This is a genomic window from Arthrobacter sp. 10T419 (assembly GCF_056394105.1).
On sequence record NZ_JBFTHF010000004.1, the window covers coordinates 226,238 to 275,459 of the forward strand.

Annotated in this window: 36 protein-coding genes and 2 pseudogenes (1 of these 38 only partly in view); 11 read left to right on the forward strand and 27 right to left on the reverse strand. The window is 63.6% G+C overall.

What is annotated here, in order from left to right:
- Together AC1DBD_RS09910 and AC1DBD_RS09915 are read right to left on the reverse strand one after the other, a co-directional pair.
- Positions 1-1,004, reverse strand: the 5' portion of a protein-coding gene (locus tag AC1DBD_RS09910; protein ID WP_476981999.1) for a DUF3375 domain-containing protein. It extends 439 nt beyond the left edge of the window; only the first 1,004 of its 1,443 coding nucleotides appear in the window; it begins with the start codon at positions 1,002-1,004; the stop codon falls past the left edge of the window.
- 111 nt (positions 1,005-1,115) lie between these two features.
- Positions 1,116-1,700: a histidine phosphatase family protein gene (locus tag AC1DBD_RS09915; RefSeq protein ID WP_476982000.1), complete on the reverse strand. Its 585-nt coding sequence runs from the start codon at positions 1,698-1,700 to the stop codon at positions 1,116-1,118.
- Positions 1,701-2,028: 328 nt separating this feature from the next.
- Between AC1DBD_RS09915 and AC1DBD_RS09920 the strand changes: the two genes are divergently transcribed.
- Complete coding sequence (locus AC1DBD_RS09920; protein WP_476909165.1) at positions 2,029-2,448, forward strand: ester cyclase; 420 nt, start codon at positions 2,029-2,031, stop codon at positions 2,446-2,448.
- Between the two features lie 167 nt (positions 2,449-2,615).
- Here AC1DBD_RS09920 and AC1DBD_RS09925 read toward each other — a convergent pair whose 3' ends face one another.
- The 3 genes from AC1DBD_RS09925 to AC1DBD_RS09935 form a co-directional block, all read right to left on the reverse strand.
- Positions 2,616-3,698, reverse strand: coding sequence for a glycerophosphodiester phosphodiesterase family protein (locus AC1DBD_RS09925; protein WP_476982001.1), 1,083 nt, complete (start codon positions 3,696-3,698; stop codon positions 2,616-2,618).
- A gap of 147 nt (positions 3,699-3,845) precedes the next feature.
- Positions 3,846-4,319 (reverse strand): hypothetical protein, encoded by a 474-nt coding sequence (locus tag AC1DBD_RS09930; protein WP_476982002.1) that lies wholly within the window; start codon positions 4,317-4,319, stop codon positions 3,846-3,848.
- A gap of 59 nt (positions 4,320-4,378) precedes the next feature.
- The gene (locus AC1DBD_RS09935; RefSeq protein ID WP_476982003.1) at positions 4,379-5,137 is read right to left on the reverse strand and encodes a DinB family protein; all 759 of its coding nucleotides are present in this window, start codon (positions 5,135-5,137) and stop codon (positions 4,379-4,381) included.
- A gap of 314 nt (positions 5,138-5,451) precedes the next feature.
- Here AC1DBD_RS09935 and AC1DBD_RS09940 point away from each other — a divergent pair, with 314 nt between their 5' ends.
- The gene (locus AC1DBD_RS09940; protein WP_476982004.1) at positions 5,452-5,832 is read left to right on the forward strand and encodes a VOC family protein; all 381 of its coding nucleotides are present in this window, start codon (positions 5,452-5,454) and stop codon (positions 5,830-5,832) included.
- Between the two features lie 159 nt (positions 5,833-5,991).
- Here AC1DBD_RS09940 and AC1DBD_RS09945 read toward each other — a convergent pair whose 3' ends face one another.
- From AC1DBD_RS09945 to AC1DBD_RS09955, 3 genes are all read right to left on the reverse strand, one after another.
- Positions 5,992-6,885, reverse strand: coding sequence for a potassium channel family protein (locus AC1DBD_RS09945; RefSeq protein WP_476982005.1), 894 nt, complete (start codon positions 6,883-6,885; stop codon positions 5,992-5,994).
- Positions 6,886-6,901: 16 nt separating this feature from the next.
- Positions 6,902-7,582, reverse strand: a complete 681-nt coding sequence (locus AC1DBD_RS09950; RefSeq protein WP_476982006.1) for a dTMP kinase — start codon at positions 7,580-7,582, stop codon at positions 6,902-6,904.
- A 245-nt stretch (positions 7,583-7,827) separates the two neighbouring features.
- Entirely contained in the window at positions 7,828-9,453 is a 1,626-nt protein-coding gene (locus AC1DBD_RS09955; RefSeq protein WP_476982007.1) for an alpha-amylase family glycosyl hydrolase, read from the reverse strand.
- A 252-nt stretch (positions 9,454-9,705) separates the two neighbouring features.
- Between AC1DBD_RS09955 and AC1DBD_RS09960 the strand changes: the two genes are divergently transcribed.
- On the forward strand, positions 9,706-9,969 hold the full coding sequence (locus tag AC1DBD_RS09960) for a hypothetical protein (protein ID WP_476982008.1): 264 nt from the start codon (positions 9,706-9,708) through the stop codon (positions 9,967-9,969).
- A 3-nt stretch (positions 9,970-9,972) separates the two neighbouring features.
- Here the strand turns inward: AC1DBD_RS09960 and AC1DBD_RS09965 are convergent, their stop codons facing one another.
- The 10 genes from AC1DBD_RS09965 to AC1DBD_RS10010 all read right to left on the reverse strand — a co-directional run bounded on the left by AC1DBD_RS09965 (position 9,973) and on the right by AC1DBD_RS10010 (position 25,500).
- Positions 9,973-13,122, reverse strand: coding sequence for a UvrD-helicase domain-containing protein (locus AC1DBD_RS09965; RefSeq protein WP_476982009.1), 3,150 nt, complete (start codon positions 13,120-13,122; stop codon positions 9,973-9,975).
- Entirely contained in the window at positions 13,119-15,797 is a 2,679-nt protein-coding gene (locus AC1DBD_RS09970) for a PD-(D/E)XK nuclease family protein (protein WP_476982010.1), read from the reverse strand. Before AC1DBD_RS09970 ends, AC1DBD_RS09965 begins: the two co-directional genes overlap by 4 nt.
- A gap of 98 nt (positions 15,798-15,895) precedes the next feature.
- Entirely contained in the window at positions 15,896-16,498 is a 603-nt protein-coding gene (locus AC1DBD_RS09975; protein WP_476925823.1) for a hypothetical protein, read from the reverse strand.
- Positions 16,495-17,052 (reverse strand): hypothetical protein, encoded by a 558-nt coding sequence (locus AC1DBD_RS09980; RefSeq protein WP_476982011.1) that lies wholly within the window; start codon positions 17,050-17,052, stop codon positions 16,495-16,497. The genes AC1DBD_RS09975 and AC1DBD_RS09980 overlap by 4 nt, the downstream gene beginning before the upstream one ends.
- 90 nt (positions 17,053-17,142) lie before the next feature.
- Entirely contained in the window at positions 17,143-18,825 is a 1,683-nt protein-coding gene (locus AC1DBD_RS09985) for a nuclease-related domain-containing DEAD/DEAH box helicase (RefSeq protein ID WP_476982012.1), read from the reverse strand.
- A 21-nt stretch (positions 18,826-18,846) separates the two neighbouring features.
- On the reverse strand, positions 18,847-20,253 hold the full coding sequence (locus AC1DBD_RS09990; RefSeq protein WP_476982013.1) for a TY-Chap domain-containing protein: 1,407 nt from the start codon (positions 20,251-20,253) through the stop codon (positions 18,847-18,849).
- 183 nt (positions 20,254-20,436) lie between these two features.
- Positions 20,437-21,744 (reverse strand): TY-Chap domain-containing protein, encoded by a 1,308-nt coding sequence (locus AC1DBD_RS09995; RefSeq protein ID WP_476982014.1) that lies wholly within the window; start codon positions 21,742-21,744, stop codon positions 20,437-20,439.
- Between the two features lie 240 nt (positions 21,745-21,984).
- Positions 21,985-22,986 (reverse strand): sigma factor-like helix-turn-helix DNA-binding protein, encoded by a 1,002-nt coding sequence (locus AC1DBD_RS10000; protein ID WP_476982015.1) that lies wholly within the window; start codon positions 22,984-22,986, stop codon positions 21,985-21,987.
- Positions 22,987-22,999: 13 nt separating this feature from the next.
- Complete coding sequence (locus tag AC1DBD_RS10005) at positions 23,000-24,544, reverse strand: ADP-ribosylglycohydrolase family protein (protein ID WP_476982016.1); 1,545 nt, start codon at positions 24,542-24,544, stop codon at positions 23,000-23,002.
- Positions 24,541-25,500, reverse strand: coding sequence for an ARPP-1 family domain-containing protein (locus AC1DBD_RS10010; RefSeq protein WP_476982017.1), 960 nt, complete (start codon positions 25,498-25,500; stop codon positions 24,541-24,543). The genes AC1DBD_RS10005 and AC1DBD_RS10010 overlap by 4 nt, the downstream gene beginning before the upstream one ends.
- Before the next feature lie 93 nt (positions 25,501-25,593).
- On the opposite strand from AC1DBD_RS10010, the gene AC1DBD_RS10015 reads away from it, so the two are divergent.
- Positions 25,594-26,262 (forward strand): NUDIX hydrolase, encoded by a 669-nt coding sequence (locus AC1DBD_RS10015; RefSeq protein WP_476982018.1) that lies wholly within the window; start codon positions 25,594-25,596, stop codon positions 26,260-26,262.
- 132 nt (positions 26,263-26,394) lie between these two features.
- Here the strand turns inward: AC1DBD_RS10015 and AC1DBD_RS10020 are convergent, their stop codons facing one another.
- From AC1DBD_RS10020 to AC1DBD_RS10030, 3 genes are all read right to left on the reverse strand, one after another.
- A complete protein-coding gene (locus tag AC1DBD_RS10020) occupies positions 26,395-26,577 on the reverse strand; it encodes a hypothetical protein (RefSeq protein WP_476982019.1) in 183 nt (60 codons plus the stop codon).
- Positions 26,578-26,837: 260 nt separating this feature from the next.
- Entirely contained in the window at positions 26,838-28,388 is a 1,551-nt protein-coding gene (locus AC1DBD_RS10025) for an SIR2 family NAD-dependent protein deacylase (RefSeq protein ID WP_476982020.1), read from the reverse strand.
- A 34-nt stretch (positions 28,389-28,422) separates the two neighbouring features.
- Positions 28,423-29,418, reverse strand: a complete 996-nt coding sequence (locus tag AC1DBD_RS10030; RefSeq protein ID WP_476982021.1) for a hypothetical protein — start codon at positions 29,416-29,418, stop codon at positions 28,423-28,425.
- 74 nt (positions 29,419-29,492) lie between these two features.
- Here AC1DBD_RS10030 and AC1DBD_RS10035 point away from each other — a divergent pair, with 74 nt between their 5' ends.
- From AC1DBD_RS10035 to AC1DBD_RS10055, 5 genes are all read left to right on the forward strand, one after another.
- Positions 29,493-32,648, forward strand: a complete 3,156-nt coding sequence (locus AC1DBD_RS10035) for a DEAD/DEAH box helicase (protein ID WP_476982022.1) — start codon at positions 29,493-29,495, stop codon at positions 32,646-32,648.
- 191 nt (positions 32,649-32,839) lie between these two features.
- Positions 32,840-36,145, forward strand: coding sequence for an ATP-binding protein (locus tag AC1DBD_RS10040; RefSeq protein ID WP_476982023.1), 3,306 nt, complete (start codon positions 32,840-32,842; stop codon positions 36,143-36,145).
- The gene (locus AC1DBD_RS10045; protein WP_476982024.1) at positions 36,142-36,615 is read left to right on the forward strand and encodes a DUF7680 family protein; all 474 of its coding nucleotides are present in this window, start codon (positions 36,142-36,144) and stop codon (positions 36,613-36,615) included. Before AC1DBD_RS10040 ends, AC1DBD_RS10045 begins: the two co-directional genes overlap by 4 nt.
- A 13-nt stretch (positions 36,616-36,628) precedes the next feature.
- Positions 36,629-39,535, forward strand: coding sequence for a DUF1156 domain-containing protein (locus AC1DBD_RS10050; protein ID WP_476982025.1), 2,907 nt, complete (start codon positions 36,629-36,631; stop codon positions 39,533-39,535).
- Positions 39,536-39,537: 2 nt separating this feature from the next.
- The gene (locus AC1DBD_RS10055; protein WP_476982026.1) at positions 39,538-42,831 is read left to right on the forward strand and encodes an SNF2-related protein; all 3,294 of its coding nucleotides are present in this window, start codon (positions 39,538-39,540) and stop codon (positions 42,829-42,831) included.
- 68 nt (positions 42,832-42,899) lie between these two features.
- Here AC1DBD_RS10055 and AC1DBD_RS10060 read toward each other — a convergent pair whose 3' ends face one another.
- The 6 genes and pseudogenes from AC1DBD_RS10060 to AC1DBD_RS10085 all read right to left on the reverse strand — a co-directional run bounded on the left by AC1DBD_RS10060 (position 42,900) and on the right by AC1DBD_RS10085 (position 47,732).
- Positions 42,900-44,612, reverse strand: coding sequence for a GmrSD restriction endonuclease domain-containing protein (locus AC1DBD_RS10060; RefSeq protein WP_476982027.1), 1,713 nt, complete (start codon positions 44,610-44,612; stop codon positions 42,900-42,902).
- 41 nt (positions 44,613-44,653) lie between these two features.
- On the reverse strand, positions 44,654-44,974 hold the full coding sequence (locus tag AC1DBD_RS10065; RefSeq protein ID WP_476982028.1) for a hypothetical protein: 321 nt from the start codon (positions 44,972-44,974) through the stop codon (positions 44,654-44,656).
- Between the two features lie 215 nt (positions 44,975-45,189).
- Positions 45,190-46,317 carry a hypothetical protein gene (locus AC1DBD_RS10070; RefSeq protein ID WP_476982029.1) on the reverse strand — a complete coding sequence of 376 codons (1,128 nt, stop codon included), beginning with the start codon at positions 46,315-46,317 and terminating at the stop codon, positions 45,190-45,192.
- 400 nt (positions 46,318-46,717) lie between these two features.
- Entirely contained in the window at positions 46,718-46,924 is a 207-nt protein-coding gene (locus AC1DBD_RS10075; RefSeq protein WP_476982030.1) for a hypothetical protein, read from the reverse strand.
- Positions 46,902-47,165 (reverse strand): annotated as a pseudogene (locus AC1DBD_RS10080) (alkaline phosphatase D family protein); the annotation flags it as partial. The gene AC1DBD_RS10075 and the pseudogene AC1DBD_RS10080, both read right to left, overlap by 23 nt.
- Before the next feature lie 297 nt (positions 47,166-47,462).
- Positions 47,463-47,732, reverse strand: coding sequence for an HNH endonuclease (locus AC1DBD_RS10085; protein WP_476982035.1), 270 nt, complete (start codon positions 47,730-47,732; stop codon positions 47,463-47,465).
- On the opposite strand from AC1DBD_RS10085, the gene AC1DBD_RS10090 reads away from it, so the two are divergent.
- Both AC1DBD_RS10090 and AC1DBD_RS10095 read left to right on the forward strand, forming a co-directional pair.
- Positions 47,652-47,861: a hypothetical protein gene (locus tag AC1DBD_RS10090; RefSeq protein ID WP_476982036.1), complete on the forward strand. Its 210-nt coding sequence runs from the start codon at positions 47,652-47,654 to the stop codon at positions 47,859-47,861. The genes AC1DBD_RS10085 and AC1DBD_RS10090 overlap by 81 nt on opposite strands.
- 418 nt (positions 47,862-48,279) lie before the next feature.
- Positions 48,280-49,222: pseudogene (locus AC1DBD_RS10095) on the forward strand (2,3-butanediol dehydrogenase); the annotation flags it as partial.

Consider the following 49,222-nt stretch of genomic DNA (forward strand, 5'->3'; position numbering starts at 1 on the left):
GCACCGGCTTCGATGCCGCGGATGAGCTGCATGATGCGCTTGTTCTCGAGGAAGACCTTGTCATCGAGCAGCCGGCGCATTTGCTGGGAGAGCTGGCGGACGGTGGCCTGGGTCTGTTCGACGGCGGGCAGCCAGTCCTGGTGGAGGTTGGCAACCAGATGCAGGCCGTCGGCCCGGGCGAGGGTCTGGATCCGGGTGGCCCGCTGCAGCAGTTCCTGCAGCTCGGTGCGTAGCTGCGGGGACATCAGGTAGTCCCAGAAGCCTTGGAAGGTCCGGCCCTGGAGGGAGCTGGAAATGTCCTGCTGGTTCTCGAAAATGGACTCCAGCAGCTCACCCTGGGTCCCCTCCCAGGTGGCGATCTGCTCGCGGACCTGCCGATCCAGCTTGCGGAAGTTCTGCTCGACTTCGCGGAAGTCGGAGAGCAGGTCCTTGGCCAGGGCCGTGAGCTGCTGCAGGTAGTCCAATGCTTCGGGGCCGGTCATCACGCGGATGTTGCCGCCGCGGATCCGCTGCATCTCGGCGTCGATCCCTTCCTTTTGGCGCTGGAGCTCGGCGATCCGTACTTCCGGGTCGGTTTCCGATTGCTGCACCAGCTGCTTAAGCACCGCGAAGATGCTGGTGAGCCTTGACTGGGTCGCAACGAAGTCCCGGCCGCGCAGGCTCTCCACCCAGCGGACCACGTCCTCGGCGGCGGCGCTCAGGTCATAGTGCGGCTCGTCCTCGCCGGGCACGTAGTACTTCCGCAGCCAGGCGCGTTCCGGGGCCGCCCAGTCATCGAGGTAGTCTCCGGCCGCGCGCGGGAACTTGTCCTCCCCGTCGCTGTCCCTCAGGCCGAAGAGCACGTTATCCAGGACGTCAATGATCTCTTGGCGGCCCAGGTTGCGCTGGTTGGGACCAGTAAACGCCGCCATGAAGAACGCCAGGGCCAGCGGGGCGTTCTGGGCGCGGAGCAGGGACCAGCCTGCGTGGTGCTCCCGCAGCGCGTTGATTGCGTAGTAGTCCATCGGGTCCCCGTGTGGTGTGCCGGTGTTGTGTTGCCTGTCACTTCACTCTAAAGCGCGCCGCTGACCTTTTCTCTCCGGGACCCGTTGTGAACGGCGGTCACGCGGCGGCGGTCAGGCGAGGGCGTCTGCGGCCAGGCGCTCGCCGTTGAAGTATTCAAGCTGCCAGCCGTCGACGGCGTGGTGGTGGGCCAGGTTGAGTACGGCGTTGTCGACCCGCGGCAGCGGGCGGCCGGCTATGCGGCTCAAGCTGACCCTGAGCAGCGACCCGTGCGCCACCACCAGGACACGGCCGCCGCGGAACTCCTCCGCGAGGGCTTCCAGCGCGCCCAGTCCGCGGTCGGCGGCGTCGTCCTCGGTTTCGGCGCCGCGGAAACCGCCGGGGATGCGCAGGGCGTCCAGCTCCGGGCCGTCCTGCAGCCCCTCGGCCGGGCCGAAGGAGCGCTCGGTGAGCTCGGGAACGTGGCGGGCCACGCTGAGGCCGAGCCCGGCGGCGATCAGGTCTGCGGTCTCGGCCGCACGGCCCAGCGGCGAGGACACGATCGCGTCCCACTCGTCGCCGGACAAGGCTGCGGCAGCCTCCCGCGCCTGGCCGCGGCCGACGTCGTTCAGCGGAATGTCAGTGGAGCCCTGAAGCCGGCGCTCGGCATTCCAGTCGGTCTGGCCGTGACGGATGAGCGCAAAAGTTGTGAGGGGCATGGTTCCATTGTGCCGGTGGTGGGGGCCGGACCCGGAATCGCCCCTTCACAACGACGGCTGGTGGGCGGCCTTTTCCCCTGCCGTAGCTGGGTGTCGGACCCAGCCAAAAAGCTGTGGCCGGAGCATCTTGACACCTTCGAAGCCCGGGCATACGTTCAGCCTTAACAAGGCGATTCGCCCCTTCTCCACTACTTTAGGCACAGGTTTTCCCGGTGCCGCGTGCCCGGGCGCTCCCGGAACGGAGCCCCGGCTGCGTCGGCTGCGCGGGCCGCGCCGGGCCACATGCCTGGGGGATCCAATTCGGTCTCTCGCCTACAAGGAGCAGGAAATGTCGGAGGGTATTGGACTGATAGAGCGGTTTTACAAGGACGTCGTGGAGAGCGGAAATCTTGCCCTCATTGATGAGCTGGCGACGGACAGTTATGTCGATCACGAGGAAGGCCTTCCCGGGCAGCCGTCCGGCAAGGACGGCGTGAAATTCTTCGTGAACACCATGCGGTCCGCCTTCCCGGACATCAAGGTCAAGGCGATTGAGCCCTCAATGTCCGCCGGCAACATGGAAGCATGCCACGTGATCCTGACCGGGACCCACCGTGGTGAGATGGCCGGCATCCCGGCAACGGGCAAGAGCGTCGAGTTCGACTGCACGGACATCATCCGGGTCGAGGACGGCAAGGTGGCCGAGCACTGGGGCACCACCGACAACCTGGCCCTCATGCAGCAGATCGGCGCGGTGGCCGTTGGCTGAGCGGCGCCACCACCCACGACGGCATCACCCACGACGGCGGCCGGACCGACCGCCGTCGTGATCAGAACCGTTGGGAACAGAACCGTCGGGACCAGAACCGTCGAAACAGAAAGGCTGCCCACGTTTTTCCTCGGGAATCGTGGACAGCCTCTCTTGTCGGCGGTGTCTCAGGCCTTGGGCGCGTACGCCTTCGGGAGTTTCAGGCCGCGCTCGTCCATCACGGTGCGCAGCCGGGTGGGGTAGTCGGTGATGAGGCCGTCCACGCCGAGGTCCATCAGCCGGTTCATGTCCGCGGTGGTGTTGACGGTCCAGGGGATCACCGGCAGGCCGAGGTTGTGGGCGTCGGCGATCATTCCCGGGGTGACGGAGCGGAAGGTAGGGGAGATGGCGTCGTAGCCTTGGGCGGCCGCGGCCTTGGCGAGGGATCCGCCGTAGCTGTCGATGTCGATGCCGCCAAGGTTGGGGCTGGCGCCGGGCTGGCCGACCTCGAGCCACGCGTCTCCGCTGGAGAGGGCGACGAGCGGCAGCTCCGGGGCGAGCTGTTTCGTGAGGTTCAGCGAGGACCAGTCGAACGACTGCACCGTGGAGCGCTCCGCCATGCCGGAGGCCTGGATCTCGGCGACCACGGCCTTGGTGAGGGCCACCATGCCCGGGCCGCCGGCCTTGCCGTCCTCGACCTTGGTCTCGATGTTGAAGCGGACCTTGTTGGCCTCGGCGTCGCGCGCCAGCTGGAAGACGTCCGCGAGCTCGGCGATCCGGTTGCCCTCGATCACGTCCTGCTCGGGGAAGCCTTTCAGCTGGGTGAACCCGCAGTCCAGCGTCTTGATCTGCGCGAGCGACAGGTCCGCCACCCGGTCCCCGACATACGGGAAGGCGGGATCGCCCGGCGCGGCCGGCGCGGTGTCCTGGCACTTGTCGGCCTGGATGGTGTCGTCGTGCCAGACGATGATCTTGCCGTCGGCGGTCAGGTGGGTGTCCAGTTCCAGGGTGCTTACGCCCAGCTTCAGTGCGTTGGCGAAGGCGGTCAGGGATTCCTCGGTCCACTCGCCGCGGCCTCCGCGGTGCGCCTGGAAGTCGAAGGAGCCGTTGCGCTCGTTAGTCCTGACCTCAGAGGTTGCGGTTCCCGCAGCGTTCGACGACCGGTTCGACGCCGGTGCGGGGCCGGCGTCGTCGTTGGGAGCGGCGACAGCGGGGCTGGCCAGCGACGCGATGAGCGCGGCGGCCGCCGCGGCAGTCAGGACTGTGCGCATGGTGATGGTTCCTTCCGGGGTACGGATACCGGCGTTGAGCCGAAGACCCGTCCACGCTAGGGAACGCAGGTGGACCGCCGTGTTCCGGAAGCTGGACTCCGGGTGAACTGTGCGCGCCGGCTGCCTAAGGCCCGGTTCCTCAGGTGGCTAGATGCCGGAGGCTCCCGTGTCGGTTCCGCTCAGGGTCTCTATGTAATCCAGCGTTTTGGGGCTGACGTGCCGCACCGCTGCGAGGGCCTCACGGAGAACGGTTCTCCTGGCCGGGTCACCCAGGGCGTCCCGGAGTTCCATCACGGTGTCGATGCCCTGGCGCTCGAACACGCCCGTGATTTCCTCCATCTGGGCGAGACGGCCCGGAGAAGGCCAGTCGATAACGGCGGAGAGCTTCCCGGTGTCGAGGCGCTGGCGGAATCCGCTGGTCGTGGCGGCATCCGGCCAGGCCGCAATGAGGGCGTCGACCCGTGGTTTGACGGTCTCGTGGTAGTTCTGCCGCCGCTGCAACGTGGCGTCGACGATGATGGCCCCGATGTGGTCCCAGCCGCGGCCGACGTCGGTCGCGGCGTCTGTGCCGGGTGAGGCGGCTGGCGCCGGAGGGTTGGCGGGATCATTGTCGATAGTCATAAGTGAATCCTTCCACGTGCCGGTGAAGAGTGCGTTCGCGTCAGCCGGGGCAGGGGTTTCTAGGTGGCGGCCCCCGCCTCGATTGCGTCCAGGTCCCGGACGGCGTAGCGGTGGTGCTCCCATTCCTCGTTGAGGATGGTGTGCAGGCAGGAGCGGACGGTCACCGGTTGGTCCGGGGCCCACGGATTCCGGCGGGCCGCGGCCAGCTCGGCCGGGGTGACGGTGGCGAGGTAGTCGCGCACCTTGGCTATTTTCGCTGCCCGGACCTCAAGCACCTCGGCAAAGGACGGTGTGACGTTTGAGAAGACGGCGAGATCGTACCCGTCGGTCTCATACTCGGCGTTGGGTTGGCCGATGGGGTGGTACGGCTGTTCCAGCTCGAGGATTCCCCGGCCCAGCCACGTGTCCGTGGCCATCACCAGGTGGCGCAGGGTCTGGGCGAAGGACCACTCGCCGTCGACCGAGATATCGACTGTGCCGGCCGGCATCGAAGCAACCCGCTCCAGCGTCGCCTGCCAGGTCCGCTCCATGGTGGCCCAGGCTTGCCGGAGCCCGTCCGGGTCCTGGGCGCGCCTCCCGGCCCGGCCGGGGAATCGGCGGTTGAGTTCCGCCTCCACGAAGGGGAGGACGTCGACGCCGTTGACGTACAGGGTGTTCCCGGCCTCGAGCAGCCACGGGGCGTCGATGTCCGCCCCGGCCGCGTCGACCGCGCGCATCACCGCGCCGGACAGGTCGGAACGGACGAACCGGGCGCCGCGCAGGTTCACGTCGGTGAAGTGTGCGCCCTGGAGGTTATCTGTCTGGGTGAAAGCTGCCATGCGAGCACTCTGCCACGGCTGCGTCGGTCGCGCAGCACCTGGGCGGAGTTCCGTGGCGACAACCGGCACTCCGGGGATGCTTTGGGTTTACCGGTACCCCATTTTCCGCAGGGCAGGATCGGTCCATAATGGCCACATAAGCTTCGGGGACCCCATGCGCCGGCGATGGGTGGCGCGGCGTGGAAGAGTCCCAGGTGGCTGCCCCGGCTCGGCGCGAGGGGCGGTCACGGGCTCCGGGCCATGATTCCGGGGACCGAAACCGGGGGGGGAGCGACGCCATCATTGCGGTCATCGACGCACTGAAGGGAATCATCATGTTCAAGGATTCAAACATCATCGCTGTCCTCCCCGCGAAGGACATCAACCGGGCGAAGGAGTTCTACCGGGACAAGCTGGGCATCGAACCCTCAGAGTCCATGGAGGAGGGCAGCGTGATGTACAGCTGCGGCCAGGGAACCCGCTTCCTCGTGTACCAAACGGACAATGCGGGGACGGCCAAGAACACCCAGATGGGCTGGGAAACCGACAACCTCGAGGCCGAAATGGAAGAACTGCGGGGCCGCGGCGTCGTCTTCGAAGAGTATGACTTCCCCGGCCTGAAAACGGAGAACGGCGTGGCCACCGCCTCCTGGGGGAAGGCAGCCTGGTTCCTGGACAGCGAGGGAAACATCCTCAACATCGCACAACGCTCGTAGCAGGAGTTTGACACCGATACGACTCATAACATCGCCACCCCCGGCAACGGAGCCGGAGGGAACCGGATCCCGCCCTCAAGGCGGGAGCCGGTTTCGAGCCTGACGTCGCCCTTGGACAGGGCACCGAGCGCGCCCACAACAGCAGCGGCTGCCCGCACGCTAGTTACTGTCGGGTTTCCTGCCCCGAAGGTGGCGGTGGTGTAGCTCGTAGCTGTCGAACACGTCAGAAGAGGTGGTTCCTGAGTGGCCGAACTTGCCGCGAAGAACGTCGGCGAGTCCATCCAGCGCGGCGTGGAGCATCCGTCCGGCGAACTGGAGTTCAGGATTGTCGCTGCGTTGGGCCTGGGATGCCAGTTCCTGGGCGTAGGCGACTGTGGCCGGCAAGGAGCCGCGCTGCTCGACTTCACGGAAATAGTAGGTTTCGTGGAACGCAAGGAGATCGATGCTCACAAGAGCTACGTTTCCGGCCATTGACTCCAACAACCCGGCGGCATGCGTGGGTTCCACGGACAGTACACCTGCAGGACCTGCAGCCTCCCTGAACAAGTTCAGCTCGTGAGCAAGGGCCCTGCGGCGGTTAAGGGCCGGGTACATCTGCAGGATCCAGGTGACTGTTGCTGTCAGCAAACCGAAACCTGTGACGGCCTGAAGTGCCACAACCAGCCTGAGCAGCGGATGCGCTGCCACGATGTCGCCGAACCCCACGGTGGAAAGAGTGACCAGGGAGATGTAGAGGGCTTCGGCGAAGTCGGCCCGCAGGGGGACCCCGGCTCCGTAAACAAAACCGTCCGTCAGGTGCGGCAAGTAGAGCAGGGCCCAGCCGATGGCCGCGAGGCCCGCCCAGGCGCCAATGACAGCCGCCATGGCCAACGGCGCTGCGATGAAGGAGCCCCGGCCCCGCAGCTTTCTTGACGCCAGCCAGAACCCCCGCATGATCGCCCGGCCCACGGGACCGGAACCGTGGGGATAAAGCAGCGTTCGAAAGACGTCAACGAGCATCAGCAGAACCAGCCCGGCCCCTAAGACTGTCCAGAGCGTGTCCTCAAAGTCCATGCCTCATCTTATGGGCCTATCGCGACGGCGTGACGGGCCGGTCGGGTGGACCGGGGGCCAGGGAGCGGGTGAGCTCCTGCCAAACCGTCTCCGCGATCTGCCCGGAAGACTGCCCGGCGTCGATGATGACAAAGGAGGGGAAATCGTCGAGCTCCCTATAGCCCTTGTCGAAGGCCGCCAGGCTCTCCAGGTCCTCGGTGTCGGTGCCCCGTTTGGCGATTCTGCTCAAGGCAAGGTCAGCCGGCACGGCGAAGTAGAACACAGCGTCCGGGGCGGGAAGCAACCGCAGCAGCCAGGGCAGGAAACGTCCCGGGCCCAGGCCCCTCACCCGCTTCAATGCCAGCTGGCAGTACAGGTACCGGTCCATGATCACGATGCCGGAAAAACATCTGGCCCGTAGATGGGAAAGCAGGACGTTGGCGCAGCGGATGGACGTTTCGGCAGCGTCTAGCAATCCGGCCGGGACGCTCAGGCCGAGACGGCTGGACCATGCTGTCATTTTGCTCCGCCCGCAGGGATTCTTCGCGACGGTCGCGCGCCGTCCGGAGTCCGCCAGCCGTTGGGCAAGCAATCGCGCCGCCGTGGATTTGCCGGCGCCGTCGATGCCTGCGAGCACAACCACCACGGCAGGGCGGGTCCCGGACAGCCGCCGCGACGGGGATGCTTCGGTGGAGGTGGCGGCCAGGGGAACGTTCATGGGGACCTGCTTCCAGTCAGTTATTGAACCAACTGGAGGTCTCTCCCGGCCGAAATGATCGGCCCTGCCCGCCGGAGTGTACTGGGACACCCGGATTGACGACGGGCCGGATCTGGGGATACTCCCCTCCGTATGTAACTAGTGAAGCACGGTACACCTGCTGAGGGAAAGAGTGCGTGCCGGCCCGGCCCGGCGTCGGGGGAGGGCCGGGCCAGTACGACGGTTGCGTCAGCCCCTCGGCGCCCTCAGCCCGTCAGTATCCAGGCAGCGTTGTTCGGCTGCAGCCAGCCGTCCTGCTCCAGCGGCGCCGCGCTGAGCAGTACCGTGCCGGCCGGGAGCTCCACCGGTTCGGTGCCCATCGCGACGGCGACCAGGAAGCCTCTGTTGCGTTCGCAGATCAGCAGGTTCCCTGGCTCCACGTGCCAGGTACCGCCGCCGTTTGCGGTGAAGACCGCGTTCTTCCACAGCTTCCGGCGCAGCGCCAAGGCAGCCACGGTGAGGTTCAGTGCGGAATCAGGGTCCTGCTCCTGGAGTTCGACGGCGTGGCTGCCCCAGCCTGCGGGGAGCGGCAACCAGGGCTCGGAGGGTGGTCCTGCAGCGGTGCCGAGTGCGAAGCCGTGGTGCAGCGTTGGATCCTCGGTCCATGGCAGCGGCACGCGGGCCCCGTCGCGGCAGACGCCGCCGCGGGCCCACATCGGATCCACCCGGGCCTCCACCGGAACGTCGACCTCGGGCAGCCCGAGCTCCTGGCCCTGGTAGAGGTACGCCGGACCGGGCAGGCCCAGCAAAGCGACCAGCGCGGCGCGGGCCCGCAGGGCGCCGACTTCGCCGCCGCCGAACCGGGTCACGGAACGAACGATGTCGTGATTCTCCAACGCCCACGTCGGGGTGGCGCCGTGTTCCCGGCGAGCAGCTTCGAGGTCGTTCCCGACGGCGACCCAGCCCTCCGGATCCCAGCCGAGCTTCACGAATGCGAAAGCAAAAGCCTGCTGCATCTCGTCCGCGCGGGTGTAGCGGGCGGCGCGGGCCGGTTCCAGGTTGACCTCGCCTACGAGCAGGCGGTGCGGTTCGTACTGCTCGGCCAGCGCGCGCCAGCGGCGGTAGACCTCGTGGACTTCCTCCTGGTCGGAGACCTGCGGGTTGGACCGCAGCCCGTCCACCACGCCGCCCTCCGACGGCGAATCCGGCAACCCCTCGGCCTTGAACAGGGCATGCGCGACGTCGATCCGGAGGCCGTCCACGCCCTTGTCGAACCAGAAGCGCAGCACGCCGTCGAAGTAGTCGCCGACGGCGGGGTTGCGCCAGTTCCAGTCCGGCTGGCCGGCGGAGAACAGGTGCAGGTACCAGTCCGTGTCCGTCGCCGAGCCCGGGTTGGCCCGGCTCCAGGCCCGGCCGCCGAAGACGCTTTGCCAGTTGTTCGGAGGAGTGTCGGCGTCGCGTCCTTCAACAAAGTGGAACATGTTCCGTTCCGGCGAGCGCGGGCCGGCGGCGAGGGCGGCCTGGAACAGCGGGTGCTCGGAGGAGCAGTGGTTGGGGACGACGTCGAGCAGGATCTTCAGGCCGAGCGCGTGGGCCTGCGCGAGGAGCGCCTCGAACTGTTCCATGGTGCCGAACAGCGGGTCCACGCCGCAGTAGTCGGAGACGTCGTAGCCCTGGTCCACCTGCGGGGAGGGCTGGAACGGGGTCATCCAGATGCCGTCGACGCCGAGCGAGGCGATGTACGGCAGCCGGCCGGCCAGCCCGGCAAGGTCGCCCACGCCGTCGCCGTCGCCGTCCGCAAACGAGCGCGGGTACACCTGATAGATCACTGCGGACTGCCACCAAGGCGCGGGCGTCAGTGCGGTTTCTTCGGCGAGAGGTTGTTCACTCATGGGCGGGGATATGACATGAGCCGTTGATGAGTGCGCCGCTGGAGTGAAAGGAACATACCGCCAACCCTACGGTGACCGGGATGGCCGGGGGCGAAAGCTTGTTAACGGGCGATAGGAGACGCGCTTCACCGTCGGAGTGTCCACGCTTGAACGGCACCTCGCGCAAAGTTACAAAAATTTCTTAGGCCGAAGAAGTTTTTCTAATCCACCCAGGATGAGCTCTTTGTCAGGGCTCGGGCCTACAGTGCTCCCATGACTCCCGACGAGACGCCTCAAAGCCCGGAACCGAAGAAGAAGCGCACCGTCTCGCGGAAGTGCCCGGTGTGCGGCCACGAGGCGTGGCGGATTGCCTACGGGATGATCGGACCGTCGGACCGCCAGATGATGCCGAAGACCGAGTTCGCCGGATGTTGCATCGACATGATGGTCCGTGAATACCCCGCCACGGGCAAAGTCGAATATGGCACGCCCAAGTGGGCGTGCCAAAACCCGGAGTGCCGTCACCGCTGGTGGTGAGGCTTAGCTAATGCGGAACATCTTCCCCAGCGCCGGCATGTGGATCAGCGTTTCGACAACGGGCCTTCCGGTGATGGACTCAATCGCTTCGGCATACCCTCGCATCTGGCCGATGTATTTGTCCTTGATGTGACCGACAGGATCCTTGCCCGGGTAGGACTTGTGGTCCACCAGCACATAGCCGGCTGGCGTCTCCAGCAGGAGGTCAATCCACCCCTCCATGAGCTGAAGGTCAGCATTCCGCCAAGCAACTGACTGCTCGGTGGTAACCGTCGCGCCAGGGTACTGCTGGTGCAGGAAGGCGAGCATCCGCTCACCCGCTTCCACCACTACGTCAGCGCCCACGGCGGAGGCCGCACCCCAGCGGTCCAGAAGACGTTGCGCCGCCCGGAGCCGGACGGAGCCATCCATCTCGGCGAGGGGCAGCGCGAAATAGCCGTGGATGGCGGAGCCCACCTGGTCCCAGTTGGCAGCGCCGTGGGGAATCAGCTGCGGGCCAAGGACGGCCGCTTCGGTGACGTCGGCGGCGAAACCGAAGCTCTCCAAAGAACTGGCGGTTACCCGGGCAGGTTTTTGCGGAACCGGCGCTTCGCCTGCCAGACCGTCCTCGTACTCGACCTTGGCGCCGTCGTCGGTATTGGCGGGTCCATCCGCTGGCTCGTAGCTGAATGCCTCCACGGCGAGAGTCTGTTCGCCGTCGCGCCCTTGGACAGTCAACGTTCCTTCGCTCCCGGTGCCCTCACTCCACTCCACAATCGGGCCGGTTCCAAGCGAGTTCAGCGAAGCCGGCGCGGGCTTGGCGGCGGCCAGGCAGGTCACGCTGACCGAGCGGGTCAGGCCCACGTAGAGCACGCGCGCCGAATCAGCCTGGCGCCGGGCCAGGACCCGCTGCGCGACAGCCGATGAGTCAGCTGCTCCGGAGAGAGGCTTGAATCCTTTGGTGCCGAACGGCCAGGGCCAGAAGCGGATCCAGCGTCCGACGAGGGGATCGCGGACGTCGATCTCATCGACGCCCTCGACAGCTACGCCCCACGGTTTAGCTACAACCTCGGTGTCGAGGCTTGCCAGTACAACGGCGGGCCATTCCAGCCCCTTGGCCTTGTGGTAGGTCAGCACATTCACGACGTCGTCGCCGAAGTTCTCGCTCCCGGTGCTGTCGGCGTCTGCAAGGAACTTGAGCGACCCGCTGAGCGTCACGGGTTTGCCCAGAGCGGCACACGATTCGTAGTACTGCTCCAGCAGGGAGCGCAGCGCGTCCAGATTCTTGAGCCGGGTTCCCGGGTTGCTCCACGACTTGATGAGCCGGGCAACCCCAAGGCGCGACGTGACCTCTTCCATAATCTCGGTCGGCGTGCACACCGTCGCCAGGCCGCGGAGCTCCACCAGATCGGACACCAGCGGGTCGCTGGCCCAGCGCTGGAGCTCCTCCCGGGGTTCCTCTGCGTCGAACAGTGCGGGGACCCAGCGGCCGAACTCGGGATGGTCAGGATGCAGGTGCGCCAGCTCAGCCAGGGCCACCGTGTCGTCGTCGGACGCGACGAAGGCCATCCCGGCGCGGACCAGCTGGATTTCCCGAGCGGCGAACAGCGAGGAGGTGTTGGTGGTGGCCTTGACTCCGAGCGCCGCCAGTTCCGCGGCAATGGCCGCCACGGCGTCGTTTGACCGGGCCAGGACCGCTACGTCGGACCCCTTGAAGTTACGCCGCTGGAGCAGATCGACGACGCCGGCGGCGACCGCCCGCCGCTGCTCCGGCACGGTCTTGGCAGCCAGTGTCCAAGCCTCCCGGGCGCCGCCCAGGGCGTTCTTGGGATGCGCGGCGTCGAGACGGGCTTCTGGAACCGTCAGACGGACTTCGTCCTCGCCGAGCTCCGGAAACATGGCGAGGCTGATCGCGTTCGAGAGGTCGATGACGGATTCTTTGGACCGCCAGGAATCATGCAGCTGGGTCTTGCTCTCAACCCGGGCGGCAACGGCCTTCATCAGCTCCGGGTCGGTGCCTCGGAATTCGTAGATGGCCTGCTTGGAGTCGCCCACCCAGACCACCTTGTCCACCAGCTCGGCGAACTTGGTGAACAGCTGGAGTTGCAGCGGGCTGGTGTCCTGGAACTCGTCCACCACCATGAACTTGATACGGCCGGTGACGGAGGTGCGGAATTCCGGATTGTTCTCCAGCAGGTCCAGAACCAGGGTTTCCTGGTCCGCGAAGTCAATCAGTCCGTACTGCCGCTTGAAGTCCGCGAACTGGTCCAGGCAGGCAGCCGCGCAGGCAAACACAAGTTCGGTGAATTCACGCAGCTCCGTTTGGAATGCGGGGTTGGACGCCAGATCGACGTCAACCGCAGAAATGTAGCTCTCCAGGTGTCGCTTGGCGCTTGCGTTGGAGACGCCCGTCGCTTCGATCCAGAACCGCCACGGAGCATCCTCCAGCGACGCATGGGTCAGGACCGGCTCCAGCAGGGCGATCGAGGCCAGGAGGTTCTTCGGTGGAGTCTTGCCGGAGTCGGCGATCTCTCCGGCCAGACCGCGAAGGTCCATGAGCCCCTGGAGGAGCTGGTTGGACCAGATTGCCCGGTCATCGAGGCCGGCCGGACCCAAAACCTGCTGCAGTCCCTGCCATGAGACCGCGGCGGAGTGCGTCAGCGCCGAGGGGGCGATCCTGTTGCTGCGGGCGGCATCCGTGATGTCGCGGACGATCTTGCGCCAGTCGGTGTCGGTGCCACGGATGTCGGCTTCGCCGTCGTGTCCCAGCCGCCGGGCGAGCGGCTGGATCCGGGGCGTGAACTCTGCGAATACGGCGTCCGTGGCGAGCTGGAAGATCCGGAGCTGTTCGTCTTCGGCGATGACGCGGAGGGCCGGCGACAGCCCGGCGTCGACCGCGTATTCCTGGAGCAGTCGGCTGCAGACGCTGTTGACGGTGCCGACCATGCTGACGGACATCTGCCGTGCGGCATCGGGGCGTTCCTGGCCGAAGAGTTCGGCTTGGACCCGGTCGATGAGTTCGGCGGCGGCCTTCTTGGTGAAGGTCGTGGCCAGGATCTGGCTGGGCTTCGTGCCGCTGTTAATGGCCCGGGCGATTTCGCCCATCAGGCTGTAGGTCTTGCCGGTGCCGGCACTGGCCGTGATCATCGTGACGTTGTCGAGTGCGTCGTTCATGACAGGTCCCCCTTAAGGCCGCACAGTGCGGAGAAGTCGCAGAAGTTGCAGGGCGGCTTCTGATAGAGCCGGCCGTCCGCCGTCGCCGTGTCCCGTTGCTCAGCGGGGGAGCCCAACTCCTGTCGTCCGGCCGCGAGGACGCGCCCGCCGACAACTTCAGAGATGGAGAATTCGGCGGCGCGGACCGACCGCCGCCAGGTGCTGCGGCTGGATGCGGGGCTGGCCAGGGCCGGGCCGAAGAGGCTGCTGGTCGAAGCGAACTCGCCCTGCTTGAGCATGTAGTAGGACATTGCAGCGTCTTCGGCGACGGTGGACATGGGGTCCGGCCCGTCGTCCAGGGCCCAGTGGTAGAGGGCTAGCTGCATGGCGTCGCCCTGGGTGATTTCGTCGCGCCGGTACTTCGAACGGTTGGTCCACTTGAGGTCGATCACGACGGGTTCTGCTCGCTGGTCCGCGGCCAGGACATCGATGAAGCCGGAGACGTTGACTTCGATCTGGGTTCCGTTGACGTTGAACAGGGCCGGCTTGCTGAACTCGTGCTCGGTGGCGCGGATGTAGACCCCTTGCGTCTGCAGGGTCTGGAAAAGCTTGATGACCGAGTTCTCGATGATGGGCCGGAGGCCGGCGAGTCTGCTGCCGCGGCCTGGCAGGAGCAGTTCCGAGGCGTAATGCGGCACGAGTTGGTCCAGTTTGGCCTGGACCTCCGCCGGCTCGGGCACGGCCCGGTTCGCGGCGTAAAGCTCGCCGAAGAGTTCTTCGACCACCCGGTGGACCAAAGTGCCGATCATGGTGTTCCCGGTGGGCACGGACTGCGCGTCGCCGACTTTCAGCCGGCCCTTCTTCTCCAGGACCCACTTCATTGAGCAACCAATCAACGTGCTGAGCTGCGAGTAGGAGAGCTTGTCCGGCATGAACTCCGGACGGGGACCCAGCTCATGGGATGCGGGCGTCGGCGTGGTCCGGGCTGGCGGCACCGGTGTCAACGCGGCGGTGCGGCCCGCGAGCCGCCAGACGCCGTCGCGCACCAGCTCGGCGGGGGTGATGCTGAAGGCGGAAATGGCGTGCTCCACCGCCTTCTTGTTTTCCTCCGGGGTTCCCGGCAGGGGCGAGGGGAGGGTGCTGAAGGCCAGCGAGGACAGTACAGGGTGGGCTTTCGTCGGCTCCCCGCCGATCTCCGCGGCGCGTACCAGCAGGAGCCGGCGACTGCGCCTCGCGGCGTTCACCGCCACGGAGAGTTCCAGCTCTGCCAGCGCAGCGGGATCAGGCAGGACGACGCCGGCGCCGAGCAGCGCCTGGCGTTCGGCGTCGTCCCAGTGGCGGGACCGGACTTGGCCGTCGTCCTGGCACCCCCACCAGACGAGCGAGTCGACGTCGTCGCACAGTTCACCAAGGCTGTGAAGTGTCACCCACGGCGCCGCCTCGCCGCCGGCCAGGGGACTGGCACTGGCGGGAATGACGGATTCCAGTATTCGCGCGATGGTCTTGCGGGTGACAGGCTCGGGCCCGTCGATCAGGGATGTGAATTCGCTGAGGTGGCTGAGGACGGATTCGAGCTGTGGGTAGAGCTGCACCCGGCGGCTGAGCTGGGTCCGCAGCCATTGTGCGCGTTCGACGACGGCGGCGCCGGTGACGGTTCCGTCATCCGCCAGCAGGCCGGTGCTGAGAAGCTGGTCCAGTTCTGCCGCGACGACTGGGCCGAGGGCCTCGTCGCTGCTGACCTTTTGGAGGGCGCTCAGCCATTCATCGCCGCCCGTCCCCGGCTGGGCGGCGAGGGCGCGGAGGAGATGCCGGGCGGCTGCGCGCCGGACGGGGCCCACTGGGAGGTTCAGGAACTCGCCCAGCAGTTGAACGTCCACGGGTCCCCAGATGACGGTGAAGAAGAGGGGAATGATCTGGTCTATGGCCCGCCACCGGGAACGGCTGCTGACACCGATTCGGGGCAGTCCGCGGCGCTGCAGCTCCTGGTCCAGCAGGGCGGTGCTCGTGGAGGCGACGACGGCGGAGCGATCAGTTCCGGCTTTGCCTGCGGAGCTCGTCGCGGACGCGAGCCAGCGGGCCGTGTGCTCGGCCGCTTCCCATTCGGTCTTCGCGACGAGGACGGTGACGTCGCCCACGGGTTCCGTCGGCACGGACGGCTCCATGACCGTCACGCCGCGGCGCTCCAGTGAGCCGATCAGGCGGGTCCAGATGGCGGGGAACGAGGCGCGGGGGTGCTGGAGTTCAAGCCGTGAGATTCCCAGTGGCCAGTGGGCTGTAGCTTCACTCCCAAGCTCATGGATGAGTTCAAGCGGGAAGTCGGCGAACGCGCGGTCGAGGGGGAGCCGGCTCTGCTCCAAGGTAGCGAGGGCTTTCAGCTTGGCGCTGGATCCGTCCGGGGCGAGGCCCGTCCACCCGTTGGTCACAAGTTCGTCGCGCATGTTCAACAGGTCGATGGCTGTGGACCACGGATCGACGGAAAACGATCCGTGGTACCAGGCCGCCGGGCTGTCCTGCTCCGCGAGCCGGGCCATGAACTGCCTGATCCGTGTGGAGTGGCGTGCATCGGGCCCGGTGAGCCCGAGCCGGGTCTGCAGGAGCTGGGCCAGCCCCAACGGACCTAGCCTGACCGCGCCGAGTGCGGACTCACGGTAGGTCCACGGAGCGCGGCCCAGGTACAGGCCAAACAAAACGTTCACATCATCCCCCGGGACGTGTTGGAGCGACAGTTCCTCGATCATATGGGCCGGGTCGGACAATGAAGCTTGCGACGCGTTGGGGTGGCCGAGCAGTGACGTCAATCGGTGTCGAGCGTGGCCTGCAGCAGCCGGTCAAAGCTGGCGGTTCCGTAGTCGGGAGGGGTGATGGCGACGACTACCTGAGTTGTGGTCACCACGGGCGTGCGTGTGGACGACGAGTTCCTCGGTGGATTCCGGTGCGGTGGAGACTCCTTTGGTCCGGTCGCCGGTGATTCGCCCTGCCGGACCGCCCGAAGCTCCAGGCCCGGCACGCCGTGAACTAGCAGCGGAATGCGACGCTCGTTCTCGATGAACTTCCTGAAGTCAGGGAGTGACAGTTGGTCGTTCGGGTTGCCGGTCATTTCGACGATGGTGTCGTTGACGCGCTTGCTGATCGCGGCAAGGAATTTCTTCTCGTTGGACGCTTTTGACCAGACCGCCAGTGTCGTCAACCCAACGGCGAAAACGACGATGAAAAGTGTCGCGACTCCGGGGTCCCGGAGACCGGCAAAGAAGATCATGAGCACCAGGCAAACGAAGAACCCGATGACACCCAGCCCCAGACAGGAGTAGATGGCCTCCTGCGCTGGCCGCCCGCTCCATTGCAGCGACGTAAACGAAAGGAGCAGTTTTTTCTCCTTTTTAGGCAACGAGTCCTTCATTGTCCCTTCACTTCCAAGAGTGCTTCGGCGAGGACAATCGCTTCCCTAGCCTTCTTGAGGTCGTCCAACAGGCCGGCGTCAGGAAGACCACCAACAGGGCCTTGCGGTGTGCCTGATAACTCCGCTACGGCCCGGCTCAGATTGGCTTTCTCCTGAGCAAGGACCCTGGACGTGGTCAGCTTGAATTTGCTCTTCCGAAGCTCCAAGAGAGACTTGCTGAGCTCGTCCGATCGTTTCCGCAGCAGAGACAACCGTTGTTCGATCCGATCCACCCGGTTGCGAAACATGGGCGTCATCCTGAGGGCAACCTCAAATAGCTCCTTCAGGGAATCCGTTTCCGGACCCTCAGCGCGGCGTTCCAGCTGTCCGCTGAGGGTCGCCCGCCGTTCTTCCCACGCCGTTAGCCCGGCGCGGTTCTGCTCGGCCAGCAGGGTGAGGATCTCGAGAGAGGTGTTGAGGGAGTCATTCCGGTCCGTGAGCTTGAGCGTGGCCGCATCGAGCCGCGCGATGAACTCGGCGTAGTTGTCGTTGAGCTGTTGTGCTCGCTCTTTCATGCATCCCCCAAGCGGTGTGACGGTTCCTGCCTGAAGTGTGGGGCACAGCACCGACAATCTGAAGCCCCGCGTGAACTGCGGCCGCCAGAGTCACAATCCGACAGAGGCCGGCTGCCACGCCTCAGCCCGAGCGAGTGCCAACTTCAGGTCCCGCCCGCCAGCAGTCTCCAGCAGCGAAGAATCCCCGACCACCACCAGCAGGCTCCTGGCCCGGGACAAGCCCACATACAGCTGCTCGGCGGCACGCTCCATGTCCTTGAACCCGTTGACGCACAGCACCACGGCTGAGCGTTCCAAGCCCTTGAACCCAAGAACGTGGCCGTAGAAGACGTCGTTGTTCGCGTGGAAATCCAGCCAGTACTCGGCGATGGAACCGGCATCGAACCGTTCCTGGTGGACCGGATGCCGTGACTTGGTGGTGAGCAGCGCGATCTGGTTGGGGCTCCAGCCTTCGTCCATGAGTGCTTCGACGCACTCATCCGCCGCATCTAGGGCGTTCTCGGTGTCGCACTCCACCCGCCGCACGGGGAGTCCGGTGCCGCCGCGGGGCGTGAAGTGTTCGCCTGCGAAGGACCGGAACGTTTCGGCAATTTTCCGGGTGTTGCGGAGGTTTTCGTCGATATGGATCGGGACCAGGTCCGCCGTCGGATGCTTGCCGTCGGAGCCGGACCCGGTCCACCTTTGATAGACGTCCTGTCGGTCGTCCATAAACGCGTACACCTCGCCGGCCTCAGGGGCAGCGGTGCAGGCGAGCAGCGACTCCCACCACAGTGGTGCAAAGTCTTGCGCTTCATCGACGACGACGGCGTCCAGCCGCTCGTGCAGTCCCATGCGTCCCGCCAGCTCCTTGAGGAGGCGCGGCATCTCCTCTTCGAAGTAGTCCGTCCCGGTCCCGTCCGGAACACCAAGGGCTCGGACGTACTCGTGAAATTCCCCGGTGAAGACCGGCTGGGCCTGCCGCCAGCCGGAAACCTGCTGCTGAAGGTACTGGCTCAGCCCCTTGTTGTAGCAGAAGAGGCCCACCCGTTTCCCTTCCTTGCAGAGCAGCCGCGCCTTCTCCAGGGCGAGCCATGTCTTGCCACTGCCTGCACCGCCGGTGAAGCGGACGCGGGGAAGAGACCGGGTTGCGCGCAACAGCACGGATTGCTTGATGGTGAGATGATCCTGGGCGTCTTCGGCTTCGTGCGGGTCGGGAATCTGCGAGGGCCCTGCGTCGAGGTCGCCGCCAAGCTTCCGAACGATGCGTTCCAGAAATACCGGCGTCAGGGTGGTGGCCCCGCAGCCTTCACGTTCGATAGCGTGGCGCACCTTGTCCTTAAGCGACTCAGTGTCTGCCCGGTCTAGAATCAGCGAGCGGGGACACCCCGCCATGGCCCAGCCCTGCGGAACATCCGTGTAGGGGAGACTAACCAGGTACGCGAAGCGGCTGCTGAGCCGGGATCCGAGCTGGCTCTCCAGCCAATTCTTGAAAGCGTGCATCGACGCCTGCGACTGCACCACCGGGCTCTGGATGTTGTGCCCGCCGGCCTTGTCAGACTGGTACCACTGCCCGTTCTCGACGCCGACCTTTCCGCCCTTGACCTCGATGGCAGCCATCCCGACGCCTGGCCAGAGCACGAGGATGTCGATCTCGTGTTCAGCCCGCCCGTCCCTTACTTGAACGGAGTGGGCGAGGACTACGTCGTCTGGGAGGCTCTTCTTGAGGGCCTCCCAAACCGCTTCCTCGGCCACGTGGCCGTCGCCAAATTCGGGTTCTTCCGGTATGCATCTCATTGCTGGCTCCTGTCGGGCTGTCTAGGCTGCGTTGTCAAGAGACTGCACGGCACCATTGAGTGCATCCTCCAGCGTGACCTCGCCGTCCGGTCCGGGGCCGGCCGGAAATTGGCCCGTGTGCCAGCGAAATTTGGCTGGGTCAGCGCAGTGCCGGCCACCTCCCAAGCCGTCAAGAATCTCGTGACCGGCGGCCTCGTGCAGGACGCCGTCCTTGTGCCAGTTCGGGAAATCGTCGGTCGGTGCTGACCAACCATTGCCGGCAAGATAGCCAGTGCTGATGGGCCACTGCTCTGCGGGCAGAAACTGCTCTGAGACTATTTCGCACCAGACTCCATCGGCGTCCGGGACTGCCTGGGCGTACGGTGTTAGCTTGTCGACGTCGTATGCGTATTGAATGCTGAGGAAAGAACCCGGACGCATGTTTGCGAGAACTTCGCTGATGAGTTCGCCGGCTCTCGCCCAGCTTTCTTCGCGGGCGTTCTCAGCTCTGTACATGTCGACGATCCCGTCGAACTCATCCTCGATTTCGGAGGGCATGGACGCCCGGATCACGGATTCCCAGGTCCCGAAATGCCGGCGGATAGCAATGGCGGAGGGACGCTCCCGACCGGCGGCTGTTTCGGCAATCACCCAGCTGTCGTAGCTCGATCCTTCCTTTGGCGACCCGAACTCGCCGTATGAGTTCATGAACCCCTTGGCCGCCTCTGCAAAATCTGCCGCGCTAAAACGATATCCGGCGGAAGAAGGCTGCAGCCCCGCAGAGTCCAAGGCAGCATCCCAGAACCCCCGCCCGAGGCGGCGACGGAGGTCGTCTGCCGGAACCGGCCAGCTGCCTCCATGTGGAGGGGTGACGTCTTGAAGATCACGCGAGATGGCCCCGGATAGTTCGTTGTATTCGGCGTACGAAATTCCGACCACATCTCCGGAGCGGATGGCCTGTGACGTTGTTTCAATTACCGCCAAGATTTCGGCGGTCTTTTGATAGGAGTAGCGGACTCCAAGAAGCTCCCTGAGCGATGTGAAGGATGAGACCGGCATCATCCCCAGAGCCAGTTCATAATCTGGTGTCACGCCGCGTTGAATTCCCGTGACGTATAGCAGGCTGAGTTCGTCGATGGGTGAGGCAATCACCTCACCAACCACACCCTCTTGTTGCAGCACGCGATGCAGAATTTCCTTGAACATGTAGGTGCTCCGGAGCATCTCCACGGCGATGTCGACGTCGACCGGAGCGCCGAGGGCGGCCAGCACTCGCGGTATTTCCCGGAGGTCCATACCTGCTGCCTGAAGTTGCTTGAAGCGCTCGCGCTCTTGGAAAAGGACAACCCCCGCTGCAGAGCATCGATTTCGGATCGCCTTTGACCGCTGTTGCTCCGCCCGGCCGGCTACGCGGGAACCGAGGAGACGCAACATGCTGTAGCTGTCCATGTTCGCGGATGCTGCGATTGAACTCAGGGGGTCGCCGGCGAGAAACGATGCCAAGGCCGGCCCAATTGCGGCCCGCGGGTCAGCTTGCGGACGCGAATCCTCGGTGGGTGTCGTCATGAATGTAATCCCCGTTGAGTTTGGTGTGTGTCGAGTGAATTGGTCCAACGTCTTCTTCAAATGCCGTCAGCCCGCATTACGCAGAGTCTGGACTTCGCCAGCAAGAGCTTGCTCTATGGTTACGCCGTGATCCCGAACCGGGCCGCTTACTGGCTCTTTGGTACTCCACCGCAGCTGCCACGGATCCGAGCACAGCCGGCCAAATCTCAGCCCTTCGAGCAGCTGGTGCCCGGCATCTTGGAGCGGCACCGATTCCTTGCACCACTGCGAGACCTCGTCGTCAGGGGCTAGCCAGTCACAGGCTTCCAAATACTCTGCGTCGATCGGCCACTGCTTGCATGGCAACAAACGCTCGGACACCACTTCGCACCATACGCCGTCAGCACCGCGGGTACCCTCCGCGTAGGGGCGGACGGAACCATCGGGGGAGTCGCCGTACTGAATCTGAAGGGATCGATTCCGGGGCATGTTAGCCAGCAGCTCGCAGATGAACTCACCGGCGCGCACCCAGGCAGCCTCCACAGCTGAATCACTCTGGTTAAATAGCGAGGCGTCGTACGAGTCAGAGTCAGAACCGGCGAGCCGTTGCTTCGCCTCGTACCCCGGGATGGTGCTGAGCGCCTCTTGCCAGCCGCCGTAGTGGACCATCAACTCCACGGCTGAAGGGCGATCGCCTCCCAGCGATACCTCGGCCGTTACCCAGCGGTCGTAAGTCTCGACACTCAGCGGGAAGTCACACTCGGCGCATTCTTCGGTGTAGTCGTGGATCGCGCGGATGTAGTCGCCTGGGCCAAAGCGGTCGGCGGCATTGCGCAGCTGCAATCCCACTGCGCTCAGCGCTTGATCCCAGTAGCCGCCGCCGAGGCGCCGCGTCAGGGCTGTGACAGGGGCGGGCCATGAGGCGGTCTCATTGAAGATATAGCCTTTGAATAGCCTTACAAGAGGTTCTGCCGTTGCAGCATATTCCTCAACGGACAAGGATCTGGTAACCCGCGCTCGGATGGCCAGCTTGGTGGTCTCAGCGACTGCCAGGATCTCAGCAAGACGTCTCGGAGGAAACCTGGCCATAGTCAAGAGCCGCAGCTGGGCGATCTCATCCGTGGGCATCTGACCCAGCGTCAGCTGATAATCCGGTTCGATCCCATGGTGCTTGCCCGTGACATACAGCAAGCTCAGCTTGTCGCTGAGCCGCATTGGGTCCTGCAGAATCGCGGGATCGTCCCCAGGGATCCCGGGGACATGCAGAAGCTCGACGGCGACCTCAACGTCAATCTCCACCCCTAGCGCACGCAGGACCACAGGAATTTCCGAACGCTTAATTCCGGAATCGTTTAGTCTGGTGATCATTTCCACGTTGTCCCAGATGGACTTCATTGCGGCTTGGCCTCGCTGTCTGACAGATCGGAGACGCTCAAGCTCGTCTGCCGGCTCCGCTTCGCCAGCGAGTTCGTCGCACATGGCAGAAACGCTCAATCCGGCGTCTTTCGCTATTGATCGAAGTGGATCGCCTCCCCGATATGCCATCAGGGAGTCGGATTCAAGAATCCAGGCCGAAGGAACTCGAATCGCGGCTGTCGTCCGCCCCTGACCGGCAGAATCCCCCAATCCCAACGTCTACTCCTGCACTGACCGAACAGCGTCCATCCACGTGCCGTAGATGTTGCGCACGGATGCACCCGACGGCCGTTCGCGACCATCGGCAATCTCTTGTTTCACCCACAGGTCATATCCTGCAAACGTGGCATTTATTTCGGCGGCTGAGGCATGAAAGCAGAAGTCGCGCACAGCATCGTCGTAGTCTTCGCGGGTGAACTTCAACAGACCCTTCGGCCTCCCCTGAGTAGTGGTACCGATGCCCATGGCCTCGAGGGCCTCGTTCCAGCCGCCGAAGCGTTTCGTGACGGTCTGGCGAGTCGGCGGCCAAGGGAACGCGCCCTGCCGCGATACGAGGCCAAGAGCAACCACCAGCTCCTCACGGAGTTCCTGGTATCGCTTGCCGGTAATGCTGGATGTCGGGTTGCTGGCGAGGTGCTTCTGTGCGGCGCCGATGACACCGAGAATGGTGGCGATGTCCTCGAGGGTAGCTTCCGCGGATCCGAGTGCGGCCCTCAGCTCGCCCATCAGCGAAAGATCCAGATTGACTGCTGCCCATCCACGGTCCGGGGCCAGCCGGAGTTCGGAACCGAGCAGGTACCAGACGCCTGCGGCAACAGCTTCTTTGGAGAAGATGTCGTCGATCTGACTCTTGTCGAAGACGATGGTTGACTCCCGGAGGACGTCCTCGGCGAGATCAACGTCGATCGCCGGGTAAAGCGCCTGCAGCTTCAACACCGCGTCTGGCCGGGTGACGCCGCGCTTCGCCATCTGGCGCGCCAAGTCGCCGTACTCCGCCAGGAACGCGTCGTGGGCGGTCTTTCGGGCCGCTTCCCGCCCAGCGATGCGGTTCTTTCGGGATTCCTCGGCGCTCGTGCCACCAACCTTGGCAATGATCTGCCGGACCCGCTCGCGGGTTATGCCGAAGGTCTGGCCGATGGCATCGAGGGTCTCGCCGTCCGAGTAGCGCTCCACCATGGCGGCATCGCGCTGCTCCCGACTGAGTTCAGGAGTTGTAGTCATGGTCACATTCCTATCAGTAGGGCCGGACATTTTTGGGCACCCCGGTCGTGGCTCCATCAACATGGAGTTCTGCCGCTGGTTCGGTTGCCCCCAGTAACCCCAGGAACAACCCATTCGGGTTCGCCCCAGGCAGCACCCGCCGAACATCCTCCAGCGCCTCCAACGGCGGAGTCCCTGCAACCCGTGCCCCGTACAGCGCCGCCACTGTCGGAGTCCGCGACTCGGCTCGGACACAGTGCAGCAGCACCGTCTTGCCCTCCGTCCGGAAGCGTTCGACGGCGGCCGCCGCGTCCCGCAGCACAAACGCTGCGTCGGCGTTGTCGGCGGTAACTGGCGAATCGATGACCCAGAACGTGGCGTGATCCTCCGGCGCCACCACGGGCACATCCATAGTCCCCAGCCGGCACAGCGACACCACGGCGTCGATCCCCAGGTCGGCCACCCGCGCAAGGGACCCGACGCCGCCCAGCCAGACGCCGTCGTCGTGCGGGTGCGGGACCAGGGCGTCGGTGCGGCCCCACATGCTGTAGTCCTGGCGTTCGGCGCGCGGCCAGGCTGCGGCCCTGCGGCCCTCGCCGCGGCCGAGCTCCATCCCGAGCATCATGAGGTCGCGGGCCCGGAGCCCGGGCCAGCCGTGTAGGCGCCGCCGCCACTCGAACGGCACCGCAGTGAAGCCGTAGGCCGCACCGAGCAGCCCGCCCGCGATGGCGGCGACAGTGTCGGTATCCCGGCCGCCGCGAACCGCTTCCTCAAGCGCGGCCCGCAGGTGCGCCGGACCGGGCGAGGTCAGGCCCGCGAAGTGGATGGCGCTCCAGGCGCCCTGGAACGCCTCGACCACCCAGCCGTTGCGGTTGAAGTCCCGCGGCCGGGACCGCTCGGCAACCTCGATCCGCTCCAGCCACAGTGCCGCGCGGTCGGGCGGCAGCAGGGGCAGCCCGGCGCGGACGTCGGGCCGACCGGTCAGGACGGCCGCGCGGATGGCCACGCACCAGAGGCCGCAGGCTTCCTGCGCGTCGGGATCGGCGTGGGTGAGCGCGCTGAGCACCCCGGCCTGGGCCATGAGTTCGGCCGCGTCCCGGTCCAGGTAGGCAAGGGCCAGCGGTGCGGTGCGCATCAGCGAGCCGTTGCCGGCGCTGCGGCCGGTGCGGGCATGGAACTCCGCAGCCGCGGCATTGAAGTCCGCGGCAGTCACGCTCCGCCCGTCGGCGGAGGCCAGCCGTCGTGCGGCGGCGATCACGGCGCTGGTCTGGGCGCCGACATCCTTGGCCTCGGCGGCCCAGGCCGTCCAGGCCCGGACGATCATGGTGAGCGCCGCGGGGGAGGAGGCCCCGCCGTCGGACGCCGACTCAAGCAGGGCCAGTGCGATCGGGACGGCCATGGAGGTGTCGTCGGTCCACTCGGCCGGCGCAAACCCGAACGGCCCGCCGCCCTTCATGGTTACCTCGGCGCCGTCCGGCAGGGGCGCGCCGAACTCGTAGCCGGCGCCGAGGGCGTCGCCGGCGGCCAGGGCGACGAGGACTCCGGCCGCGCGGTCATTCTGCAAGGGGGTCAGTTTCATGCCAGCTCCATCAGGGGGTGGTGCGTGTTCCAGCCGGTCAGGTGGGCCAGCTGGGGGCGGCGGGTGGGAAGTTCGACGGCGATGCCCGCGGCGGACACGGGACCGGCGGCGCGGGAGACGTTGCGGCTCCGGAGTGCGCCGTGGTTGCGGACCTCGACCGCCGCGGCGCCGCGGTCGAAAGCGCCGAAGTCCATGGACTGGACGTGGGTGGCGAAGTCGCGGGCCCGCTGGCCCGGCATAGGACCGGAGGCCAGCACCTGGGGTGAGAGGAGCTCGAGGTCCAGCAGCGCGGAGTCGATCAGCTGGCGGTAGTGCCGGCGGAATAGCGTGCCGGTACCGAAGACTTCCAGGAGCAGTGGCTGCGTGCCCAGCCCGATCACGACGCCGCGCTGGCCCTCCAGCGGTGCCGGGGCGTCGGCGGCGTTGAAGCGGTTGTGCGCGTTGTCCTTGAACAGGTCCATGTGGTCCAGCAGGGAGCTGGTCACCGAGGGGCCGCGGGCCGCGTCGAAGCGGCTGACCCGCTCCCAGATCCGCCCCTGCCGGTCGCCGCCGCGCCGGCCGTCGAGGCCGTTGGCCAGCTCGGACCAGACGTTCAGCGGTGCGCGCCGTGCCTGCCGGCGGTGGCTGGACTGGCCGGCTTCCCAGCGGCCGGCCTCGACGCAGAAGGTGTCGATGTCGCGGGTTTCGCCGGGGCCCAGGACGACGTCGCGGGCGCAGGTCCGGTGCTGCTGGCCGCCCTCGAGCAGCTCGCCTTCCAGCAGCAGCGCCGGGTGCGGGCCGTTGTTGGTGACGGTGAGCCGGGCGACCTGGGGGCCGCTGGCGAGTTCGGTCACGGCGACGTCGGCGTGGGTGCCGGTGCTGATGCCGAGGCTGCCGGAGCCGGACGTCCAGACCGGGAAGATGCTGAGCGGGCCGAAGCTGCTGCCGGCGCCGACGTGGAGCTGGGGGACTTTCATGGGAACCTCCGGTTGATTTAGATCAGTTCTGCGCTAATTGACTTCAGTATGCACGGCTTGCATCTTTAGCGCAATACTGCAATAAATAATCCTGTGAAGGATTCCCAGAACGGCCCCGGAACGTCCCTGCTCGACTACCCGCGCCCCTCGGTGGCGGTGGATACGGCGGTGTTGACGGTGGCGGACGGTTCCGTCTGCGTTCTGCTGGTGCGGCGCGCGGAGGGTCATCAGCACGGGCGGTGGGCGCTGCCCGGCACCTTCCTGCGGGAGCGCGAGACCCTGGCGAACGCGGTGCTGCGTTGCCTGCGCGAGAAGGTCGGGATCTCCGGGCAGGTGCCGCGCCAGCTGCAGGTCTTCGACGACCCGGCGCGCGACGACCGCGGCTGGGTCCTGTCAGTCGCGCACGTGGACGTCGTGCCGCTCGCAGCCCTGGAGTCGGCGCTAAAGTCCGACGCCGTCCGGCTCGCTTCCGTGACAGGGGAACCGGAACTGATTGCGGGGCTGCCCTACGGGCACGCGAACATTGTGGCGAAGGCGGTGGAGTGGCTGCGGGCCGCCTACCGTGAGGCGCCGGACCCGGCGGCGCTGCTGGCCGAACCGTTCACGCTGAAGGACCTGCGGGAGCTGCATGAGGCGGTGGCGGGCTCGGTGTTGATGCGGGACACGTTCCGGCGGTTCATGGAGCCGAAGCTGCAGGGGACGGGGCAGATGTCCGACGGGACGCGGGGGAGGCCTTCAAGGTTGTGGGTGCGGCGCATATGAAACAGCGTGCGGATCTAATTTCCGTTTTCACTGCGGCTAAACGGGTGCACTATAGGGAGCGATCCCGACGAGCATGAGCCTCCTCCGAGCTACGAGTTGTCCAATTCGGTCGGTGCAAGCGGCGGCGGTGGGTCACAACCACCCCTGCTTCCGCTCGAGCCAGCGCTCAAAGCGACGGGGGACAGACCTCACATAACTCCGGAACGCAACGAAAGAAGCAATGACCGAAGTGACCACGATGGGAGCGACGATGGCGATGCCGAGGGGCGTCTGGATCCAGCTGAGGAAACTTTCAAGGAGGGGCATGATGTCCATGGACGGCACCATAGAACGCACCTCCGACGATTTACCTGAAGGACCCGATTGCGGGAGGGGAACGTGGGCAAATTCCTCGGACAAACGGATGGAAATTCCCCCTTGGTGACAGTCGAGCATGTCCAAGGTGGCAGAAATGACCGACACCCGTGCCCGCTGGGACTCCACCACAAAGAACTGCCAACTGTTCCGTAATGCAGGCTAGCTGAACGCTGAGATCCATAGAGTCAGCCGGGACATCGGGGAAATCCGGGCCACTCCTAAGACGGGTCCTTCAAGCCCAGTTCTCGGAGGGCCTTGTCGAGCACGCCCCACACTTCGGCCGTCTTTGCAGACCGCTTGTGGCCGGCGAGGGCGAGGAGCTGCCGCCGCAGGTCGAGTTCGTCGTCGGCGAGTCCTTGGTTGTACGCGGGAGCCAGCAGATAAGAGTGGTTATCGGTCGCGTAGGCGGCCATCATGTCCAGGAAGATCTCGAGCTCCCGCCCTGCAGTCACGAGGGCTGTGTGCACGTCAGACGGGCCGGCGTTCGGCGCCGGGGCGCTGGACATGGGAAGGATGTCCAGTTTCCCTGTCCAGACGAGGTTCTGCAGCGGTTCATGAAAGAGTGACAGCACCGTGCCCATCTGGTGGTTCTTAACATCGTTCGGGAGTGCCCGCCTGACATCGTGGACGATCTCATGGAAATGGTCGTCGGCGAGGCCGAACCCGACGAACAGCAAGTGATGGGTCAGCAGTTGCGCCTTGACCAGCGCTGACAGCGCGTCGCGATTGCTGTTGTAGCTAAGGTAGTCATCACGGGTCAGTACGATGCTGTCCGGCTGGCTCACAGACCCGTGAAGTTTCAGCAGCCAGTCGTTGCCGACGGCCGGAACGTTCTCCGGCATGACCGTCCGCGGTCGCTGGGCATCTTTGCAGGCCTTCTCGAAAAGTCGGTCGTAGTTCAGGGTGATTGCCCCGGCGGAGGGCAGGATGGCGAGGAGTGCCGGCGCCAACCCATACCTCGGCAACTCGACGGCGTCCGCGACCGCCTGACCGAATGCCTCCCGGGTCCCATGCTGATCGGCGTAGAGCTGTTCGAGAACCCCGGCCTGGTCCAGCAGGCTCAGCCCGTGAAACGCCTCTGCCTCTGCATCTTTGAGCTGGATACCTGCCCTCAACGTGTCGAGGAGTTGGCCCCAACTGGGGGCGCCGGCGCTGACGCTGACCCCGGCGCCGAGGAAGGGCACCAAGTTTCCGGTTCCTGCAAGCTGGCCAAGGGACTTGGCCTTGTCTTGCAGATGGCTCCCGAGAGAAGGCCAGGACGGGTCGTCGGCTGCCTCTCGCCTCAGTTTCTGGGCCAGTGAGAACGCGGCTCGGTCTCTCAGAACAAGCACAATGTCGACGCCGTAGCGGTCTGCCAGTTGGGCGGATGCCTCGAGGATTGCGCGCAGGGCGGCGCCAAGGTGGTTCCCGGCGCCGCCTCCTGCCGTCCCGAAGAAAGGCAAGGCAAGGAGCCGGTGCGGCCGGTGATTGGGCGGCGCGGGTATCGCCGTCACAGCGCTGCTCACGAACGCTTCAAGGCGTTCGGCGACGACGGTGCGGCCCCAGCCGCCATCCTCGGGGACGGCCGTCAGGATCGGCAGTGGACAACCCGGATCCCACGGCCGGACCGGCTCGGCCAGCGCGTCTCCGTCTCGGAATTCAGCCGAGGCTGAAGCCGCTGCCAGCGTGCGCAGCTCGGGATCAGCATTGAGCCAATGCGGCTCGATGCGAACGCTTGAGTCAGTTGGCAATAGCCATGCGTCACATCTGAGATTCAGGATGTCAGCCATGGCTACGAAAACATGAGGTTGAGTCATGGGATCGTCACTCCTCGAAGGCGACGGAGGTGCCACTGACCCGCATCCAAATGCTGCTGTTCGGTTTTCCAATCGAACTCATGATGGACCTTCCAAGTCCGATGGTTCCTGAACGGGATCCGTTAACCCGCCATCGAGCCTCGATTTTCTGCCCTTGATAGGTCACGTTTAGAAAGCCATCGACTTTCGGGAGCGCGAATTTCGAGCGCGAGGGGATACGCAAGTTGGAACCGGTGCGATCCTTTTCCGTGATGACTTGAGACTCAATGCGCGTTCCGTTGTCGGAGCCCGGGGTGCCCGAAGATGTCAGCGTTGGACGAGCGGAACTGGGGGCAGTCAATGGAAACGCAACTTCTTCGCTTTCGACAGCCGTGGCTGAAGAAGTCCTCGAGTTCGCGCGCGACGTCTTGTATCCGCCCAACCCGTGTCTCTTCCGAAGTCCCGCTTGCACATCGACATTCGCGAACGGCGCAATTCGTTCGGAATCGTGGAGTGTTTGCCGCACCGACGGCGGCACAGCGTCGGCGAAGGTCTTAAGCATCAACGCCTCTTTAGATTTTGGGGTGACCGCTGCTGCGTAATGGACAAAGAGCGTCTCTAGGTCGGCCAAAGTTTTCAACCACCAGCCACCCGCGTGCGGTGATCGCTGACCAATGCGAGTGATGTAGTACTGGTTGACCCGCTTCCGGACAGAGGTTCCCGCCAGGCCTATGTAAAGAATGGCGGAATCCGGGATCCAAAAGGCGCCGACTCTTTTGGAAAGTGCATCATGGGCGGCGAGCCTGCCATCGATGGTCACCGACGGGCAGGCTGTCTTGAGCGAATCGAACGCTCCGGGATCGTGATGATAGTTCCCCATCAGGCCTGTCGGATCGCCGAGATCAGGGGTGGAAGCGACGACATAGACGCCGGGCAGATCCAACGGAATTTGATCTCCCCACTTCACTACTCCGGCCGGGTTGAGGCCACATTCTTTGAAAAGGTCCCCCACTGAAATGGTCATTTGCCAATGCTAAGGGACATCCCGGACAATACGACTTGTTGGTCTTTGTCGGTCCAGCCAAATACCCTGGCGCAGTGACTAATTTCTTTGGGGGAGTGGCGGCGGAGCAGCTGCCCGAGGGCTTGTACGAACTGCTCAACACGGATGCCCTCGGGGACCATCTGAGCCAAGTGGAAGAACTCCAGCCGATCTTCGCAGACATCGATGACGACGATAGCCCGGATATCATCTCCCGCCACGTCGCAAATGCGGTCCGTCAAGCCCTGGAAGCAGCGAAACCCTCCGACCGCGTCGCCCTCGCGAACAAGCTCCTCCAAGAACTGAACACGACAGACCGAATCGCTCCCGGCCCCACACAGCTCCAATCCCTCCACCGCCCGGACACGCTCAAGCGCCGCAGTCTCCGCCGACCCACCACCAAACTCAGCGACTCGGCCCTGCTCACCAACAGCAAGGACGATCCAAACCTCGCCGCGGAACTCAGGACCGAGATCGAATCCGCCAACACCGTCGACCTGCTCTGCGCTTTCGTCCGCTGGACCGGGCTGAGGCTCCTCGAACCAGCGCTGCAACAACTCAAGGAGCGCGGGGCCAAACTCCGCGTCATCACCACCACCTACATGGGTGCCACGGAGCGTCGCGCGATCGACGAACTCGTCCACCGCTACGGCGCCGAAGTGAGGATCAACTACGAAACCCAGGCCACTCGGCTGCACGCCAAGGCATGGCTGTTCCGCCGCAACTCCGGCTTTGACACCGCCTACGTCGGCAGCTCCAACCTCAGCCAAGCCGCGCTCCTGGACGGCTTGGAATGGAACGTCCGGCTCAGCTCCGTCGGCACGCCCGCACTCCTTAACAAGTTCGAGGTCACCTTCGACAGCTACTGGGAACAGCGCGCTTTCCAGAGCTACGATCCGGAACGCGACGGCGAAAAGCTGGACGCCGCACTCGAACGCAACGGCGGCCGGCGAACACCCGTCCCCGGGGCGGCCACCGGTCTCGAGCTCCAGCCCTTCCTGCACCAGGAGGAGATGCTCGAAGATCTTGAAGCCGAACGGCTGAAGGGCTTCAACCACAACCTCCTGGTCGCCGCCACCGGCACCGGCAAAACCGTCATCGCGGCGTTGGACTACAGACGCCTCTGCGAAGCGGCGGGCAAGAATCTCAAGCTGCTCTTCGTCGCCCACCGCCAGGAAATCCTCAAGCAGGCCATGCGCACCTACCGTGATGTCATGCAGGACGGCGCCTTCGGCGAACTCTACGTCGGCGAACACAAGCCACAGCAGTGGGAACACATCTTCGCCTCCGTGCAGTCGTTGTCCTCCCTCGGCATCGACAAGCTGGAGCCCGACTTCTTCGACGTCGTCGTCATCGACGAATTTCACCACGCCATGGCGCCCACCTACCGCCGGCTGCTGGACCACCTGCAGCCGCAGCAGCTCCTCGGGCTGACCGCCACGCCGGAACGCGGCGACGGCGTCGACGTCGCTCAGCAGTTCTTCGACGGCCGCACCGCCAGCGAACTGCGCCTCTGGGACGCCCTGGACGCCGACCTGCTGGTGCCGTTCCACTACTTCGGCGTCTCCGACGACGTCGACCTCAGCCAGCTGGAGTGGAAGCGCGGCAACTACGACACCGCCCAGCTAAACAACCTCTACACCGGCAACGACGCCCGTGCCGCCAAAGTGATCCGCGAGCTCCGCGATAAGGCCACCAGCACCGAGCAGATGCGGGCCATCGGCTTCTGCGTCTCGGTCCAGCACGCCCACTATATGGCCGAGGTCTTCAACCGCGCCGGCATCGCCTCCGTCGCCGTCGACGGCAGCACCGACGACGCCGACCGGGCGGCGGCGCTGAAACGTCTCGCCGCACGAGAGATCAACTGCATCTTCGCCGTCGACCTTTTCAACGAGGGCCTGGACCTGCCGCAGGTGGACACCATCCTGCTGCTCCGGCCCACGCAGAGCGCCACGATCTTCCTCCAGCAACTGGGGCGCGGGCTGCGCCGCGCCGAGGGCAAGGCGGTGCTGACCGTCATAGATTTCATCGGCCAGCAGCGCCGGGAGTTTCGCTTTGACCTGCGCTACCGGGCGCTCACCGGCTACGGGCGCAAGGAGCTGGAGAAGGCTGTCGAGGACGAGTTCCCGTATCTGCCGTCGGGCTCGCAAATTGTGCTGGACCGGGTGGCGCAGAAAGTCGTGCTGGACAACATCAAAGCGCAGCTGCGGTTCAACCGCGTCCAGCTGGTCCGGGACATCGCATCGTACGCCGAGACCGAACTCGAGATGTACCTGCAGCGGTCCGGGAACGACGTGAAGTCGATTTACCGGTCCACCAAAGATTCGTGGACCGGATACCTTCGCCAGGCGGGGCTGATCGAAGGGTTCTCGCCGCTGGAGACCGTTCTCAGCGGAAGGATCCAGGACCTCTCCGACGCCGACGAGAAGAAGCTCCTGGGCCGGATGGCTGCGCTGATCCACGTGGATGACCCGGAACGCGCCGAGGCTTACTCGATGCTCGTCGGCGCTGACGCACCCCGCTACGCGGAGCTCGGCATGCGCGAACAGACGTTCGCCCGCATGCTGTTCTACACGCTCTGGGACGACGGCGGCGGTTTCCAGTCGTACGACGCCGGCCTCGACTATCTGCGCGGCTACCAGTTTGTCTGCAGCGAGATCCGGCAGGTTGTGAAGCTCGGCGTGGCCGCGTCAAAGCATGCCGCCAAGGGACTCGGGGCCGGGCTGCAACACGTCCCCTTGCTCTCGCACGCAACCTACCGGCGCGAGGAGATCCTGGCAGCCCTGCAATACGGGTCGCTGGAGCTCGGCAAGAACGTGCAGCACCGCGAGGGCGTCGCCTGGTGCCCTGCGACATCCACAGACGCCTTCTTCGTCACCCTCAACAAGGACGACAAGAAGCACTCGGCCACGACCATGTACAAGGACTACGCCATCAGCCCGGAGCTCTTCCACTGGGAATCGCAGAACGCGACGTCGCCGAGAAGCCCGACGGGCAGGCGCTACCTAGACCGGGCAGCGCACGGCTCGCGAATCCTGATCTTCACCCGTGATACCTCAGAGGACGAGACCGGGCTGACCGTTCCGTACACCTGCCTGGGCCAGGTCGATTACGTCCAGCATGCGGGGGAGAAGCCGATCGCGATCACCTGGAAGCTGCACCGTCCGATGCCGGCTGATCTGTATGCGACGGCGGCTGCGGTGGCGCAGTGAGAGGACACAAGGAAGCCGGCACGCGTGCGTAGCACCAGGTATCGTGCCACCGCAGGCTGGCGTTCACCAACGGGTCGGAGATCCGATAACAGGTGCTGTGCTGGCTTAGGTCGCCGACACCACCGGCCTCAATCGGTACGCCGACTCGATGTGCTAGTTGGAAGCCGGGCAGACACAGGGCGACTACAGTATTGAGAGAAATCGCCGCTGCGGGGGGAATAGGAAAGTTGCAAATGAGTAGTAGTGGATCGAGTCTTGTGGCCTTGCGTACCGTCTGTGTCCCGAGAGATGACGTCATCTCTGGGGGGCTCGCCGACAACCATTTTGCAGCACAGCTGGACAAGGTCGTTCGGGACGCTGACCACTATCCCGTGTACGGGAACGCTACATCTTTCTTCGCGCAGACCTACCCCACTAGCGGGCTGAAAACCCTTTTGATGAAGACTTTCGGACGGGTAACGGGCTCGAAGGGTGTCGCCGGGGAGAACGGCGTGCTGCGCCCCACCACTTCGTTCGGTGGCGGCAAGACGCACGGCCTCACCGCCGTGTACCACCTCGCAAAGGGGGAGCGCCCCTCGAACATCGCGGAGTTCCTCGACCCGGCTCTCCTGCCGGAGGGGCCCGTGCACGTGGCAGCCCTCGTAGGAGACGCACTCGACGCCACGGCCGGTGTTGAGACGAACGGCCACCGCACGTACACGCTTTGGGGCGAGATGGCTGCGCAGATCGGTGATGTTGCGTTTGCTGCACTCGCCGCTAACGATGCCGCCCGCACGGCCCCCGGCACTGGAACCATAAAGGCAGCTTTCGGCGGCCAGCCAACCATCGTCATCATCGACGAGATTGCAAAGTACATTCGTGCAGTCACCTCATCAGGCAGCGAAGATGTGCGTCGTATGGCGAAGGCAATTCCCGTTTTCTTGGGAAATCTATTCGAGGTCGCCTCGGACCCGACGAACAGGGTGTCAGTCATCATCACGCTCGCAGCGACGACGAATGCGTTCGGAAACGAAACGACGGAAATCACTGAGCTCCTAGACGATGGAGCGACGGCTGCGAATGATGCCGTCGGCGAGACCGCGGACGTTTTGACGCGTGCAGTTCAGCCATCAGCGGTTATCAAGCCCGCCGACGACAACGAAATCGGCGAAATTCTTAAGAAGCGGATCTTCCAGTCCGTGGACCCGGGCGCAGCCCGTGCAGCCGGTGATGCCTACCGTGATTTTTACGAGACACTCGGTAAGACCGAGCAACTCGCAGGGGGTGCTGAGCATGCCGCGACCTACGGCGACCTCGTCGCGAAGACGTACCCCTTCCACCCGGAACTCGTTCGGGTCCTTGACAAACGACTCGGCAACATCTCGCAGTTCCAGCGCGCTCGCGGCGCCCTCAAACTCCTGGCCGAGGTAATCGCCGGCATCTGGGCGAAGGAAGACGATACGGCCATCATCAACGTCGGTGACATCGACTACTCCAACGAGCCTGTCCTCAACCACCTGACAGATGGTCTAGGACGCGGCGAGTATGCCTCCGTTGCACTCGGCGACTTCGCTGGGACGAACTCACACGCCGCCGCGGTCGACCGGGATGTTTTCCCCGGCAAGCCCGCCTACGCTACGAGGGTTGCGCGCAGCGTCTTCACACACTCACTGGAAATGGTGTCTACCGCCGGAGCCGGACGCAATGATTGGCTGATTGGCACACTCAGGCCAGGCGAAGAGGCCAGCATCTTCGAGAAGGCACTCACCGAGTCCGAGAAGGTATTCTGGCATTTGTCATTCGATGGGGCGCGATGGCGCTTCAACATCGAACCGAACGTCAACGCAATCATCGAGACGGAGAAGCGGAACATCGCCAACACCCGCGTTGCAGCCATTGTTGACGACCTCATTATCCGCGCATTCGCAAATGATGGCGGAGCCACGGCGATTCACTTCCCCTCCGGGCCCGTCGATGTTCCAGACCAGCCGAACCTTCGCGTTGTCGTCGCCGACTACCGCGTCCTAGCTGTCGAGCAGAAGAGCGCCGACAAAGCTCCCAGTCTCCTTATAGAGGTGCTCGACAAGTCCGGGTCTGTCGGTTCGCCGCGTAAATACCGCAACGCTGTGGTGTTTGCTGTTCCTGATGCCGATCAAGTCGACGTGCTCAAGGACCGTGCTCGCGCGCTTATAGCGGCCGACAACCTTGCCACCGACACTGCCAGGCTGGCACAGTTCAGTCCCGAAGTCCGCAAGAAGGTGGAGGCATACCAAAAGCAGGCTTCCCTTGAGGCGCGTATCGCAGTTAACCGGTGCTTCAAGCACATTTATTTTCCGACCAACGACAAGAGCAACGGACACCTGCGCCACCGCGAACTTCCGGCTCAAGCACAAGGCGACCCTAAGAACGCCACGTCCGCAGTGGTCACACTCCTCGCTGACGAAGGGAAGATTCGCTCCGAAGCGTTTACGGCGTCCTACCTACGGTCTAAGACATGGCATAACAATACTTCGACGACGACCGCGGCTATCGCTGACTTCTTTTGGACCGACCACGCGATTCAAATTGTCCGAAACCCTACGCTGCTGCGTGAAGCCATTATCAACGGCGTTAAGAATGAGAACTGGGTTTATTTCGACGGAGCGACGGGGAAAGCGTTCACGGCCCACACAATGGCCGGAATGAACGTCGGCTTCAGTAACGATGCTGAGGTCATGACTGACGCCGAGGCGCAGAACCGTGGCCTCTTGGTGCGCAAGCCCACGCAGAAGGACCTCAGAGCTGTGCTCACCGCGGACAAACTTAGCGGAGCGGACGTCCGTGCCCGACTTGAGGCGGAGTGCGGCGGCGAACCCAGCAAATCGGACGTCCTCGACGTCCTCGCTACAGCCGTCCAGTCCACTGACTACAAATGGTTCGTCGTCCTCGACGCCGAGCCTCAGCCAGGTGTCCGTGCCTTGTCGCCAAGCGCCATCAAAGACAAGGGCCTGGACACTCTCTATATCCTTACACGGGAAGAGGCCGACGAAGTCGGAGTAGAAGTTCCCACCCGCACAGTCAGCAGTAAGACGTTTAATTCATCCGGCCCGGGCGGTGCAGCATTCCAGGATCTGGTCGATCAGGTCTCCGACTTCACAATTCAGGACATCAGTCGTCTTACGCTGAAGGTGACGGCAGATGAAGCCAAAGGGACCAACGACGTCGACCTGGCCGTCGCCGCTCTTGGCATGTTGCCAAAGCAGGATATTGCTGTGAAGAGCACGATGCGGGCCGAGTACAAGGGGCTGAACGGCGGCCTCCAGTTCGCCGGAACCGCTGAGCGCGCGGAGTTCCAATCGGCATACGGTCACGCGAAGAAATCACTCGCCGGAGCAACCAAGGTCGCCGGGGATCTCACTCTCGACATCACATTTAGCCCTCCGCTCAACGTCGACAGCGCAGAAATTAACCAGATTCACACAGTCGTCAAAAACCTGCAGATGCAGCAGACGACCATGACTGCTGAGGTGACCAAGTGAGCGCCGCCGCCCGCAGCCATCGGCCGCGCCCGCTGCAGTCTGTAGACACCGCGAGGGCGTTTCGGATGACAGTCCGGCCCATCAAGAGTGACACCTTCGGTCTTTTGCTCGAAGAGAGCTACAGCGCGAACGGACACCCTCTCGCGGCGCTGGTCACTACCTCGACGCCCGCGCAAACCGGACGCGTGGCCGATGCGGTCTTCGCTGCCGTTCGCGGCTCTGGGCACACTCCCAGCGTGCTCGCATTCAATCGCAAGACACCGATCCACCTCGACGAGCCCGAGGGGGTGCGCCTCGCTCTCATCTTGCTCACCACCCAACCTGTAGCGAAGCATTCTCGTGTACGGGCGCTCGTCGCCGGGGTCAACGCGATGAGCACCGAGGAAACCTACTACTGGTATTCCAAGTGCATTGGCACCGAGGCATCACGCGCCCGCAGGGCGCTCCGCACTCTTCTTGCAGACGACTGACAGAAAGCTGATCATGACTACCGACAGGCCACGCGTTCTCATCGAGGACTGGCTCCCAGTCGCCGAACTCGGCATCGAATCGCGCCGCGAGCGAGGAGCTGCCTCAGCACTGCCTCCACTGTCATTCCTCCACATCTGGTGGGCGCGCCGACCTTTGGTTGCGTCGACTGCAGTGGTGCTCGCCGGCCTTATGCCTGCGTGGTCCGAAGATCTCAAGGACGCTTTTCCTGGATACCCGGAACTTAATGACGAAGCTGCATACCGCCGATGGCTTCTTTACTTGGTTGGTGTCTGGGGCGACCCGGTAAAGGCGCGAAAGGTAATTGACGCAGCGAACGCCGCGGGTTTGAAACTTCAGGGCAATGGCTACGGCTACCGCCAAGCCTTCCGCAACCCGATTGCGCGCGGGGATATTGACCTTCTGCACGCCGTTTTGGTCCGAACGTGGGGCGAACTGCCGATAGTGGCGGATCCGACGGCAGGCGGTGGTTCGATCCCGTGGGCCGCAGCACGGATGGGCCTGCCCGCGTTCGCAAACGATCTCAACGGAGTCGCCGCGAGTGTACTCAAAGCTGGAGTCCAGGTGCCTGCGGAGCATGGCCTGGATCTCGTCAGGGACTTAAAGCAATGGGGCCAGATTCTCGTCGACCGAGTTGAGATTCGGCTCAAAGAATACTTCCCTCTTCATGGTGGCGAAAGCGTCATCGCTTATATCTGGGCCAATGCCGTAGCCTGCCCTCGCAGCGGTCGGACTGTGCCACTCCTCCCTGACAAGTGGTTGCGCAAGACGCCCGGCAAAGAGGCCGCGGTCACCTTCACTACCGAAGTCGATGGCGTTCAACTTCGCGAGCCGCAATTCGAGGTGGCACTTGGCCGCAGCGTCGACAAGTCCGATGCTGCCAATGGAACAACCGGGCGTGGCAAGGCGGTCTCTCCGTACGACAACCTTGTCATCGAGGGCGACTACATCAAGGCTGAAGCGCAGGCGGGGCGCATGACGCAGGTACTCTATGCCGTCGCGATTCGCACGGCCGGAGGTGAGCGGACATTTCGGGCGCCTACGCAGAAGGATCTCGATGCCCTTGCAAGTGCCGAAGATAAGTACGGGGAGGTGCAGGGACGGTGGCTTTCGGAGGGTGTCCTGCCGACGGAGGATTTTCCTGACGGCAACGATTTGCGGCCCAGGCATTACGGCCTCAACCGGTGGGTTGATTTCTTTTCAACGAGGCAGGCGCTCGTGCACGGCACATTCGGCGAGGAGTTTGCTCGGATCATGCCGGAAGTTCGCGAAGCGCTTGGTGAACGCGCAGATGACGTCCTATTCGAGTTGGCACTAATGCAGGGCAAGGCCCTTAACTGGAATTCTCGGCTCTCCTCCTGGGATGTTTCCCGACAGAAGATGCGCAGCGTCTTTGACCGGCACGACTTCGCCTTCAAGTGGACTTTCGCGGAATTCGAGGGCGCCACCGCGCTGTACTCGTGGTGTCTTGACCAGTTGATCGATGCCTACGGCGGCATCGCTCGTCTGTTGGACGAGACGGGCGCAAGCGACCTTCAGACCCAGGACCGCCTGAAACGCACGGTTCAGGTCACGCAGGGAAGCGCCACCGATCTGTTGCTCGACTCCGGTTCCATCGCACACATCTGTATGGACCCGCCGTACTATGACAACGTCATGTACGCAGAACTTGCCGACTATTTCTACGTCTGGGAGAAGCGGACTCTGGGGCGCATCGTTCCTGAGTATTTCGCTGACGATCTCACCGACAAGGATAATGAGGCTGTTGCGAACGCCGCGCGCTTTTCTGGGATGGGCAAGCGGAAGAAAGAACTGGCCGACCTAGACTACGAGACCAAGATGACTGCCATCTTTGCCGAGGCGCGGCGGGTGCTTCGGGACGACGGGGTTCTGTCCGTGATGTTCACGCACAAGCGTGCCGAAGCATGGGACACCCTAGGCATGGGTCTGCTACAGGCCGGATTCACGATCGAAACTTCATGGCCCGTCAATACCGAGGCTGAGAGCTCGCTGCACCAGGCGAACATGAACTCGGCGGCATCGACCATTATGCTCGTGTGCCGGAAGCGGGTCGACCGGGAACACGGTGACCGCGTCTACCTCGATGACATCGAACAAGACATCCGTGGAGCCGCGCGCGCGGCTGCGAAAAGGTTCCAGCATGACGGCATCGACGGCGTTGACCTGCTGCTGTCCACCTACGGCCCCACTTTGTCGGTTATCTCGCAGCAATGGCCCGTCTTCTCGTCCACCCCCGACGCGGACGGTCGTGACCAGCTGTTGCGGCCAGAGGATGCCCTGAACCTGGCTCGCGAGGAAGTCGTAGAACTCCGCCGCGCCCGGCTTGTCGGCAAGGCTGCCAAGGTTGACGATGTGACCGACTTTGTGCTGTTGGCATGGGACATCTTTGGTGCACGCGAGTTCCCGTTCGACACCGCCCGACTACTAGCGCTTGCCGTCGGAGGGATGGACGTCGACGACCTCGCTCGTGCAAAGGTGGTCTCGAAAAAGGCTGGTGTCGTAGGTCTCTTGGAACCCCAGGAACGCCTGCGTCGGGACGCCGACAGCGAACTTCCTGGCGTTCGCCCGGAAGCCGCCTCCTTCGAGTACGCGATCGATGCTGTGGACACGGCACTGTTCATCGCTGAAGTGGACGGGATGCAAGCGGCCAAGCGCTTCCTAGACCGGCACGGCTTTACATCCGATGCCTCGTTCATCGCAACGGTGCGCGGACTTGTGAACGCGATTCCGCGTACCAAAGTTAAGGGAGAGTGGGTCGTGCCAGAGGCTGGTCGCTTGGACACGATGTGCACGCTGTATTTTCCGGGTGTGGAACTCCCTGCGGAGGAGGAAGCTGTTCAAACCATGCATGAGCAGGACACCTTGTTTGGAGATGACTGACAGTGGATCCGGACTCTCGCCCCAGCCTGTTCCCCGACATGCCGGGCAGGGCTCACGTCGGGCCGGACGAGTCCGTTGCGCCTTACACAGTTGGCAGCGACTCCCTCGTCGGCGTTGAACTCAAGGGCGACTACTCACCAGACGACCGGCCGTTCACGACGTTCTACGTTCCGATGCTGTCCCGCGCTGTCGCCTATGACAGGGCTGTAGGCTACTGGTCCGCCGCCGAACTTCAGTTCGCTGCTCAGGGGACCGCGCAGTTCCTGGCCAACGGAGGCAGGATGCGACTAATTGTCGGCGCGCAACTCATCGATTCCGATGTGCAAGCTGTGATTTCGGGGCAACCGTTGGAAGACGTCGTTGCTCGGCGCCTTCTCGCAGACCCCGAAATGGAGGGCGCGAAGATCGTGCAACGGGAGCACCTTCGTGTTCTGGCGTGGATGGTTGCGAACGACCGACTCGAGATCCGTGTAGGCATTCCCTGCGATGGGGACCGGCTGCTCACTTACAGAGAGTCGGGCAAGTATTTTCATACGAAGTATGGGATCTTCACGGACAAGCACGGCAATAAGGTCGCCTTCAATGGCTCAAACAATGCATCTGTGAGCGCGTGGGTTGCAAACCACGAGACGTTCGATGTATACCCCTCATGGAACGAAGGCGTGTGGGACTGGGTTGGCAAGAAGAAGGTCCACGACTTCGAGCAGCATTGGAGCGACCGTCCGGATGCTGGCTGGGCCGTCGTCAGCCTCCCAAAAGCTGTTCGCGATCACCTGATTCACCACGCACCAGACAAGGCTCCGTACCCCAGGCCGGAACACACAGGCGAGGGTGAGAACGACCATACGCCCGACGAGCCAGGTAGCGCCGACTCGGCGGTCGCATGGGAAGAACTCGCCGCTCTCGCTGAAGCACCCGCGCGCTCACCATACACCGCCGTCGGTACCGCGTGGGTGCAACCGCTTCCGCACCAGGCGGAGCTCATCGATCGAGTGGTGTCCACATACCCGCGGGGTTACTTGTTGGCGGACGAAGTGGGCCTCGGTAAGACCGTCGAAGCGGGACTTGTCTTGCGAGAATTGTTCCTGTCGGGGAGGGCGCAGAAGGCCCTGCTTCTGGTACCCGCGTCGGTGATGAAACAGTGGCAGGAAGAGCTCCACGAGAAGATGAACCTGGATGTGCCGAGGTTCGATAAGGGGCAGTACCTTGACCGCTTCGACCAGCCCCTCCCGGTCGAGCCCCAAGCGAACCCCTGGTCAGCGTTCCCAATCGTGCTTGCTTCTAGTCATTTGGCACGCAGAAAGAGCCGCAGACAACAAATTCTTGATGCCGGCCCCTGGGACGTCGTGCTAGTCGATGAGGCACATCACGCCCGCCGTCGCGGGTCCAAGCCCACCGATACTCCCAGTTCGCTTCTTGCGCTACTCCTGGATATGCGGGACCGGGACATGTGGCGAGCCTTATACCTCGCTACTGCAACCCCCATGCAGATGAATCCTCATGAGGCGTGGGATCTCATTTCGCTTCTTGGGCTCAAAGGCAAGTGGGGTGAATCAGCGACTTTCTTCCTCCAGTACTTCGAGCGGCTTCACGACAATCCGAAGATGCGCGGCTGGCAACTGTTGTGTGCCATGCTCCACGACTACTTCTCAGATCCAATTGCCGAACGAGACCATCGGCTCGAAGGTGAAGTCGAAGAGGCGCTCGGCTGGGCCGGAGCCTACTCCGTGCTTGAGCTCGCCGACAACGTCCCATCTGGAGACGCGCGTGCCCAGATGCCGAACGAATCGTCTGAATGGATGGACAAGTGGCTCCGTAGACACACCCCGATGCGCGACCGGGTCTTCCGGAACACCCGGAAGACCATGCGTGAGTACCAGGCCGCCGGCATCATCGGCGAGGATGTCATTATCCCCGTCCGACACGTCGACGACGCGTTTATCGATCTGGCCGTGGCGGAACGGAAACTGTACGACCGCATCGAGGAGTACATCCGCCGCCACTACAACGCCTACAAGAGCGACAAATCCAGCCAGGCGCTCGGATTTATCATGACCGTCTACCGGCGACGCCTCACCTCTTCGTTCGAAGCAATCAAGAAGTCTCTCACTCGCCGTCTCGACGTTCTCGAAAAGGGCAAGAGCCTCGGCGAACTACTCTCCGACGACGACAACATTGACATCGAGGACTCGCTGTTCGACCCGGAAGCGTTCGATGTGTCCGCCGAGCGGCTCAGCGACGAAATCCACGAATTGCGGCTCTTCCTCAACGAATTGGACAAGGTTACCGGCGAGGACACAAAGGCCAGCCGACTCGTCGCCGACGTAAACTCGGCACTCCTCGCATACTCGAGCCTGGTCGTGTTCACGCAGTACACCGACACCATGGATTACATCCGCGAACGACTTATTGCAGCGGGTATACAGAAAATTGGCTGCTACTCCGGACGTGGGGGAGAGGTGTACGACCACGCGGACCAGACGTGGACCACCGTCACCAAGTCCGACATAAAGAACAAGTTTCGCAACGGAGACCTCACGGTACTTATCGGCACAGACTCCATGAGCGAGGGCCTCAACCTGCAAACGTCCGGCAGGCTTATTAACTACGATATGCCATGGAACCTCATGCGGGTCGAACAACGCATTGGGCGCGTCGACCGTATCGGAGCGACTTATAAGGATATCCGGATCACAAACTACTTCTACGCCGACACAGTTGAGGAGCAGGTGTATAAAGGGATCGCTGAAGACTACGGAGACTTCACAGACATTGTCGGGGACGCCGCACCCGTCCTGGCCAGCATCGAGAAGGCCATTGAACAATTAGCACTCGGTGATGTCACGGAAGAGATCATCAACGCTCAAGTCGACAACATCCGCGGCCAAGTCGAAGCCGTCAAAAGCAGCGCCGTCAAAACCAATGACCTCGGTAACGCTCCCGAAATCACCGGGCATGTGGAAGAACCGCCGATCTTACACGGGGAAGTGGGACTAGGCGAGCTCGAACGGGTGCTCACAAACAACTCACTGACCTCCCCGCTATTCACCGCGGAAACAGACAAGCCCAAGACATACAGACTTTTCCCACCCGCGGCTATGGCGCCGTATTCGTTTGCCAAAAATGGAGGGCTGCTGAGCCCCGGCGACTGCGAGCGTGATGACAGCCGCGCCGACGGTATTCTCGTCACGTTCGACCGCAACACCGCCGACCAAAGTACTTCCGAAATAACGCTCCTCACGTATGGCACACCCGAACTGGCGGCCATCCTACCCCGGCGAACTGAGCCGGTCTGACGGTGAACGGCGCGTCTGGCGTGTCCCAAGGGGGCAGGCACCGCGAAATGCGTGTTCCCTGCGGAGTGCTAGGGCTGCCCGCCGTCGCAGAGAGTCCGGATGACCGGCATCATCATTTCGGCCCGAGCCCAAAGAAAGCGATCGTAATCTTTCGCCACTCGCTCAGCGTCGAACTCACCATATGGTCCCGCCGAAGCCAACTCGGAGTAGGGAACGATGTGAGACGCGAGTCGGGACCGGATTTCAGACTCGCCTAAGTCGGCTTTGCTGGTACGCTCCTCAAGATACTGCAGTGGTGGCTTGCTCGAAATTGTGCGGTTCGTGCTCCAGGTGATGAGCGCGCAGTTGAGTGCACGCATGGATTTCCAAGACTCGAGGCCCGCGTTAACGAGCAGTGAGTCAGGGAAAAGATGATGGTATTCCCTTGACCCAAGCTGCTCAGCGGTAACTGTTCTATCGTCCGCAATGTCCCGCGCGCCTTGACGAAGAGAGACTGCGAGGATTCCGCGAGCGATTACTTCCCGGCTGCGAGGCCAACCGGCACCGATCAGATCCTGCTCAGCAGGGAGGGGCGTAACTTCCTCATCGAAAACTGGAGCTGCCGCTGCGCGGTCCGTGATCTGTCCGGTGAGGAGGTTCTTGAGGCCCCGATAGTCCTGAAATGCTCGCGAGCTTGCAGACTGATCGTAACGGCGGGTGAGAAAGGCCCGCCACAGGTAAGCACGAACGAGTTGTCGTGCGTTGCCAGCCGCGTCGAGTTTCTCTGGAATGAACTCATGGATTGCAGCCAAAACAGGCAGGACGACAACAGACGGGAGCCGCTGAGCGTCGAAGACGCGCTCGGCTTCGAGGAACTCAATGGCCCACCGGATACCACCAACAATGTCATCCCACTCGGTGCCAACTTTTCTGAGGTCCAGCTTTTGGTAGCTCTGCTGGCCGGCCGGCCGGTCGGAGCGGAGCGCCGCCACGTCCAAAGCGAGAGTGCCGGCGTCTGCATAGCGATGCAAGGACGGCACCTGGGCGCGCAAATTGTCTACCAGGTCATGGAGAGACTGCCCTAGGGCTTCTTCGAGCTGAGCGACCACAATGTCAAAGGCACTCAGTCTGACAGAGGAAGTGTTCATTTTGATGAAGACGTCGAGTGCGACATCTTTCGGAGTCGCAGGTGGGAGACTGAGGAATGGAACGTTGTACGACTTGATCGATGCGGATAGCTTTGCGATCCTGTCGCTGATCTCCCAGACCATGTCGGGATCACTGCCGCAAGCTTCCTTGGCCCATTGGCGGACCTCGGCGGTGTCGTCGACATTCAGCAGGCGGAGAGGGATATACCCGCGTCCCCACGTCTCAGCTGGGCTATCGCACCAAACGGGATAGCGAGTGTTTCTCCTGGTCCAGCGGTTTTGCGCCAATACTTTCGGAACGTCAGTCCCATGATTTTCATCTTCTTCGAAACGGACAAGGTAAGTGCGGTCCGGATAATTGTCGTGTAGCGAGCGCCATAGGGCGGTGAGCCGCTGCTGTCCATCAAGCAAGTGCTCAGAAACCCTCTCCCGCGTCACAGGAGCCGTTTCGAGTGCTCGGCTCACGAACGGCTCATTGTCGCCAATCTCAAGGATCAGAGTGGCGCCAGAAGGCAGTCCTCGCAAGACGGTTTCCACCAATGCTGCCACTTCATTGTGGCTCCAAGCTTCGAAACGCTGGAATCGCGGCAGCCTGAGTTGACCTGTTCGAACTCGGCCAAACCAGTCATGCAAGGATCGATTGCGTGCGTCCACTTCCTACTTCTTTCTCTCAGCGTTTCTCGGCTATCTCGCACCTAGAGCTTGTCGATCCAGGTGTCTTCTTCTCGAAGGTCCCAAGCCGAGGCGCCCTCGGGGCGGGGCTTCGCGTTGACGCGCTGCTTAATCCGCTGCAGCACGCGGTGAGCTTCGTGGGCATAGAGTTCGAGCAGCGAACCGACGGGACGGATGGACGTGGACTGGACGATCTGTTGCCGTTCTTCTTGGCTTTCGATTCCGGCGGAAGCGAAAGCCTCACGAATGGCCAGCACTTGGTCGTCCCGAATAGGTAGCTGGGTTGGGCCGGAAACACCTGTTGAGTGTCTATTAGTGCCGAAATCGAAAAGTGCGTCGTTCACAGAACGAGGATACAGGTGCGGTGGCAGTTCGCCTTCGCAAAGGAGTGTATTGCGTCACTGACACAGGTTCCCGGGAAGGCGGATTGTCCGGGCTGTAATGCTCTGTGGCGGGCTGGGCGACAGCGCCGATTCTGGTCTAGTCATGTAGCTACATGTCGTTCCCTGGAAGCTACCGGGGGTTCCATGGAAGCTACCGGCCGTAGGGAAGTTCGAGGCTAACCTTCTGACGCTTCTTCCTGAACCTCGTCCGAGGCCTCCGGAAGCGGATCTGCGAGGAAATACGACTTCGGCAGCTCCGCGGTAGTGGACGCTGAAGTAAGGTCTGAGAAGTGGAAATATCTCTGCTTGTGTACAAAAGCGGATCCGGCTCCCGTCCGGCCGTGAACTATGGGCCTAGTGAGGACACGATGCCCCCGGCCTTTCTCGCTGGGTCGGGTGAGGATAAACACCTGCTGAGTCGGGCCGGTCCAGCCATTAGCTAGCGTGTACTCGATAATAGTGGCAAGTTGTCGATCAAAAGAGGTGCCCGTGGATCTGAGGCGGATAACTTCTTCCGGGTTCCATGGGACATCGTCTCGCCGGTCTAGTATCTGCGGTACATCCCGCATGATTTGGCCCTGGAAGTAGAAGGCCATTCGCTTAACTGTTCTAAATGCGCGCTGAGGCTGACAGACGTAGGCAGAAACCGCGTTATAAACTGCCCAGGCCTGTTTCGCAGGGATTAGAACTGTGTCAGGCACGGTATTCGGACGACTCCGATTGATCTCCGTTACGCGCTCTAAGCTCTGCAGCCAGATCCGCACATCCGGGCCAATGAGACCAGCCAGGCTCAGGACGTTGTCGAGCTCGGCGTTTACATCGACATCAAGCATCGAGCCGTGATGCGCCAAAGTGTTGCGGAGCTCGCCGACACGAATCGTCCGTTGCTTCAATTCCTCATGGTCGCAGCCGATCATGAAGCCAGCTTTCAGGTCATCCCAAAGCTTGTCAGTGGCAATCAGTTTTGACCAGAAGCCCATAGTGAGACTGGCGAGAGCGGTGTCTCTATCGACGTTGAGGTCACTCCAGTGAGGCGACTCGAGTCGAGCTTCTACATTCGGAAGCTTCAGCATGAACCATGGAATGCGCCGTTCGTCTTCGGAGAGGGATTCCCGCAGCGCGCTATCCGCCGAGTTCCTCAGCACGACCTCCAAATGCCCGACAAGCTCAAACAACGCGGATGCCATGGCAGCGTTCCACCTGTATAGATCTAGCGCATCTGCCGGCGTTGCCGATTCCTCGAGATAGGCAGAGAATCTTGCTTCTGATATCAGACGTTCGATGACTTTCTTGTCGTAAACCATGACAGGTTTCCTTCCCCCGAGGACCGTCCTCATCAACATGAGCATAAGACAAAAATTGACAGTCTCCTCGTGCGCAGAACCCGAGGGAGAGTGGCGGGTGCCTAGCTAAGTCCGGCCGCTCTGCAGGGGAAACTGGCAAAGCACCTTCGCTTATAAGCTGCCCATCGTCGACAACCTGTTCTGCCGACTTGCCTCTTGCCGCTGAAAATGCCTCCCCGGCTCGCAAGCAACCTCGCATTCAGTACGTTCGGCAATGACTTCAGCAATGTAACGATCGCCTCAGCGATGTTCGAGCGGAGCGTTCGCCACGCATAAGTCGTGAACCTCACCGGCGCCACCGGCTTGGACCATGGCCAGAACTCATGGTGGGCCCAACGGGCAGCAGCCTGTCGCACAGTACTCAGGTGACAAGATTGCCGCCGTTTCGGCTGGCTGCAGCCTGCACTCGTTCAGGACCGCAAACGAAGTTTTCGCAGTCATCGGTCCGCCCGGCGTCGTCACGTAGTCCAACGTCCCAGAAGTCCGCGGTCATCCCGTCCTTGGTGATGCGGGTGTCCACGTAGACGCGGTTGTCGTTGCCGACCTTAAGGCGAGGGTTCCGGTCCATCGTCGGGTCCGTCATAGCCGGTGGACGCGATGGACGTGCAGACTCTCACCGAGCCGACCACAGGCGAGGCCGGGCGTCTGTGGTCAACCTCGGCGTCGTTGGCGAAGTTCAGGCGCACGTCCCAGTTGAGCACCACGGCGTTGCGCAGGTTCGTATCCACCCAGCCCCGCGTGCAGCGGCGGACTGACATAGCGTAGCCGTCCCACCCGTCCTTAGAGACGTCGTCGATCTCCCGTGCCTGGTTCCGGTCCCGCCCGGCGGATAAGGCCGGCTGGCCCGGGAATTCCCAGCGCTGGCGCGGAGTTCAAGAAACCGTCCAGCTGCCACTTCTCCTGCGCCGCGCAGGTGCCGGTGCAGTTCTCGGTCAGGCGCTCAACCACGCTTCTGTCCAGTCGCCGCCGGCGAGCTGGTCGTCCGGATAATGCCGTGTGGAAGTTGGTTGGCTGGCCGAGCCGTCGTCGCCGTGAGCTGGCCGGGGAACGAGGACCAGCTTTACACGAGCCTGAGCCAGAGACTCTGACGGCTCGGCTTGGGCCGCTCAAGCCAGCGGCCGGCGCGCGCCGACGCCGACGGAACCGGCCGGCGCAGCGTACTCCCGCCGCCGTCGTTCTATCCTTGCCTGCTGACCGGGCGAAGGAATCCTCGCGCCCTTCGTCCGGTTGCACCTGGCGCAGGCGGGGACGAAGTTCTGCAGGTTGGTGGATCCGCCCTTGGACCAGGGGTAGAAATGATCACCGTGCTCAGCGGCACGCGAGCACCGACGCCCGAATCCAGCTTCCATCTCGCACTGACCGCCGGCCCGCGTCATCCCTTCCCTGCGATCCTGCCGGCTGAAACGCCGGACCGGATCCCGCCGCCGCACGTCCCGGCTGTGCACAACGGACGCGACAATGAACAGCACAATGAGGAACAGCACCGGGAGGGCAACGGCAGCTAGCACGCTGTCAACAAAGCCGCGAAGGACGCCGCTGACGGTTGAGGTGCTGTTCCCTGTGGCGGCTTTCCCCTTTGGCATCAGCGCCAGGAACACGGAGACGGCCAACCACACAATTACGGCCGAGTAAGCGAGACGCAGAGCCCGCCGGCTCCAATAGATGCGCTTCAGTTCCACCATCGGTTTCATTCCCCCAAATGAGCTCCAGCCGCGCTGCGGTGCGGCCAATGAAACAGAGCGTACCGCTCGCGACAGGGAACTTTGGCAGGGCTGCGTCAGAAGCGACTGCAAGCCCTTTTCGTTCAGGGTCTGTAGTCCGTAACGATCCCGCCGCGACGGTGCGAGGATCAGCAGGATGCCCGGGCACCCCGCAGGCCCCGACGTTGAAAGAGCGCCGCTTCCACCGACTGGAAGGACCATTATGAAGGCAGCACGTTTCCATGGCCGCAAGGACATCCGGATCGAGGACATCGCGGAGCCCGAGCTCCGGGCCGGCGCGGTGAAGATCGACGTCGCCTGGTGCGGGATCTGCGGCACTGACCTGCACGAATACCTGGAAGGCCCCATTTTCTGCCCGGCCCCCGGGCATCCGCATCCGCTCTCGCACGAGGAGTCACCGGTGACCCTGGGCCACGAGTTCTCCGGGACCGTGTCCGAGGTCGGCGACGGGGTGGAGGGGCTCGCGGTGGGGGACAACGTCGTCGTCGAACCGTATTTTGTGGACGGCGACTGCGATATGTGTCAGGCGGGCAGTTACCACCTGTGCCGGCAGATGGGCTTCATCGGGCTCTCCGGCGGCGGTGGCGGGCTGAGCGAGAAGATCGTGGTGGACCAGCGGTGGTGCACCCCATCGGCGACATCCCGCTGGATGAGGCGGCCCTGATCGAGCCGCTCTCCGTGGCCCACCACGCGGTGGCGCGCAGCGGCGCCAAGGCCGGCGACGTGGCCCTGGTGGGCGGGTCGGGCCCGATCGGGCTGTTGACCGCGGCCGTCCTCAAAGGCATGGGAGTGACGACGATCATCAGCGAACTGACGCAGGCGCGGAAGGAAAAGGCCCTCTCCAGCGGGGTGGCGGACCACGTGCTGGACCCCAGCCTGGAAAACGTCCCGGCCCGGGTGCTGGAACTCACCGGCGGGACCGGCGCGGACGTGGCCTTCGAATGCGCCGGCGTGAACGCGGTGCTGGACACCATGCTCGACGCCGTCCGGCCCGGGGGAGTGGTGGTCAATGTCTCCATCTGGGGCGCGCCCGCCACCGTGGACATGCAGAAGCTGGTGCTCAAGGAGATCGACCTGCGCGGCACCATCGCCTACGTCCGGGACCATCCCGCCGTGATCAGGATGGTGCAGGAGGGCAAGGTGGA

Excerpts from the sequence above, each read along its gene's own strand:
- AC1DBD_RS09915 (WP_476982000.1), bottom strand. The coding sequence starts at position 1,700 with ATGCCCCTCACAACTTTTGCGCTCATCCGTCACGGCCAGACCGACTGG.
- AC1DBD_RS09920 (WP_476909165.1), top strand. The coding sequence starts at position 2,029 with ATGTCGGAGGGTATTGGACTGATAGAGCGGTTTTACAAGGACGTCGTG.
- AC1DBD_RS09925 (WP_476982001.1), bottom strand. The coding sequence starts at position 3,698 with ATGCGCACAGTCCTGACTGCCGCGGCGGCCGCCGCGCTCATCGCGTCG.
- AC1DBD_RS09930 (WP_476982002.1), bottom strand. The coding sequence starts at position 4,319 with ATGACTATCGACAATGATCCCGCCAACCCTCCGGCGCCAGCCGCCTCA.
- AC1DBD_RS09935 (WP_476982003.1), bottom strand. The coding sequence starts at position 5,137 with ATGGCAGCTTTCACCCAGACAGATAACCTCCAGGGCGCACACTTCACC.
- AC1DBD_RS09940 (WP_476982004.1), top strand. The coding sequence starts at position 5,452 with ATGTTCAAGGATTCAAACATCATCGCTGTCCTCCCCGCGAAGGACATC.
- AC1DBD_RS09945 (WP_476982005.1), bottom strand. The coding sequence starts at position 6,885 with ATGGACTTTGAGGACACGCTCTGGACAGTCTTAGGGGCCGGGCTGGTT.
- AC1DBD_RS09950 (WP_476982006.1), bottom strand. The coding sequence starts at position 7,582 with ATGAACGTTCCCCTGGCCGCCACCTCCACCGAAGCATCCCCGTCGCGG.
- AC1DBD_RS09955 (WP_476982007.1), bottom strand. The coding sequence starts at position 9,453 with ATGAGTGAACAACCTCTCGCCGAAGAAACCGCACTGACGCCCGCGCCT.
- AC1DBD_RS09960 (WP_476982008.1), top strand. The coding sequence starts at position 9,706 with ATGACTCCCGACGAGACGCCTCAAAGCCCGGAACCGAAGAAGAAGCGC.
- AC1DBD_RS09965 (WP_476982009.1), bottom strand. The coding sequence starts at position 13,122 with ATGAACGACGCACTCGACAACGTCACGATGATCACGGCCAGTGCCGGC.
- AC1DBD_RS09975 (WP_476925823.1), bottom strand. The coding sequence starts at position 16,498 with ATGAAGGACTCGTTGCCTAAAAAGGAGAAAAAACTGCTCCTTTCGTTT.
- AC1DBD_RS09980 (WP_476982011.1), bottom strand. The coding sequence starts at position 17,052 with ATGAAAGAGCGAGCACAACAGCTCAACGACAACTACGCCGAGTTCATC.
- AC1DBD_RS09985 (WP_476982012.1), bottom strand. The coding sequence starts at position 18,825 with ATGAGATGCATACCGGAAGAACCCGAATTTGGCGACGGCCACGTGGCC.
- AC1DBD_RS09990 (WP_476982013.1), bottom strand. The coding sequence starts at position 20,253 with ATGGACAGCTACAGCATGTTGCGTCTCCTCGGTTCCCGCGTAGCCGGC.
- AC1DBD_RS09995 (WP_476982014.1), bottom strand. The coding sequence starts at position 21,744 with ATGAAGTCCATCTGGGACAACGTGGAAATGATCACCAGACTAAACGAT.
- AC1DBD_RS10000 (WP_476982015.1), bottom strand. The coding sequence starts at position 22,986 with ATGACTACAACTCCTGAACTCAGTCGGGAGCAGCGCGATGCCGCCATG.
- AC1DBD_RS10005 (WP_476982016.1), bottom strand. The coding sequence starts at position 24,544 with ATGAAACTGACCCCCTTGCAGAATGACCGCGCGGCCGGAGTCCTCGTC.
- AC1DBD_RS10010 (WP_476982017.1), bottom strand. The coding sequence starts at position 25,500 with ATGAAAGTCCCCCAGCTCCACGTCGGCGCCGGCAGCAGCTTCGGCCCG.
- AC1DBD_RS10020 (WP_476982019.1), bottom strand. The coding sequence starts at position 26,577 with ATGGACATCATGCCCCTCCTTGAAAGTTTCCTCAGCTGGATCCAGACG.
- AC1DBD_RS10025 (WP_476982020.1), bottom strand. The coding sequence starts at position 28,388 with ATGGCTGACATCCTGAATCTCAGATGTGACGCATGGCTATTGCCAACT.
- AC1DBD_RS10030 (WP_476982021.1), bottom strand. The coding sequence starts at position 29,418 with ATGACCATTTCAGTGGGGGACCTTTTCAAAGAATGTGGCCTCAACCCG.
- AC1DBD_RS10050 (WP_476982025.1), top strand. The coding sequence starts at position 36,629 with ATGACTACCGACAGGCCACGCGTTCTCATCGAGGACTGGCTCCCAGTC.
- AC1DBD_RS10070 (WP_476982029.1), bottom strand. The coding sequence starts at position 46,317 with ATGGTTTACGACAAGAAAGTCATCGAACGTCTGATATCAGAAGCAAGA.
- AC1DBD_RS10075 (WP_476982030.1), bottom strand. The coding sequence starts at position 46,924 with ATGGACCGGAACCCTCGCCTTAAGGTCGGCAACGACAACCGCGTCTAC.
- AC1DBD_RS10090 (WP_476982036.1), top strand. The coding sequence starts at position 47,652 with ATGATCACCGTGCTCAGCGGCACGCGAGCACCGACGCCCGAATCCAGC.
- AC1DBD_RS10085 (WP_476982035.1), bottom strand. The coding sequence starts at position 47,732 with ATGACGCGGGCCGGCGGTCAGTGCGAGATGGAAGCTGGATTCGGGCGT.